Raw genomic sequence first — 55,319 nt, 5'->3', positions numbered from 1 at the left:
CGTGCGCGTCGCGACGGGCGAGCACTGCCACAACCGCGTGATGTTCAAGCAGCTCTTCCAGGCCGGCGCGACCGACTACTGCCAGCTCGACACCGGGCGCCTCGCCAGCATCAACGAGATCGTCGCCGTGCTGCTGCTCGCCGCGAAGTTCGGCGTCCCCGTCTGCCCCCACGCCGGCGGCGTCGGCCTGTGCGAGATGGTCCAGCACGTGTCGGTGCTCGACTACGTCGCCGTCTCCGGGTCGCTCGACGGGCGGATCACCGAGTTCGTCGACCACCTGCACGAGCACTTCACCGACCCGTGCCTGGTGCGGGACTTCGGCGAGGGCGTGTCGTACGTCGTGCCGACCGCCCCCGGCTACTCCACGCAGATGCGCCCGGAGTCCGTGGCGGAGTTCCGCTTCCCCGGCGGCGCTGCGTGGACGTCGTGACCGTGGTGACCTGGGACACGTTGCCCGGAACACGTTGACCTCAACAAGGGTTCAGGTCGTAGCGTGACCAGCAACGACATCCGCGACGACGAAGGGGACGAGATGCCCGTCTACACCCTGCCCGACCTGCCCTACGACTACAGCGCCCTCGAGCCGCACATCAGCGGCAAGATCATGGAGCTGCACCACGACAAGCACCACGCCGCCTACGTCACCGGCGCCAACACCGCCCTGGACAAGCTCGCCGAGGCCCGCGAGTCCGGCGACAACGCCGCGGTGAACCTGCACGAGAAGAACCTCGCGTTCAACCTCGGCGGCCACACCAACCACACCGTCTTCTGGAACAACCTCTCCCCCGAGGGCGGCGGCCAGCCCGAGGGCGAGCTCGCCGAGGCCGTCAAGGACGCCTTCGGCTCGTTCTCGACGTTCCAGGCCCAGTTCGCCGCCGTCGCCACCGGCATCCAGGGCTCCGGCTGGGCCGTGCTCGGCTGGGACTCCATCGGCCAGCGCCTCGCGATCTTCCAGCTCTTCGACCAGCAGGCCAACGTCCCCGTCGGCATCACCCCGCTGTTCATGCTGGACATGTGGGAGCACGCCTTCTACCTGGACTACCTCAACGTCAAGGCCGACTACGTCAAGGCCGTGTGGAACATCGCGAACTGGCAGGACGTCGCCGCGCGCCTGCAGCGCGCCCGCACCCAGACCGCCGGGCTCATCGTCCCCGCCTGACGGCTGCACCCGAGCGTGTGAGCGGGCGTGCGGCCCTGTCTCCCGGCGGAGGCAGGGCCGCACGCCCGCTCACAGCGCTGTCTGCTGGTAGAGGGCCAGGCGCGGCTCGCCGTCGACGACGACGTACGTGCTGGCCATGAGCGCGACGAACGGCGGGTCGTCGCCGCGCACGGCCCGCGCGCGGTAGACGAGCGCGGCGCCGCCGTCGAGGCCGACGCGGCGCACGTCGCGCAGGTCGTAGGAGTCCCACGGCGGCGCGCCGTCGAGCGACGCGACGACGGCGTCGCGGTCGAGCACCGAGCCGTCCACGAGCACCATGAGCGCCGCGGGCGTCATGAGGTCGCCGTAGAACGCGCCCCCGGCGCTCCGGCACAGCGCGTCCCACCCCTGTCGCTCCAGGTCGAGCAGCCGGTCGAGCGTGAGGTCCACCATCGCGCCAGGCTACGGACCACGGCGGGGCCACGCAGGAGGCACACCCCCGGATTCATCGGAGGAATCGGTGCAGCCGGGCGCGAACTGGGCCATAATCCACGACATGTCCCGCACCGATGAGGTCGTCGACGGCGTCCGCCGCATGATCACCGGCGGGGAGCTCGGCCCCGGCGACCGGCTCCCCGTGGAGAAGGACCTCGCCGATCGGCTGGGCGTCTCCCGCGGCTCCCTGCGCGAGGGGGTGCGCGCCCTCACCGTGCTCGGCGTCCTCGACACCCGCCAGGGTGACGGCACGTACGTCACCAGCCTCGACCCCGCCCGGCTCATGTCGTCGCTGCAGTTCGTCGTGGACCTGCACGGCGACACCAGCGCCCGCCCGTTCCACGCCGTCCGCCGCGTGCTCGAGACGGAGGCCGCCGGCCTGGCCGCGCACCGCATCACGCCCGAGGCGCTGGAGGAGGCCCGCGCCGTCCTCGACCGGGCGGCGCGCACCCTTGCTCAGGACGACGTCGACCACCCCGCCTTCATCGAGGCCGACACCGCGTTCCACCGGATCGTCGCCGACCAGGGCGGCAACCCCGTGATCACCGCCCTCGTCGAGGCGATCGCCGGCCGCACCGCGCGCGAACGACTCTGGCGAGGCCTGCACGAGGAGGGCGCCGAGGCCCGCACCCAGCGCGACCACGAGGCCGTCTGGCGCGCCCTGGCCGCCGGCGACGCCGAGGCCGCGCGCGTGCGCATGGCCGCGCACCTCCTCGACGTCGAGGAGACCCTGCCCGGCCCGGAGGCCACCGAGGACTGACCCCGCGGGACAGGGGCCCCGGCGGCCGCACCTAGACTGGACGTCGCCTGCGATCAAGCCACCGGTCACCAGCAGGCGACGCGCGTGAGAGGAACGGAACATGGCCGCCCACGGTGGCATCAATCTGAGCGACGACGGACTTCGGTGGGAGATGTGGGGCGAGATCGACGTCGCCGTCGCCCACGAGGTCTACGCCACGCTGGAGGCTGCGGGCGAGGGTCGCAAGACCCTCGACATGCGCAGGGTGACGTTCATCGACTCGTCCGGCGTGCGCCTCGTGGTCCTCGCGTGCGAGAACGGTCCGCACCCGCGGGTGGTCGGCGCTCCGCAGCTGGTCCGCGACATCTTCGAGATGATGAGCTTCGACATGCTGGTCGACTTCGTCGACGCCGACCCGGCGGAGCCCCTCGACGACGCTACGCGGACGGGGACCGGACCCCGATCGTGAGCAGCAGGTTGGCGTAGACGCGCTGGTCGCCGGTGGCGACCAGCAGGGCGACGTCGTCGGACCGCGCGGCGTCGTAGAACGCGAAGCGGTCCAGCTCGTCCCAGCCGACGTCGGCCCCGAGCATCGCCCGGTAGCCGGTGTGCGCGGGGATCTCCTCCCCCGCGGCGACGACGTCGCCCGCCACGCCACCGGGCACCATGACGGCGGCGGACTCGACGGGCACGGCGTCGAGCAGCACCTCGAGCACCTGGTCCACGGTCAGCAGGCCCGGCCGCAGGTTGAGGTGGACGCGCGCCGCGCCGGGGCGGGCGCCCGTGGAGTGCGGGTAGTTCGCGTCGGCGAGCAGCACCCGCGACCCGTGCCCCGCCGCGGCGAGCGCCGCGACGAGGCCCGGGTGCAACAGCTCGTAGCGCAGCACGACGTCAGACCCGCGCCGGGACCTGGGCGTCGGCGAAGGCGTGCCGCTGCCGGCCGACGCCGTCGATCTCGACCTCGACGACGTCGCCGTCGGCCAGGTACGGGAACCGGCCGGACAGCGCGACGCCCTCGGGGGTGCCGGTGCAGATCAGGTCGCCCGGCTCGAGGGTCATGTACTGCGACAGGTGGTGCACGATCTCGGCGACGCCGAAGATCATGTCCGTCGTCGACGAGTCCTGCCGGGGCTCGCCGTTGACGAACGACCGCAGCCGCAGGTCGGCGGTGTCCACCTCGTCGGCGGGCACCAGCGCCGGGCCGGTCGGCAGGAACGCCGGGCCGCACTTGCCCTTCGACCACTGGCCGAGCGAGTCGTCGAGCTGCCAGGCCCGCTCGCTCACGTCGTCCACCACGGTGTACCCGGCGACGTGCTCGAGCGCCGCGTCGGCCGACGGCAGGTAGCTCGCCTGCTTCCCGACGACGATCGCGAGCTCGACCTCCCAGTCGACCTTGTCCGAGCCGGGCGGGATCGGCACCGTGTCGTCGGGGCCGACCACCGTGTTGGGGTGCTTGAAGAAGATGATCGGCAGGCGCGGCGGCTCGGCGCCGGACTCCCGCGCGTGGGCGGCGTAGTTCTGGCCCACGCAGACGACGGCGGTGGGTCGCGCGATCGGCGCCCCGACGCGCAGGGCGTCCGCGCCGTCGAGCACGGGCAGCTCGCCGGCGGCGAGGGCGGCGCGCGTGCGCGCGATGCCGTCGGCGGCGAGGAATCCGCCGTCGACGTCGGCGGTCAGCGGCCGCAGGTCGTAGGTGGCGCCGTCGTTGCTGACGGCGGGGATCTCCTGGCCCACCGGGCCCAGGCGGAGCAGCTGCATCGATGTCCTCTGTTCTCTCTGGGGGGCGCCTCGATCATGCGCCCGTGTCGCGTCCCGGTCACATCCGTCCCGCCATGCGGGCGGCGGTGCGGACGGAGCGTCACGCGAAGGCGTCGGGGTGGGCCTCGGGGGCGAGCAGTCCCTGGCCCACCAGGTCGGTCCACAGGTCGGTGGGGACGACGGCGGCGTGCCGGTCCACGGCCTGCCGCACCTGGTCGGCGGTGCGCAGCCCGACGACGGTGCTCGCCACGGCCGGGTGCGTGCGCACGTAGGCGAGCGCGGCCTCCGGCAGCGTCGCTCCGTGGTCGGCACACACCTGCGCGATGCGACGGGTGCGGTCGAGCAGCGCGGCCGGGGCGGGCGCGTAGTCGTAGGTCGCGTCGTCGGGCACGACGGCGCGGGCCAGCAGCCCGGAGTTGTAGACGCCGGCGACGACGACGGCCGCGCCGCGCTCGACGGCCGCCGGCAGCAGGTCCGCCAGGGCGGGCTGCTCCAGCAGCGTGAACCGGCCGGCGCACATCACGACGTCCACGTCGGCCTCGGCGACGAACCGCGCGAGCATCGCCGACTGGTTCATCCCCGCCCCGATCGCGCGGACGACGCCCTGCTCGCGCAGCTCCACCAGCGCGGGGACCGCCTCGGCGAACGCCTGCTCCTCGTGGTCGTCCGGGTCGTGCAGGTACACGACGTCGACCCGGTCGAGCCCGGTGCGCTCCAGGCTGGCCTCGAGCGACCGCAGGATCCCGTCGCGGGAGAAGTCCCAGACCCGCCGCGTGGCGGCGGGCACGTCGAACATGTCCGGGTCCTTCTGGTGCGCCGTCTCCGGGGAGGGCACCAGCAGGCGCCCCGCCTTCGTCGACACGACGTACTCGTCCCGCGGGCGGCCGGCCAGGCTCGCCCCGAGGCGCCGCTCCGACAGCCCGAGCCCGTAGTGCGGCGCCGTGTCGAAGTACCGCACGCCGGCCTCCCACGCGACGTCGAACGCCGCCCGGGTCTCCTCGTCCGTCGTCTGCCGGTAGAGGTTGCCGGCCTGTGCCGCGCCGTAGCCGAGGCCGGTCAGCCGGACCCCCGTCTCCCGGACCTCCCGGGAGGGCATCGCGGTCATGCCTGCTCCGGCGGGCGCACCCGCAGCTCGTGCATGCCGCCGTCGACGGCGAGCGCGGTGCCGGTGGTGGCGGTCGCGAGCGGGCTCGCGAGGTAGCAGACGGCGTGCGCCACGGCCTCCGGGCTCACCAGCTTCCCGGTGGGCTGGCGCGCCGCGAGCGCGGCGCGCTCGGCGGCGGGGTCGGGGGCGGAGTCGAGCAGGCGGCCCACCCACGGGGTGTCCACGGTGCCGGGGTTCACGCAGGTGACGCGGATGCCCTCGCGCACGTGGTCGGCCGCCATGGCGAGGGTCAGCGCCTGCACGGCGCCCTTGCTCGCGGAGTACAGGGCGCGCTGCGGCAGCCCCGACCACGACGCGATCGACGCGGTGTTCACGACGGCCGCGTGCTCCGACGCCCGCAGGTGCGGCAGCGCCGCCCGTGTCACACGCACGATCCCGAGCACGTTGACGTCGAGCACCCGCAGCCACTCGGCGTCGTCGTTGTCCGCGACCGTGCCCTGCGCGCCGATGCCCGCGTTGTTCACGACGACGTCGATGCCGCCCATCTCCGCCGCCGCGCCCTCCACGGCCGCGCGCACGGCCGGGTCGTCGGTGACGTCGGCGACCTGGGAGCCCGCGCCGTCGGGCACGCCGTCGCGCGTGCGGTCGATCGCGACGACCTGCGCACCGCGCGCGAGCAGCGCGCGCACGACGGACGCGCCGATGCCCGACGCGCCGCCGGTCACGATCGCGCGGATGCCGGCGAACTCCGGCGGGTTCTCGAGGGGGGCGGTGCTCACGGGTGCTCCTTCGTGCGGGTGGTGGTGACGTGCTCGACCGCGAGGCCGTAGGTGGCGACGGCGGTGCGGCCGCGCACGGCAGCGCGCTCGTCGGGGGCGAGGCCGGACAGCAGCTCGTCGGCGGTGGAGAGCCAGCGCCCGTAGCCCGACGCGAGCAGGCAGACCGGCCAGTCGCTGCCGAGCAGGAGGCGGTCGGGGCCGAAGACGTCGAGCGCGTGGTCGGCGGCGGGGCGCAGGTCCGCGGTGGTCCACGAGTCCCAGCGCGCCTCGGTGACCAGCCCGGACAGCTTCGCGACGACGTTCGGGCGGGCCGCGAGCGCCGCCAGGTCGCGGCGCCAGGCGCTCAGGTCGCCCGCGCCGGGGTTGCCGGCACCGAGGGGCGGCTTGGCCAGGTGGTCGAGCACGAACCGGGTGTCAGGGAGCGCCGCGGCGAGGCGGGCGCACGACGCGAGCTGGTCCGCGCGGACCACGAGGTCGAACGGCAGGCCCGCGGCGCCGACGACGGCGATGCCGGCGTGCACGTCGGGGCGGTCCAGGTAGTCGGGGTCGGCCTCGGCCTGCACCATCGTGCGGATCCCCGCGAGCCGGTCGCCGCCCGGCCCGTCGCGCAGCGCGGCGAGGCGGTCCTCGAGCGCCGGGTCGAACAGGTCGGCCCAGCCGACGACCCCCGCGATGCGTGCCGCGCGCCCCTCGGGCGAGGCGGCGATGTCGAGCAGGTCCTCGGTCTCGGCCCAGGTGCTCACGCTCTGCACGACGACGGTGGCGTCGACGCCGTGGGCGGCGGCGGGCAGGTCGGCCGGGGTGAAGTCGGCGTCGATGGCGGCCATGGTCGCGGGGTCGATCCAGTCCTGCGGGTGCCGCGCGCGGACCCACAGGTGGTGGTGCGCGTCGACGACGACGTCGGACATCCGGACTCCCTCGGCCTGCAGACTGATTCATCCAATGTATAGGCGTCCAGACCGCTTGCGCCAGCCCCGGCATCGGCGAGTATCCTCGGATCGCACCGCACAGACGTCATATCTCTGCGCGCGCTGTTCGACCGGCTCCGAGCCGGACCCGCCCGCTCGACGAGGAGTGATCCGCATGACCACGGCCGCCCCGCCCCTGCGCCCCGAGCAGGCGTGGTTCACTGAGGCCCGCTTCGGCCTCTTCGTGCACTTCGGCCTCTACTCCGCGGCCGCCCGGCACGAGTGGGTGATGAGCTTCGAGCGCATGACCGTCGAGCAGTACGCACGCTACGCCGAGGTGTTCGACCCGGACCTGTTCGACGCGCGCGCCCTCGTCCGCGCCGCCAAGGACGCCGGCATGAAGTACGTGGTGCTGACCACCAAGCACCACGACGGCTTCGCCCTGTGGGACTCCGCGGTCAGCGACTACAGCATCGCCCGCACCCGCGGGCGCGACCTCGTGGCGGAGCTGGCCGAGGCCGTGCGCGCCGAGGGGCTGCGGCTCGGGCTGTACCACTCGCTCCTCGACTGGCACCACCCCGACTACACCGTCGACGCCGACCACCCGCGCCGCGACGACCCCGACGCCCACGCGCTCAACGAGGGCCGCGACATGGCCCGCTACCGCGAGTACCTGCACGCCCAGGTGCGCGAGCTGCTCACCGGCTACGGCCCGGTGGACTACGTCTTCTTCGACTTCACCGACACCCGCGACCGGCGCGGCTGGCCGGGCAAGCGCCCCGAGGACTGGGACGCCGAGGGCCTGCTCGCCATGGTCCGCGAGCTCCAGCCGCAGGCGGTGGTGAACGACCGCCTCGGCATCCCCGGCGACCTCGTCACGCCCGAGCAGTACCAGCCCGCCGAGCCGATGCGCGACGACGGCGGCGAGCTCGTCGTCTGGGAGGCCTGCCAGACCCTCAACGGCAGCTGGGGCTACGACCGCGACAACACGAAGTTCAAGGACCCGGACCTGCTGGTGCGCATGCTCGTGGACACCGTGTCCAAGGGCGGCAACCTGCTGCTGAACGTCGGCCCGGACGGGCGCGGCGCGATCCCCCCGCGTGACGCCGCCACCCTCGCCGCGCTCGGTGCGTGGACGCGGCTGCACGGCCGGTCGATCACGGGTGCCGGCCCCGCCGACCCCGAGCTCGCCGCCGCCGTCGCGCCGGGGCTGCCGCCCGGCGTCGTGCTCACGCAGCGCGACGACCGCCTGTACCTGCACCTGTTCGCGTGGCCCTTCGGTCACGTCCACCTGCGCGACCTCGCCGACCGGGTGGGCTACGCCCAGCTGCTGCACGACGGCTCCGAGCTGCGCACCAGCCGCACCGACCCGGACCAGAAGGCGTTCAACACGATCCCCGGCGGGCAGCCGCCCGGCACCCTGACGCTGCACCTGCCCACCGCGCGGCCGGACGTCGCCGTGCCGGTGGTCGAGCTGTTCCTCGACCGGTAGCCGTCAGGCGCCCGCGACCTCCGCCAGGCGTCGCACGTCGACGGCCCAGCCGTCGGCGCCGCCGACGGCGTCCCGCATCCCCTCCCAGCCGCCGCCGTGGCGTTCGAGGTGGCGGTGCTCGAGGACGACGCGGGTGCGTCCGTCGTCGAGCGCCGTGAACGCGACGTGCACCTCGCTGCACCGTGCGGGGTCGGTCTCGACCTCCCAGCGCGGGGACACGTCCCACGTGAAGGCGAACCGCGCCGGCCGCTCGACGACGAGCACGCGGCCGATCGTGCAGCGGTTCCCCGCGGCGTCGACCTCGGTGATCGAGCCGCCGGGCCGGAGCTCGACGTCCATGGCGACGGTGCCGTCGAGCAGGTGGTGGGCGGCGTCCCACCAGGTCGACGTCCGACGCGTGAACACGTCGAAGACGTGCTCGACCGGTGCCGCGACGTCCACGGCGACGGAGACCGGGGAGGCCTCGGTGCCGGATCGGGTCGGGTCAGGTCGGGTCGGCGTGGTCATGGGAGGTCTCCTCTGCGACGGAGGCAAGCGTGGCGAGCGAGCGCCGCCAGAACAGCTCCAGGTACTCGCGGAGCATCGCGAGCCCCGCGGGGTCGGCGCGGTAGACGCGGCGGGTGCCGACGGCCTCGTCGGCGACCAGCCGGGCGTCCTTGAGCACGCGGAGGTGCTGCGAGACGGCCGGGCGGCTCACGGGCAGCCCGGCGGCCAGCTCCCCGACCGACGACGGCCGCGCCGCGACGCGCTCGAAGATCTCGCGCCGCGTGGGGTCCGCCAGCGCGGCGAACCCGGATACGTCAGTAGCCACTTACGGTAAGTTACGCCTGACGGTGGGCGCCCACAAGACCCCGGCAGAGATCGCGCCGGTCCCGTGGATATACTCGCGGCGTCGAGGCGGACCTGCGCCGCCTTGCGCTCGAAAAAGGGGCGCACGGCAGCCCGGTCACCGGCAGTCACCGCTGCACGGCCAGCACGTCGGACCCGGCGTCGGGACCGCACGGGACACATACGGACGCACGCCACATCCGTCACTGTTCCCTGGAGGCCCCCGTGCCCACCGTGTCCGCCCACGTCGCCCGCACCCTCGCCCAGCACGTCGACCACGTCTTCGGCGTGATGGGCAACGGCAACGCCTGGTTCCTCGACGACGTCGAGCGCACCACGCCCGCCCGGTTCACCGCCGTCCGCCACGAGGCCGGCGGAGTCGTCGCCGCCGACGCCTACTTCCGCGCGTCCGGCCGCATCGCCGCCGCGACCGTCACGTACGGCGCGGGCTTCACCAACACCCTCACCGCGCTGGCCGAGGCGGCGCAGGCCCGCGTGCCGCTCGTCCTGCTCGCGGGCGACGAGCCGACGTCGGGACCGCGCCCGTGGGACGTGGACCAGATCGCGCTGGCCGCCGCCGTCGGCGCGCGCACCTATACCGTCGGGCGCGCGGACGCCGCCGCGACCACCGTCATCGCGGTCGAGCACTCGCTCACCTACCGCGTGCCCGTCGTGCTGGCCATCCCCTACGACGTCGCCGCGCTCGAGGCGGGCCCGGTCCCCGACGCGCCCGAGCCCGCCCTCCCCGGCCCGCTCGCACCCGCCGGCCCGTTCGACGCCGCCGCGATCACCGACCTCGCGCACGCCCTCGCCCAGGCCGAGCGCCCGCTGCTCCTCGCGGGCCGCGGCGCCTGGCTCGCCGGCGCGGGCGAGGCCCTGGGCGAGCTCGCCGCCGCGACCGGGGCCCTGACCGCCACGACGGCGCTGGGCCGCGGCGTCTTCCCCGACGCGCGGTACGACCTCGGCGTCGCCGGCGGGTTCGGCGCCGACGGCGCGATGGCCCTGGTCCGCGAGGCGGACGTCGCCGTCGTCGTGGGCGCGTCGCTCAACCAGTTCACGATGCGGTTCGGCGAGCTCTTCTCCCCCGGCACCCGCGTGGTCCAGGTCGACACGGCGCAGGCCGCCACGCACCGCCACGTGGGCTCGTTCGTCCGCGGGGACGCCGCGCTCGTGACCCGCGCGCTGCTCGACGAGCTGCGCGCCCTCGACGCCGCCCCGTCGGGCTGGCGCGACTCCGTGGGCGTCGCCGCCGCCCGCACCTACGACACCGGGCCCGCGGACGGCCTCGCCGCCGACGGGCGGCTCGACCCCCGCGGCGTCGCGAGCCGCGTCGGCGCGCTGCTCCCCGCCGACCGGGTGGTCGTCTCCGACGGCGGCCACTTCATCGGCTGGGCCAACATGTACTGGCCCGTGGCGTCGCCCGACCGGATGATGATGGTCGGCACCGCCTTCCAGTCCATCGGGCTCGGCTTCCCCAGCGTCGCGGGCGCCGCCGCCGCCCAGCCCGACGCCACCGTCGTGCTCACCACCGGCGACGGCGGCGGGCTCATGGCCCTGGCCGACCTCGAGACCGCGGTGCGCACCGCCGGCGGCCGCGGCGTCGCCGTCGTGTGGAACGACGCCGTCTACGGCGCCGAGGTGCACGTCTACGGCCGCCAGGGCCTCGCCGAGGAGCCCATGCGCATCCCCGAGACCGACTTCGCCGCGCTGGCCGCCGCCGTCGGCGCGGAGGGCGTCGTCGTGCGCCGGCTCGCCGACCTCGACCGCCTCGGCACCTGGGCGCTCGAGCCCGTCGACCAGCGCCGGTTCCTCATGCTCGACTGCCGCGTGTCGCCCACCGTCGTCGCGCCGTACCAGGAGGAGATCCTGCGGGTGAACCGCACCCGCTGAGAGGGCACCGGCACCGCCGGCGAGCGTCTCAGCCCACGCCGGGCGGCCCGTCCAGCACGGTCGGCGCGTACTCGAGGAGCTGCAGCCGACCGTCGAGGGTGCGGCTGTCGAGCAGCTCCAGCCGGACGTCGGGCCAGCCGTCGTACAGGCGGTCGTGGCCGGTGGTGCCGTTGACGACGGGGAACACCACGACGCGGACGCGGTCGACGAGTCCCGCGACGAGCAGCGAGCGGGCGAGGCCGGGGCTGCCGATCGTCCGCAGGGGGACGTCGTCCTGCTTCATGGCGCGCACCGCCTCGACGGCGTCGCCGGCGACCAGCGTCGTGTTCGCCCACCCCAGCGGCTCGGTGAGGGTGCTAGAGAACACGACCTTCGGGCGCGCGGTGACCTCGGCCAGCTCCTCCTCGCCGGTCTCGGCGAAGCTCGCGAACAGCCGGTAGGTCGTGGCGCCCAGCAGCGTCGTGTACTCCTGCCGGCCGTCCTCCTCGAGGAACGCGAAGTAGTCCGGACCGCCCATCCCCCACAGGCCGGGCCACCCGTCGGCGGACCCGAATCCGTCGAGGGAGGTGATGTAGTCGATCATCAGGTCTGCCATCGCGGGGCCTCCTCGGCCGCTGGGCGCTTCCTGGGTCGCCCACCAGTATCGGCACGACGCCGCGTCGTCGCGCGTGCGGACGTGTCTCGCCCGCCCGCACGACCCTGTCGTCCTGCCGTGACGGCGGCCCGGGATCAGGCGGTCGCGGGGTGGTTCCGGTGCGTCACTCCGGCAGCACCTCGTCGTCGCGGTGCGCGCCGTAGAACTCGGACTGGCGCCGCATCGTCTCGCGCATCGGCGTGTCCCGCGCCGTCCCGTAGACCGTCCCCGGGAAGTCGAGCTCGCGCTGCACGGCCCAGATCTCGTCGTGGCTCCCGGGCGGCAGGATCCGGGCCGGGTCGCCCACGGCGACCCAGCCGATCGGGACGAGCGCACCGGGCGGGAGCACGGTGTTGACCTGCACCACCCCGTGGATGCGCACCTCGGCGCCGGCCCCGATCCGGCTGCCGGGGAACAGCGCCGCCCCGGTCGCGACGAACGCCTCGTCCTCGACCGTGCTGCCGTTCACGTGGGCGTGCGGACCCACCAGCACGGCGTCCCCCAGCCGCGCGTCGTGGCCGCGGCGGCCGCGCACGAGCGCCTGCTCCATCACCACGGTGTCGCGGCCGACGACGACGGCGCCGTCCTCCGCGGTCAGGACGGCGCCGTGCAGCACCCGCGCGCCGGCGGCGACGTGCACGTCGCCGATCAGCACCGCCGTCGGCGCGACGTACGCCGACGGGTCGACGGTGGGCGTGGCACCACGATGGCGGACGAGCATGGCTCGGACGGTACCAACCGGCGCAAGGCCGGCTGGTCGTCAACGGCCCACGAACACCCCGGCGAAGAACTCGGCCAGCTCGTCGGTGGCGTCGAGGGGCAGCACGTGCGCCACGTACTGGTCGGGGCGCACGACGACGACCACGCCGTCGCGGGACAGCCCGCGCTCCGCGAAGATGTCGTCCGCGGTCCACACGGTGGGCCCGGCGGCGTACACCTTCTCCCAGTCCGTGAGGCCCAGCGGGCCGGTCCGCGGGAGGAACACGCCGGGCACGGCGGCGAGGTCGACGTCCTGGAAGCCCTGCTGGTAGACGACCTTCACGTCGAGGACGGCGTCGACGTCGGCCCCCTCGGGCGTGAACCGGGAGGCGGGTGACTCGGAGGACGCCATCCAGGCCGCCCACGCGGCCAGCGCGGAGCCCTCGCCCGGCGCGGCCGCGTCGGCGAACGCGTAGACCCGCCACCGGCCGTCGGCCTTGGCGTGGTGGCCGAGGTGCACGGCGTTGCCGTCGCACACCCGCGTCACCTCGGCGGACTTGAACCGCTTGCCGAGCGGGAACCCGGTGGCCAGCTCCTGCCGGGCGCCGCCCGCCACGATCGACGACGGCCCGTACTGCGTCATGAAGCCGGAGGGGAACTCCGACGTCGCGAGGTAGTGGTGGGCCAGCTCCTGCGGGTCGGAGATCTCCTCGGGCTTGCGGGCCATGAGGCTCGACCACTCCCGGTCGAAGTCGATGAGCTGCTGCGCGACGGGCTGCCGCTCGGCCGAGTAGGTGGCGAGGAGCGACTCGGGGCTGAGGCCGGTGAGCACGGACCCGAGCTTCCAGCCCAGGTTGAACCCGTCCTGCATCGACACGTTCATCCCCTGCCCGGCCTTGGCGCTGTGGGTGTGGCAGGCGTCGCCGGTGAGGAAGACGCGCGGGATGCGGTGCTCCTCGCCGTCGGGCACGTCGTCGAACTTGTCCGTGACACGGTGGCCGACCTCGTACACGCTGTGCCAGGCCACCTCCTTCACGTCGAGGGCGTAGGGCGTGAGGATCTCGTTGGCGCGACGGACGATCTCCTCGACCGGCGTGCTGCGCACCCGGTGGTGGTCGTCCGCGGCGACCTCGCCGAGGTCCACGTACACGCGGCAGAGGTATCCGCCCTCGCGCGGGATGAGCAGGATGTTCCCGGCCTCCGAGTTGATCGCGCACTTGGTGCGCCAGTCGGGGAAGTCCGTGTTGACGAGCACGTCCATCACGCCCCAGGCGTGCGCCGCGAACTCGCCGACGTGCCTGCGGCCGATCGCCTCGCGCACCGCGCTGCGGGCGCCGTCGCAGCCGGCGACGTACCTGGCGCGGACGGTCCGCTCCTCCCCCGCGCGCTCGCCGCCCACGTGCCGGACGCGCACCTCGACGGGGTACTCGTCGCCGTCGTGCACGGTGAGGCCGACGAACTCGACGCCGTAGTCGGGCACGATGCGGGCGGGGCCCAGCGCGGCGGCCTCGGCGAAGTAGTCGAGCACGCGCGCCTGGTTGACGATGAGGTGCGGGTACTCGCTGATCTTGAGGCCGTAGTCCTCGGTGCGCGAGGTGCGCACGATGTTCCGGGGGTTCTCCGGGTCCGGGCCCCAGAAGTTCATCCAGCCGATGTTGTAGGCCTCGGCGACGATCCGCTCCGCGAAGCCGAACGCGTCGAACGTCTCGACGCTGCGCGGCTGGATGCCGTCGGCCTGACCGAGCACCAGCCGCCCCTCACGCTTCTCGATGAGGCGGGTCGTGACGCCGGGGTACCGCGACATCTGCGCGGCGAGCAGCATGCCCGCCGGCCCCGACCCGACGACGAGGACGTCGACCTCGTCGGGCAGCTCGTCGGGCCGGTCCACGCCCGTGCCGGCGGGCGGCAGCACCCGCGGGTCGCCGGAGACGTAACCGTGGTGGTGGAACTGCACGAGCTCTCCTCATCGTCGTCGATGCGCCGCTCGACCTCCGTGTCGGGCGTGGCGTTCGCTGCGTTCGTGTTCTATATTCGAACACGACGTTCTACTATTGAATGCAGCGTAGCCCACCGGAAGGACGACGATGCCCGACGCAGGCTCCCCGCCGTCGCAGACCCTCAGCCGCGGCATCCGCATCCTGGAGGTCCTCGCCGACGCCCGCGCGCCCCTGACCATCGACGACGTCGCCGCGACGCTCGGCGTCCACCGCTCGATCGCGTACCGGCTGCTGCGCACCCTGGAGCACCACGGGCTCGTGGTCCGCGACGCGAACGGGGGCGTCGTGCTCGGCGCGCGGATGGCCGCCCTGGCCGCGGGCGTCGCCCACGACCTGCAGGCCGAGGCGCTGCCCGAGCTCACCGCCGTCGCGAACGAGCTGGGGATGACGTGCTTCCTCGCCGTCCTCGACCACGACGAGTGCGTGACGCTCGTCAGCGTCGAGCCGCGGCACGCCGTCGCCCCTGTGGCGCAGCGCCCGGGCACCCGGCACCCGGTCACGGTGGGCGCGCCCGGCAAGGCGATCCTCACGCTGCTCCCGCCCGCGCAGTGGCCCGCGGGTGCCCCCGAGGCGCTGCACGCCACGGTCGCGCAGGCCGCGGAGCGCGGCTTCGCCACCAGCCACGACGAGGTGATCCCCAGCCTGGAGTCGGTCGCGGTGCCGCTGGCGCTGCGCGGTCGCGGGCCCGCCGCCGTCGCCGTCGTGCACGTCGCCAGCCCGCTCGACCACGCGCAGATCGCCGCCCGCCTCACCGCCTCGGCGAGCGCCGTGCGGGAGGCCCTCGGCGGCTGAGGGGACACGGTCGCCTGGCAGAACCGTCGATGCGCATGCATGGTGGCCCAGGGCGACCAGGTGCATCGGAGCCCTTCGTCGTCACGCCGAGGAGCGAGGTGCCATGAGCTCACGACCGACCGTCCCCGCCCGCGCCCACCGCGCCGACAGGCCGCACAGACGCCTCGCGGCCGCCGGCGTCTGCGCCGTCCTGCTCGCCCCGCTCGGCGCGACGCCCGTGGTCGCCACACCCCAGGCGCCCGAGCGCTCGGGCGCGGCCGCGCGCCCCGCCGAGGGCCCTCTGGCCCTGGGGATCGGGCGCCAGAAGAGCTCGTCCACGATGCTCCGGCACTACCTGAGCTGGGCTCGGGCCTACGGGTTCCGGGTCTCCGAGCACCCGTCGTACGGCGGCGTGACCCGCGGGGCGCACTCCAAGAACTCCTGGCACTACGACGGCCTGGCGGCGGACCTCAACTACGGCCCCGCCGGGGCGCCCTCCTCGGAGCGCACCCGGGCGCGGACCGCGATCAAGGTGGCGGACTCGATGGGCCTCGGCGTGATCTACGCGCGGGACGGGACGGTCGGGTCGGCCGCCAGCCACCGCAACCACGTGCACGTCGACGTCGGCACGACGTCGAACTACGGCCGGGGCACCGTGCTCGCGCCGGCGGGCTCACGCACGACGCAGCGGCTGCAGCAGGTGGCCCACTTCCCCCTGGCCCAGCGCGACAACCTGTGGGGCCCGAGCACCGACCAGCGCCTGCAGGCGATCCGCGCCGCCTCCCGCATGCACGGGACGAAGTTCCCCTACGGCGTGAAGACGGCGCAGCGCGCGGTGGGCGTCACCGCGGACGGCAAGTGGGGCCCGAAGTCCCGCGCCGCGCACGACAAGGCGGTCGCCGCCCTGCAGCGGGTGGTGGGAGTGTCCGCCACCGGCACCTGGGGCCCGGCCACCGAGAGCAAGTACCTCAGCGTGCGCAAGAAGCTGCGGTGACCGGGCCCCTCCGCCGTCGTCAGGCCCGCGAGACCCCGTAGATCGGGCTGGCCGCCTGCTCGTCCTCGTGCTCGGGGCCGAGCGGGATGCCGGTGCGGTCGCGCAGCAGCAGCGTGGCGGCGAACGCCACCACCATGACGCCCGCGATGTAGAACGCGACGGACGTCGCCGTCCCGGTGGTCTGCACGAGCCAGGCCGCGATGGTCGGGGCGAACGCGCCGCCCAGGATCGCACCGATCGCGTAGGTGATGGACACGCCGGAGTACCGGATCGACGCCGGGAACAGCTCCGCGAAGTAGGCCGCCTGCTGGCCGTACGTGAACCCGTTGCCGATCGCGAAGAGCGACACGCCGAGGAACAGCAGCCACGGGTTGCCGGTGTTCACCAGCGGGAAGAGCAGGAACACGGTGGCGAGGAACGCCACCCACCCGATGATGTAGGTGTTCCGGCGCCCGATCCGGTCGGAGACCGCGCCGGCGGCGAAGGTGCACACGAGCCAGACGACGGACGCGCCGGCCACGGCGAGCAGCACCGGCGTGCGGTCCATGCCGACCAGCCCGCCGTCGGCGATCGGCGTCGTCGCGTAGTTCTGCAGGTAGCCGCCGGTGGTCATGTAGCCCGCGGCGTTGTTGCCCGCGAACGTGAGGGCGGCGAGCAGCACCAGCAGCCAGTGCCTGCGGAACAGGGTGAGGATCGGCGTCTTCGCCGCCGCCTTCTTCTCGGCGATCTCGAGGAAGACCGGGCTCTCCTCGACCGACCGCCGCACGACGATCCCCACCACGATGAGCACCACGCTCAGCAGGAACGGGATGCGCCACCCCCACTGGACGAACGCGTCGCCGGGCGAGATCAAGCCGGTCATGAGGGCGAGCACGCCGGAGGCCAGCAGCAGGCCGATGGGCACGCCGATCTGCGGGAACGCGCCCATGCGTCCGCGGCGGCCGTCGGGGGCGTGCTCGACGGCCATGAGGACGGCCCCGCCCCACTCGCCGCCGGTCGACAGGCCCTGGAGGATGCGCAGCAGCACGAGCAGCGCGGGGGCCGCGATACCGATCGTGTCGTAGGTCGGCAGCACGCCGATGAGCGTGGTGGCGCCGCCCATGAGGATGAGGGTGACGACGAGCATCGCCTTGCGGCCGATCCGGTCGCCGAAGTGGCCGGCGAGGAAGGCGCCGAGCGGGCGGAACAGGAAGCTGATCCCCACCGTCGCGAACGACAGCAGGGTCGCCGCGCCCGGGCCGGCGGGCTCGAAGAACAGCGTGCCGAACACCAGGCCTGCCGCGCTGGCGTAGAGGAAGAAGTCGTACCACTCGATGGTGGTGCCGATGACGGTCGCGAAGGCGACCCGACGGAGCTCGCGACGTTCGGTGTCGCTGGGGGTGGCTGCGATGCCGGTGGTCATGTCCGGAAGACCTCTCTGTCAGTCCGCGGGGGGGTGGTGCAGTTCGCGAGATCGTATATCATCCGAGATACGACATGACAGCCTCGACCGACAGTGGGGTGCCCGTGGTCACCGACGACCAGCCCAAGCCCGGCAAGATCATCGCCGTCCACCTGAACTACCCGTCCCGCGCAGCGCAGCGGGGCCGGACGCCGCACCAGCCGTCCTACTTCCTCAAGCCCGGCTCGTCGCTCGCCGCGACGGGCGGCACGATCGAGCGCCCGCTGGGCACCGAGCTCCTCGCCTTCGAGGGCGAGGTCGCGATCCGCATCGGCACCGCCGCGCGCTGGGTCTCCCCCGCCGACGGCTGGTCGCACGTCGACGCCGTCACCGCGGCGAACGACTTCGGCCTCTACGACCTCCGCGCCGCCGACAAGGGCTCCAACCTGCGCAACAAGGGCGGCGACGGCTACACGCCGCTCGGCCCCCGCTGGATCCCCGCGTCGGCCGTCGACCCCGCGGGCCTGCGGGTGCGCACCTGGGTGGACGGCGAGCTCGTCCAGGACGACTCCACCGGCACGCTCCTGTTCGACTTCGGCCGCCTCGTCGCGGACCTGTCCCAGCACCTCACGCTCGAGCCCGGCGACGTGATCCTCACCGGCACCCCGGCGGGCTCGTCCGTCGTCGGCCCCGGGCAGGTCGTCGAGGTCGAGGTGGACGCCCCGGAGGCACCCGGCGCCAGCGCCTCGGGGACACTGTCCAGCGGCCGCCTCGTCACCACCGTCACCGCCGGGACGCACGCGTTCGGCGACTTCGGCTCGACGCCGGCCGTGGACGAGACGCAGCGCGCCGAGGCCTGGGGCACCCCCGCGCCGGAGCCCGAGCCCGCCTTCGTCCTCACGGACGCCCACCGCGAGCGGTTCGCGGGCGTCGCGGTCGCGACGCTGTCGGCGGCGCTGCGCAAGCGCGGCTACACCGACGTCTTCGTCGAGGGCGTGCACGGCAACCACCCGGGCGACCGGTTCGTCGGCACCGCCCGCACGCTGCGGCTCATCCCGTTCCGCCCCGACCTCTTCGCCTCCCACGGCGGAGGCTTCAACGCGCAGAAGCGCGCGTTCGACGCCGTCGGGCCGGGCGAGGTGATCGTCGTCGAGGCGCGTGGCGAGCGCGGCACCGGCACCGTGGGCGACGTGCTCGCCCTGCGCGCCCACGTGCGCGGCGCGGCCGCGATCGTCACGGACGGCGGGGTGCGCGACGCCGACGCCGTGGCCGAGATCGGCATCCCCGTCTTCTCCCAGGGCCCGCACCCGTCCGTCCTCGGCCGCAAGCACGTGCCGTGGGAGACCGACGTGACCGTCGCCTGCGGCGGCGCCTCGGTGCAGCCGGGCGACGTCGTCGTGGGCGACGGGGACGGCGTCCTCGTCATCCCGCCCGCGCTCGTCGAGGAGGTGCTCGCCGAGTCCGAGGCCCAGGAGGCCGCCGACGCGTGGGTCGCGCGGCAGGTCGCGGCCGGCGCCCCCGTCGACGGGCTGTTCCCCATGAACGCCGAGTGGCGGGCACGGTACGAGCGCGAGACCGCCGGGGGTGCCGGATGACCGTCCCGACGACGTCGACCGCCGTGAGCAAGTCCCAGCGCGCGTACGCGTACCTGCGCGAGCGGATCGAGGACGGGCGCTTCGTGCCCGGCTACCGGCTGGTGCTGGCACAGCTCGCGGGCGAGCTCGACATGTCCGTGGTGCCGGTGCGCGAGGCGATCCGCCGCCTGGAGGCCGAGGGGCTCGTGACGTTCGAGCGCAACGTCGGCGCCCAGGTCGCCCTCATCAAGGAGACCGAGTACCAGCACACGATGGAGACGCTCGCGCTGGTCGAGGGCTTCGCCACCGCGCTGTCGGCGCCGCACCTGTCGGCCGCGCAGCTCGACGCCGCGCGCGCGGTCAACGAGCGGATGCGCGAGTGCCTCGCCGACTTCGACCCGCACCGGTTCACGGAGCTCAACCTCGAGTTCCACGCCGTCCTGTTCGAGCCGTGCCCCAACCCGCACGTGCTCGACCTCGTGCACCGCGGCTGGCGGCGCATGACCGTGCTGCGCGACTCGTCGTTCTCGTTCGTCCCCGGCCGCGCCCGGGAGTCCGTCGCCGAGCACGACCGGATCCTCGACCTCGTCGTGCGGCTCCAGGCCGGCGACGCCACCCCGGAAGAGGTCGAGCTCGCCGCCCGCCGCCACCGCACCACCACCCTCGACGCCGTGCTCGCCCGCCAGGCGTCCCACCATCTGTCCCACAAGGCCACGGAGGTCCAGCGATGACCAGCCACGCACCGGATGCCAGCACCCACACCAGGAACGGGCACCGCCCCGCCGACCTGCCCACCGCGATCCGGCACTACATCGACGGCCGCTTCGTCGACTCCGTCGACGGCGCCACCTTCGACGTGCTGGACCCGGTCTCGAACGAGACCTACCTCCGGGCCGCCGCGGGCAAGCAGGCCGACGTCGACGCCGCCGTCGCCGCCGCCCGCCGCGCGTTCACCGAGGGCCCGTGGCCGAGGATGCTGCCCCGCGAGCGCTCGCGGGTGCTGCACCGGATCGCCGACCTCGTGGAGTCGCGCGACGCCCGCCTCGCCGAGCTGGAGTCCTTCGACTCCGGCCTGCCGATCACGCAGGCCCTCGGCCAGGCGCGCCGCGCCGCCGAGAACTTCCGCTTCTTCGCGGACCTGGTCGTGGCGCAGGCCGACGACACCTACAAGGTGCCCGGCCGCCAGATCAACTACGTCAACCGCAAGCCCATCGGCGTCGCCGGGCTCATCACCCCGTGGAACACGCCGTTCATGCTCGAGTCGTGGAAGCTCGCCCCCGCGCTCGCCACCGGCAACACCGTGGTGCTCAAGCCGGCCGAGTTCACGCCGCTGTCCGCGTCGCTGTGGGCCGGGATCTTCGAGGAGGCCGGGCTGCCCCAGGGCGTGTTCAACCTCGTCAACGGCCTGGGCGAGGAGGCCGGCGACGCGCTGGTCAAGCACCCCGACGTGCCGCTCATCTCCTTCACCGGCGAGAGCAGCACGGGCCAGCTGATCTTCGGCAACGCCGCCCCGTACCTCAAGGGCCTGTCGATGGAGCTCGGCGGCAAGTCCCCCGCCGTCGTCTTCGCCGACGCCGACCTCGACGCCGCGATCGACGCGACGATCTTCGGCGTCTTCTCCCTCAACGGCGAGCGCTGCACGGCCGGCTCCCGCATCCTCGTGGAGCGCGCCGTCTACGACGAGTTCGTCGAGCGGTACGCCGCCCAGGCGAAGCGCGTGCGCGTCGGGTACCCGCACGAGAAGGACACCGAGGTGGGCGCGCTCGTGCACCCCGAGCACTTCGACAAGGTCATGAGCTACGTCGAGCTGGGCAGGACCGAGGGCCGGCTCGTCGCCGGCGGCGGGCGCCCCGAGGGCTTCGAGACGGGGAACTTCGTGGCCCCCACGGTCTTCGCGGACGTGAAGCCCGACGCCCGGATCTTCCAGGAGGAGATCTTCGGGCCCGTCGTCGCGATCACGCCCTTCGACACGGAGGCCGAGGCGCTCGAGCTCGCCAACGGTGTGAAGTACGGGCTCGCGGCGTACATCTGGACCAACGACCTCAAGCGGGCCCACAACTTCTCCCAGGCCGTCGAGGCCGGGATGGTCTGGCTGAACTCGAACAACGTGCGCGACCTGCGCACCCCGTTCGGCGGCGTCAAGGCTTCCGGCCTCGGCCACGAGGGCGGGTACCGCTCCATCGACTTCTACACCGACCAGCAGGCCGTGCACATCACGCTCGGCAAGGTCCACAACCCCACGTTCGGCAAGTGAACCGCCCTCCCCTTAGGACGCTGCAATGACGCACCTCAACGACCGCACCCTCACCTCCTCCGGCTTCTACGTGAGCCAGGAGGCGCCGATCCACTCGGACCACCCGATCGCCACGCCGTCCAGCCCCGCGCCCGACATCCTGCGCTGCGCGTACATGGAGCTCGTCGTCACGGACCTCGCGGCCTCCCGCGCGTTCTACGTCGACGTGCTGGGCCTGTACGTCACGGAGGAGGACGAGCAGAGCATCTACCTGCGCTCCACCGAGGAGTTCATCCACCACAACCTGGTGCTGCGCCAGGGCGAGGTGGCCGCCGTCGCCGCCTTCTCCTACCGCGTGCGCACGCCGGAGGACCTCGACAAGGCCGTCGCCTTCTACACCGAGCTCGGCTGCGAGGTGCGGCGCGAGCCGGGCGGCTTCACGAAGGGCATCGGCGAGTCGGTGCGCGTCGTCGACCCGCTCGGCTTCCCGTACGAGTTCTTCTACGCCACGGAGCACGTCGAGCGGCTGTCGTGGCGCTACGACCTGCACACCCCCGGCGAGCTGGTGCGGCTGGACCACTTCAACCAGGTCACCCCGGACGTTCCGCGGGCCGTGAAGTTCATGCAGGACCTGGGCTTCCGCGTCACGGAGGACATCCAGGACGACGCCGGGACGGTCTACGCGGCGTGGATGCGCCGCAAGCCCACCGTGCACGACACCGCCATGACCGGCGGCGACGGCCCGCGCATGCACCACGTGGCGTTCGCGACGCACGAGAAGCACAACATCCTCGCCATCTGCGACAAGCTCGGCGCGCTGCGGCGCTCCGACGCCATCGAGCGCGGTCCGGGCCGGCACGGCGTCTCGAACGCGTTCTACCTGTACCTGCGCGACCCCGACGGGCACCGCGTCGAGATCTACACGCAGGACTACTACACCGGCGACCCGGACAACCCCGTCGTCACCTGGGACGTGCACGACAACCAGCGCCGCGACTGGTGGGGCAACCCCGTCGTGCCGAGCTGGTACACCGAGGCGTCCCTCGTGCTGGACCTCGACGGCAACCCGCAGCCCGTCGTCGCCCGCACCGACGACTCCGAGATGGAGGTGACCGTCGGCGCCGACGGGTTCTCCTACACCCGCCGGGACGACGCCGACGGCGGCGGCGTGCAGGGGTTCAAGCTGGGAGCCACCCTGTGACGGGGGCCGACGGCGAGCGCACCCTCGACGACGACGCCGTCGTCGCCGTCGCCGACGAGCTCGCCGAGGCCGACCGCACCCGCACCCCCGTGCCGCTGCTCACCGCGCGGCACGAGGGGATGACGGTCGCGGACGCGTACGCCGTGCAGCGCACGTGGCGCGAGCGCGGGGAGGCGCGCGGCCGCCGCGTCGTCGGGCACAAGATCGGCCTGACGTCGAAGGCCATGCAGGCCGCGACCGGCATCACCGAGCCGGACTACGGCGTCATCTTCGACGACATGGTGCTGGAGTCGGGCAGCGTCGTGGAGCACGCCCGGTACTCGAACGTGCGGGTCGAGGTGGAGCTGGCGTTCGTGCTCGCGTCGCCGCTCGAGGGCCCCGGGACCACCGTCACCGACGTGCTGCGCGCCACCGACCGCGTCGTGCCGGCCCTGGAGATCCTCGACGCGCGCGTCGAGATGCCGGGACGCACCATCGTCGACACCATCAGCGACAACGCCGCCATGGGTGCCATGGTGGTGGGCGGGCGGCCCGTGCGGGTCGACGACGTCGACCTGCGCTGGGTGTCCGCCCTGCTGTACCGCAACGAGACCATCGAGGAGACGGGCGTCGCCGCCGGCGTGCTGGGGCACCCCGCCGCGGGCGTCGCCTGGCTCGCGAACAAGCTGGCGGCGCACGGCGACTCGCTCGCCGCCGGCGAGACCGTCCTGGCCGGGTCGTTCACCCGCCCCACGTGGGTGCACCCCGGCGACACCGTGCACGCCGACTACGGGACCCTGGGGGCCGTGACATGCCGCTTCGTCTGACCGACGGACCGACCACCGACCGCTCGCTCGCCGCGATGCTCGCCGAGGCCGCGGACGAGGGACGCCCCCTCGTCGGTGCCTGGTCCTCGATGGGCAGCCCCGTCGCCGCGGAGCTCCTGGCCGGCAGCGGCCTGGACGTCGTGCTCGTCGACGGCGAGCACGGGCCCAACGACCTCAGAGACGTCCTCGCGCAGCTCCAGGCCACCGCCGCGTACCCGGTCGCGACGCTGGTGCGCGTCCCGTCCGGCGACCCGGTGGGCCTCAAGCGGGTGCTCGACCTCGGCGCCACCAACGTGCTGGTCCCCATGGTCGACTCCGCCGCCGAGGCCGAGGCCGCCGTCCGCGCCGTGCGGTACCCGCCGGCCGGCGTGCGCGGCGTCGGCAGCGCGCTCGCCCGCTCGTCGCGCTGGAGCCGCGTGCCCGGCTACCTGGGCGGCGCGGACGAGGGCATCACGCTCGTCGTCCAGCTCGAGACGCGCGCCGCGATCGACGACGCCGCCGCCATCGCCGGCACGGACGGCGTCGGCGCCGTCCTCGTCGGCCCCGCCGACCTCGCCGCGTCGCTCGGCCACCTGGGCCGGCAGGACCACCCCGAGGTCGTGGACGCGGTGCTCGGCGCGATCGCCGCCTGCCGCGCCGCCGGCACCCCCGTGGGCGTCAACGCCTTCGACCCGGCCATGGCCGACCGCTACCTCGACGCCGGGGCGGCCTACGTCGTCGTCGGCGCCGACGTCACCCTGATCGCGCGCGGGTCCGAGCAGCTCGCCGCGCGCGTCGCCTCCCGCACCACGACCCCGCAGCCGAAGGACGGTGGAACCCGATGACGACGACCACTCCGACATCTCCGACCAGCTCGACCAGCCCGCGCGAGCGCGCGGCCGAGCTCCTCACCAGCACCCCGACGGGCCTGCTGGTCGGCGGCACGTGGCGCGACGCGTCCGACGGCGGCACGTTCGCCGTCGAGGACCCGGCCACCGGGGAGACCCTGACCCACGTCGCCTCCGCGACGGGTGACGACGCCCGGGCCGCGATGGACGCCGCCGCGGCGGCGCAGGCGTCGTGGGGCGCGACCCCGGCGCGGGAGCGGGCCGAGATCCTGCGCCGCGGGTTCGCCCTCGTGCAGGAGCGGCGCGAGGACCTCGCGCTGCTCATGACGCTCGAGATGGGCAAGCCGCTCGCGGAGGCGCGCGGCGAGGTCACGTACGGCGGCGAGTTCCTGCGCTGGTTCGCCGAGCAGGCCACCCACGACGACAGCCGCTACGCCCGCACCCCCGAGGGCTCGCTGCGGATGCTCGTGCAGCGCCGGCCCGTGGGCCCGTGCCTGCTCATCACGCCGTGGAACTTCCCGCTCGCGATGGCCACCCGGAAGGTGGCGCCCGCCGTCGCCGCCGGCTGCACGATGGTGCTCAAGCCGGCCCGCCTCACCCCGCTGACGTCGCTCCTGTTCGCGCAGCTCATGGTCGAGGCCGGGCTGCCCGACGGCGTGCTCAACGTGGTGCCATCGGCCTCCGCCTCGGCCGTGAGCGAGCCGGTGATGGCCGACCCGCGGCTGCGGAAGGTGTCGTTCACCGGCTCCACGCCGGTGGGGCAGGCCCTGCTGCGGTCCGCCACCGAGAACGTGCTGCGCACGTCGATGGAGCTCGGCGGCAACGCCCCGCTCGTCGTCTTCGAGGACGCCGACCTGGACGCCGCGGTCGACGGCGCCATGGCCGCCAAGCTGCGCAACGGCGGCGAGGCCTGCACCGCCGCCAACCGGTTCTACGTGCACGAGTCCGTGGCCGACGAGTTCGTCTCCCGCCTCGCCGAGCGCTTCCGCGCCGTCGTCGTCGGGAACGGCCTGGACGACGGCACCACGCTGGGCCCGCTCGTCGAGGCGAAGGCCGTAGACTCCGTCGCGGCGCTGGTGGACGACGCCGTCGCGCGCGGCGCGCAGGTCGTCGTCGGCGGAGAGCGCCCCGACGGCCCCGGCCACTTCTACCCCGCGACGCTGCTGCGCGACGTCCCCGCGGACGCCCGCTGCATGACGGAGGAGATCTTCGGCCCCGTCGCCCCGGTCGCGACGTTCGCCACCGAGGACGAGGCGGCGGAGCTCGCCAACTCCACCGAGTACGGGCTGGCGTCGTACGTGTTCACCGGGGACGTGCGCCGCGGGCTCGCGTTCGCCGAGCGGCTCGAGTTCGGTCTGCTGGGCCTCAACGCCGGCGTCATCTCCAACGCGGCCGCACCGTTCGGCGGCATGAAGCAGTCCGGCACCGGCCGCGAGGGCGGCTTCGAGGGCATCGCCGAGTACCAGGAGACGCAGTACGTCGGTATGCCGCTCTGACCGGGAGGTATTCCGGATCCCCGCGAGGTAGTTCGGATCCCCGCGAGGTAGTTCGAGGCCCGGCAAGGTAGTCGACTACCTCGCCGGGCCTCGAACTACCTCGGCATCTTCGGAACTACCTCGCGGAGGATGGAACTACCTCACGGGGATCGCTCGACCTCGCGGGTCAGCCCCAGACGAGTCCGCGCGCCGGGTCCTCGAGCACCTTCGCGACGTCGGCCAGGTAGCGGGCGGCGAGCTCGCCGTCGACCAGGCGGTGGTCGACGGACAGCGCGAGCTGCGTGACCCAGCGCGCCTTGATCTTGCCCTTGTGCACCCACGGCTGCCGGCGGATCGCGCCGAACGCGAGGATGCCCGCCTCGCCGGGGTTGAGGATCGGCGTGCCCGTGTCGGTGCCGAAGATGCCGACGTTGGTGATGGTGATCGACCCGTCCGCCATGTCCGCGGGCTGCGTGCGGCCCGCGCGCGCCGTGGACGTGAGGGTCGCGATCGCCTTCGCCAGGCCGAGCAGGTCGAGCGTGTGCGCGTCCTTGATGTTCGGCACGACGAGCCCGCGCGGCGTCGCGGCGGCGATCCCCAGGTTCACGTAGTGCTTGTAGACGATCTCCTGCGCGGCCTCGTCCCAGCTCGCGTTGATCTGCGGGTGCCGGTTGACCGCCAGCAGCATCGCCTTGGCGGCGACGAGCAGCGGCGTCACGCGCACGTCCGCGAAGTCCCGGTCCTCCTTGAGGCGGGCGACCAGCTTCATCGTCTTCGTGACGTCGATCGTCTGGAACACCGTGACGTGCGGGGCCGTGAACGCGCTGGCCACCATCGCCTCGGCCGTGCGCTTGCGCACCGACTTCACCGGCACGCGCGTCTGGCGGCCGTCCTGGCTGACCGTGCCCGACGCGAGCCACGGCTGGTCGTCGTCGGGGTACGTGGCGAGGGCCTTCGGCGCCGCACCCTCGGCGTGCGCGACGACGTCCTCCCGCGTGACGATCCCGCCCGGGCCCGTGGGGTGCACGGAGGCGAGGTCGACGCCGAGGTCCTTCGCCAGCTTGCGCACCGGCGGCTTGGCGAGCACGCGGGTGGTCGACGAACCGGGCGTCGCCGGCACGCTCGCCATCGGCTTCTCGATCGTCGGGGCGGCCGGGGCGGGGGCCGGTGCGTCGACGTCGAGGCGAGCGCTCGAGGTCGAGGTCCCGGACATCGACGTCGGGCGCTTCGCCTCGACCTCGGCGGCCGGGGCCGCGGCGCGCCGCCGTCGTCGGCCACCGCCCGCGCCCTCCCCGGTGCCGTACCCGACCAGCACGGAGCCCGAGCCCTCGCCCGACGTCTCCTCGGCGGCCGCGGCGGGCGCGTCCGACGGCGCTCCGGCGGGGGCGTCGGTGGTGATCTCGATGATCGCGGTGCCGACGTCGACGGTGGTGCCCTCCTCGGCGAGGAGCGCCGTGACGGTACCGGCCCACGGCGACGGCAGCTCGACGAGCGACTTGGCGCTCTCGATCTCCACGATCACCTGGTTGACGGCGACGGTGTCGCCGACGGCGACGCGCCACTCGACGATCTCGGCCTCCGTGAGGCCCTCTCCCACGTCGGGCAGCGGGAAGCGCTGGGTCGTCATCGTTCTCCTCAGCTCGCTCTCGGTCGCTCTCAGTGGGCCAGCACGCGGTCGACGGCGTCGACGACGCGGTCGACGCTCGGCAGGTACTCGTGCTCGAGCTTCGCGACGGGGTACGGCGCGTGGAAGCCGCCCACGCGCAGGACGGGCGCCTCGAGGGAGTAGAAGCACTCCTCGCTGACGCGGGCCGCGACCTCGGCGCCGGAGCCGAGGAACGTCGGCGCCTCGTGGACGACGACGCAGCGGCCGGTCCGCTTCACGGACGCGACGACCGCGGTGACGTCGAGGGGCGAGATCGCGCGCAGGTCGACCACCTCGGCGCTGGTGCCCTCGGCCGCCAGCGTGTCGGCGGCCTTGAGCGCCGTCGCGACCGTCGGCCCGTAGGCGACGAGCGTGACGTCGGTGCCCTGCCGGGCGACGCGCGCCCGGTTGAGCACGTCGGCGCCGCCGGCCGCGGCCACCGTCGGGTAGGCGCCGGCCGTGACCTCGCCCTTGGACCAGTAGCGGCCCTTCGGCTCGAAGAACAGCACCGGGTCCGGCGACGCGACCGCGGCGCGGATCATGTCGTAGGCGTCCTGCGGCGTGGACGGCGAGACGACGCGCAGGCCCGGCGTGTGCGCGAACAGCGCCTCCGGGCTCTCCGAGTGGTGCTCCACCGCGCCGATGCCGCCGCCGTAGGGGATGCGGATGACGACGGGCACCTGGAGGCGCCCGCGCGACCGGTAGTGCATCTTCGCGAGCTGGGTCGTGATCTGGTCGTACGCCGGGAAGACGAACCCGTCGAACTGGATCTCGCACACCGGCCGGTAGCCGCGCAGCGCCATGCCGATCGCGGTGCCGACGATGCCGGACTCCGCGAGCGGGGTGTCGACCACGCGGTCCTCGCCGAAGTCCTTCTGCAGTCCGTCGGTGACGCGGAAGACGCCGCCGTTGCGCCCGACGTCCTCGCCCATGACGAGGACCTTCGGGTCCGACTCGAGCGCGGAGCGCAGGCCTTCCGTGATGGCCCGCGCGAACGTCAGGGTCTGCGGGGTTGCTGAGGTCATCGGGCCGCCCCCGTCGTCTCGTCCGTCTCGTTCTCGTACTGCTCGAACCACGCCCGCTCGGTCTGCACCTGGGCGTGCTCGGTGGCGTACACGTGCTCGAACATCGCGCTGGTGGGCGGGGCGCCCAGCTCGCGCACCTCGGTGCGCAGCCGCTCGCCCAGGGCGTCGGCCTCGCGCTCGATGCCGGCGGCCCAGCCGTCGTCCCAGCCGCCCTCGGCGCGCAGCAGCGCGGCGAGACGGTCGATCGGGTCGCGGCGGGCCCAGTGGTCCTCCTCGGCGCGGGCGCGGTAGCGGCTCGGGTCGTCGGAGGTGGTGTGGGCGCCCATGCGGTAGGTGTAGGCCTCGACGAACGTCGGGCCGCCGCCGGTGCGGGCGCGCTCGAGCGCCTCCGCCGTCACCGCGTAGCAGGCGAGGACGTCGTTGCCGTCCACCCGGACGCTGGGGATGCCGAAGCCCTCGCCGCGCTGGTACAGCGGGGCGCGCGACTGGCGCGACGTCGGCTCGGAGATGGCCCACTGGTTGTTCTGGAGGAAGAACACGACGGGCGCGTTGTTCACCGCCGCGAACACGAGCGCCTCGCTGACATCGCCCTGGCTGGTGGCGCCGTCGCCGAAGTAGGTGACGACGGCGGCGTCGCGCGCGGCGTCGCCGGTGCCGACCGCGCCGTCGCGCTGCACGCCCATCGCGTAGCCGGTCGCGTGCAGCACGTGGGAGCCGATGACGAGGGTGTACAGGTGCACGTTGTGCTCGTTCGGGTCCCAGCCGCCGTGGTCCTCGCCGCGGTACAGGCGGAGGCGGTCGACCGGGTCGACGCCGCGCGTCTGGAGCACGCCGTGCTCGCGGTAGGAGGGGAACACGTAGTCCTGCGGCGACAGGGCGTAGGCCGACCCGACCTGGGCGGCCTCCTGGCCACGGCCCTGCGCGTACAGCGCGAGCTCGCCCTGGCGCTGCAGGGCCGTGGCCTCGTCGTCGAACCGTCGCGTCAGCACCATGTCGCGGTACAGGGCGCGCAGGTCCTCGGAGGTGAGGTGGTCGACACGCGAGCGGTAGGTCGCGTTGTCGGGTTCGACGACACGCTCGCCGGTGGGCGAGACGAGCTGGACCAGGGGTTCGACGTCAGCGGGCGCGACGTCGGCGGGCCCGCCGACAGGCATCTTGTCGGGCTCGCCGGTGGTGGGCTGCGGCACGCGGTCTCCTTCGCTGACGGCCCCTGGGTGGGGCTGGGCTGCTCCGGCACGGAGGAGGTCCCGGCCCACCACGACGGTGACCACCGGAACCTACGCCTTCGTAGCCTACGCCAGCGTAGGTTGCCGTCCAGGGGGCAGACCCCCCGGCGGCGGTGCCAATGTCCCCCCGGTCATTTTGGAGGAATCCTCCAAGCACGAGGGCGGTCGACGCTGGCCACGCTGGTCAGCGCGGGTACCCCTGACCGGCCCGCAGCGCGTCCCGCTCGCGCAGCACGGGCCACCGCGAGAAGGCGAACACCAGGAACATCACCACGTTGAGGACCGGCACGATGCCGACCAGCACCCACCAGCCCGAGTAGCCGGCCTTCTGGATGATCCGGATGTACGCGATCAGGAAGATCACGGCGACCGCGAGGTAGACGATGATCGCGGCGGTGCCGAACAACCATCCGTAGTCGTCGGCGAGCTGGTCGTAGTCCACGGTGTCCATGGCGGGGAGTCTTCCGCCGCGGCGCGGCACCGCAACCGGAGCCGGGTCCGGGCGGCATGTCGGTGGCCGGCGGGATGCTCGGGGGACACCTCGACGAAGGGACCGCCCATGAACGCGCAGTCGACGCCGACGCCCGTCAACCCGCCCCAGCTGCACCAGAACCCCGCGTTCGCGTGGGGCATGGTCCTGCCCGCCGGGCGCACGCTCTACGTCGGCGGGCAGAACGGCACGGACCCCGACGGCGCCCTCGTGGAGGGCGGCCTCGGCCCGCAGACCGAGCAGGCCCTGCGCAACGTGCTCGCCGTCCTCGAGGAGGCCGGCACGGATGCGGAGCACGTGGCGAAGCTGACGATCTACCTCGACCCGTCGGTGGACCCGAACGACGGCTTCGCCGCCTCGCAGAAGGTCTGGCAGGCGCGCACCGCCGTCACCGTCCTCGCCGTCGCCCCCGCGAGGCCCGGCGCACTCGTCGAGGTCGAGGCCGTCGCGACGATCCCCGAGGGCTGACGCGCCCGCAGACGGCGCCCTAGGCTGACGGCCGTGCGCAGACACCGCGGTCGCGGGATCCTCCGGGTGGTAGCCGTGCTGGCGCTGTTCCTTGCCGTCGCCGACGGCTTTCGTTGGGGGAACCGCTGGTACGTCTCGACGATGTTCGAGGACTCCTCGCCCGAGTACGCCCTCGAGATCATCGCCAAGGCCCACGACGCGCTGGTGCACGGGCTGATCTGGCTCGTCGTCGCAGCCCTGGCCGCCGCCGTCGGGTGGCGGCTCCGGGTGGTGCGGCGGCCGGCGTGACCAGGTTCGACCGGATCGCGGGCGCACGCGTGATCCACGCCACCCCGCATGGCACGCTCGTGCGGTGACCGTCACCTCCGGCCGCGCCGACGCCGCCGACACCACCGCCCGCGGCCCCGCCGTCGACACCCTCGTCCACCTGCGCGCGGACGGCGTCAGCGTCCTGGTCGACGCCCGCGGCGGCGAGCTGCCCGCCGTCGTGCACTGGGGCGACGACCTCGGCCCGCTGACCGCCGACGACGCGGCCGCCGTCGTCGTCGCCGCGGCCGCCCCGCTCGTGAACAGCGGGCCGGACGAGCCGACGCGGCTCACCCTCGCGCCGGAGCCCCGCACGGGTTGGCTCGGCCGTCCGGGTCTCGTGGGCGAGCGCGACGGCGACGGGTGGTCGCCGCGCTTCACGACCACGGTCGCGACGCTCTGCGGCGGTCCGCTCGCCGGCGGCCTCACGGAGGCCGGTGCGGGGGCCCTGCGCGTCGAGGCGACGGACCCGGTCGCGGAGCTCACGCTCGTCCTCGACGTCGAGCTCACCGTGGACGGCGTGCTGCGGGTCAGGGCCGCGCTCCGCAACGACGGCGGCCCGTACCGGCTGCACGAGCTCGCCGTCGTCCTGCCCGTGCCGCCGCGGGCGCGCGAGGTCCTCGACCTCACGGGCCGGTGGGGCAAGGAGCGGGTGCCGCAGCGGCACGACCTCACGGTGGGCACGCACCTGCGCGAGGGCCGCCGCGGCCGCACGGGCTTCGACGCCGCCACCCTGCTGACCGCGGGGGTCCCGGGCTTCGGCTTCGGCCACGGCGAGGTGTGGGGCGTGCACGTGGCCTGGTCGGGGAACCACCGGCACTGGGCCGAGCGCCTCCCCACGGGCGAGCAGGTGCTGGGCGGGAGCGAGCTGCTGCTGCCCGGCGAGGTGACGCTCGCCGCGGGCGAGGAGTACGAGACGCCGTGGGTGTACGGCGTGCACGGCCACGGCCTGGACGCGCAGGCCGCGCGCCTGCACCGGATGCTCCGCCGCCGCACGGCGCACCCGCACGGCCCGCGACCGGTGACCCTCAACGTGTGGGAGGCCGTCTACTTCGACCACGACCTGGTGCGTCTCACCGCGCTGGCAGACGCCGCTGCCGAGCTCGGTGTCGAGCGGTACGTGCTCGACGACGGCTGGTTCCGCGGCCGCCGGGACGACACCCGCGGGCTGGGCGACTGGGTGGTCGACGACGAGGTCTGGCCCGACGGCCTGGACCCGATCGCCGACCACGTGCACGGCCTCGGCATGCAGTTCGGGCTGTGGTTCGAGCCCGAGATGGTCAACCTCGACTCGGACCTGGCGCGGGCGCACCCCGAGTGGGTCATGGGCGCCGGCGGCCGGGTGCCGGTGCCGTCGCGGCACCAGCACGTGCTCGACCTGTCGAACCCCGACGCCGCCGCGTACGTGCTCGAGCGGATGAGCGCCGTCATCGGCGCCCACGGCGTGGACTACGTGAAGTGGGACCACAACCGCGACCTCGTCGACCCGGGCTCCGGGCTGGACGGGCGCCCCGCCGTGCACGCCCAGACGCTCGCCGCCTACGGGATCATGGCCGAGCTGCGGCGGCGGCACCCCGGGCTGGAGATCGAGTCGTGCTCGTCCGGCGGCGGACGGGTGGACCTCGGCGTCGCCGAGCACACCCAGCGCGTGTGGGTGTCGGACTGCACCGACCCGCTGGACCGCCAGCAGATGCAGCCCTGGACGGCGCAACTGCTGCCGCTGGAGTACCTGGGCGCGCACGTGGCCGCGGACGTCAGCCACCAGACCCACCGCGCGCACTCGCTCGCCTTCCGCGCGGCGACCGCCCTGTTCGGCCACTTCGGGATCGAGTGGGACCTCACGCGCTCGACGCCCGAGCAGCTCGCCGACCTGGCCGGCTGGGTCGAGCTGTACAAGGCCGAGCGCGGCCTGCTGCACACGGGCACGCTCGTGCGCCAGGACGCGCCCGACGCCGACTCCCCGCAGGTGTGGGGCGTCGTCGCGACCGACCGGTCCCGCGCCCTGTTCCAGGTCGCGACCCTGACCCGGCCCGCCACCGCGCCGCCCGGCCGGCTGACCCTGCGCGGCCTGGACCCCGAGCGCCGGTACCGCGTCACCCCTCTGCCGCTGAGCAGTGAGGCGTTCGGCGCCTGGAACGTGCCGCCGTGGTTCGCGCTGCCGTCCGCCGACGGCGCGCTCGCCTCCGACGGCATCACGCCGCTGCCGCGGCCGGCCCGGCCCGGCGACGTGCCCCGCGGCACGGTGCTCACCGGGCGCGCGCTCGCGGTCGCCGGCCTGCAGGCGCCGGAGGCCGCACCCGGCACGTCGCTCGTGCTGCGGGTGGAGGCCGTCGGCTGACGGCCCTCCCGGCTAAGGTCAGACCATGCCGACGCCGCCTGCCGCCCCTGCCACGACGATCCTCACCGCCGTCGGCGAGGAGTGGGCGGGCTCCGTGCTCGACCCCGCGGTGCGCGACCGGCTGGCCGCCCACGGCCCGGTCGTCGACCTCGGGGCCGGCGACGACGCCGCGCTCGCCGCCGCGCGCGTGCTCGTCACGGGGTGGGGCGCCGCGGAGCTGGACGCCGCGCTGCTCGACCGGCTGCCGCGCCTGGAGCTCGTGGCGCACGCGGCCGGCTCGGTGCGCGGCATGGTCACGCCGGAGGTGTGGGCACGCGGGGTCCGGGTCACGTCGGCGGCGCACGCCAACGCGCGCGCCGTCGCGGACTTCACCGTGTCGATGGTGCACCTGGCGGTGAAGAACGCGCTCCGGCTCGGCCTCACGGCCGCCCGGGAGCACGCGATGCCGGGGCGCGACGGGATCCGCGGCCTCGACGGCGCCACGGTCGGCCTGGTCGGGTTCGGGCTCATCGCGCGCCTCGTCGCCGAGGCCCTGCACCCGCTCGACGTGCGCGTGCTGGTGCACGACCCGTACTACGACGCCGACGACGCGCGCCGGGCGGGCGTGGAACCGGTCGGCCTGCCCGAGCTGCTCGCGGCGAGCGACGTCGTCTCCGTGCACGCCCCGCTCACGGACGGCACGCGCGGCATGCTGGGCGCCGACGAGCTCGGCCTGCTCGCGCCGTCCGCCACCCTGGTCAACACCGCGCGCGGCGGGCTGGTCGACCACGACGAGCTGGCCCGCACGCTCGCGGACCGGCCGGACCTGTTCGCCGTCCTCGACGTCACCGAGCCCGAGCCGCTGCCGGCGGGGCACCCGCTGCTGGGCCTGGGCAACGTCTTCCTCACCCCGCACGTCGCCGGCTCGCTGGGCACCGAGGAGGCCCGGCTGGGCCACGCCGCCGCGGACGAGGTCGACCGGTGGGCCGCCGGCGAGCCGTTGCGGCACGAGGCGCGGCCCGAGCAGCTGCCCTTCACCGCCTGAGCGCACCCGCAGCGCCCCCGCCCAGAGGCCGCCGAGCCCGACCCACGTCGGGCTCGGCGGCCTCTCGCGTGTTCACTGTTGTGTGATGTTGTGTTCTGATCTGTTCACTCGCGGGCCAAGTTGTTACCGCACCGAGACCGCAGGAGTTTGACCAGATCGGCCAAGATCGGCCAGAGTGTGTCGCGGACACCAGCTCATCACCCTCGTTGCCGAGGTTGACCCACAGGGACGTGGACATGACGAGTTCACAAACTCACACTCTTGAACACAGAAACTCACAGACGACACCACGACGGCTCAGCGACGGACAGTTCGCCGTCCTGCTGCTCCTGCCGGGCGTCGCTCTGCTGGCCGGCGTCGTGCTCTACCCGCTCATCGCGGCACTGGTCACGGCGTTCTTCGAGCAGAGCCTCGTGCTGCCCGGACGCACGTTCGTCGGGCTGCAGAACCTCGTGGACGTGCTGCAGGGCGACTTCCTGCGGCTGCTGCGCCAGACGCTCGTCTTCACGCTCGGCACCACGATCCTGCCGTTCGTGGTCGGCTTCGCCCTCGCGCTGGCGCTGAACACGAGGATCCGCGGCGCCAAGGTGCTGCGCGGCCTCATGCTCATCCCCTGGCTCGTGCCCGGCGTCGTCGTCTCGTTCCTGTGGATGTGGATCTTCAACGCCAACTACGGCGTGATGAACGCGCTGCTCCAGACGGTCGGCCTCGTGGACGAGCCGCAGGCGTGGCTCGCCCAGCCGGGCACCGCGATGGGCGCCGTGATCCTCGCGAAGACCTGGCAGTCGTTCCCCTGGATGATGGTCATGCTCCTGGCCGGCCTCCAGACCGTGCCGGTCGAGCTGCACGAGGCCGCCGAGATGGACGGTGCGGGCACCGTGCGCCGGTTCTTCTCCATCACGCTGCCCCACCTCAAGGGCATCGTCGGCCTGGTGCTGCTGCTGGAGTTCATCTGGAACTTCCAGCACTTCGACATCATCTACGTCCTCACCGGCGGCGGCCCCGCGGGTGCCACCCAGACGTTCGCCACCGCCGTGTACGAGACCGCCTTCCAGGGCTACGACCTCGGCAAGGCCGGCGCGCTCGGCCTGCTGTGGATGGTCCTGCTCATGGCGCTCGTCGTCGTGTACGTCCGCTTCTCGGAGAAGGGAGAGGAGCGATGAGCGCGACGACGCAGCTCCCCGCCGCGCCCACCCCACCGTCGGCGTCCTCCCCGGCCGACGACGCGCCCCGCCCGCCGCAGCGCCTCCGCCGCGGCGCGCTGCGGTCGGAGCGCCCCGGCGTGCGGATCGCCGCCTGGGCCACGGTCGTCGTCTGCGGCGGGTTCGGCCTGCTGCCGGTGTACTGGCTGCTCGCCACGTCGCTCACGCCGCGCGACCAGGTGTTCAGCTACCCGCCGAAGTTCTTCCCGTCGGCGCCGACGCTGGACGCGTTCACCTCGCTCGCCTCGAACGACCAGCTGTTCGGCTACCTGCGCAACAGCGTCATCGTCTCGGTGATCACCGCAGTGCTGTCGGTGCTCGTCTCGGCGTACATGGGCTACTCGTTCTCCAAGTTCCGCTACCGCGGCCGTCGCTCGCTCATGTACCTGGTGCTGGCGTCGCAGATGTTCCCGCAGGCGCTGCTGCTGGTCACGCTCTACAGCGTGTTCAGCGCCTACAACCTGCTGAACACGTACACCGCGCTGGTGCTGAGCTTCACCACGTTCACGCTGCCGCTGTGCGTGTGGATGCTCAAGGGCTTCTTCGACACCATCCCCGACGAGCTCATCGAGGCGGCGCGGGTCGACGGCGCCTCCCGGCTGCGGATCATCCACTCGATCGTGCTGCCGCTGGCCGCGCCGGGCCTCATCGCCGCGGGGCTGTTCGCCTTCGTCCGCGGGTGGAACGACTTCGTCTTCGCCCTCACCCTCGCCGGCCCGGAGAAGCAGACCCTGCCGCCCGGCCTGGTCAACACGTTCATCGGCGAGGCCTCGACGGCGTGGCCGGAGCTCATGGCGGCGTCGCTCGTCGTCTCGCTCCCGGTCGCCATCGCGTTCATCGCCCTGCAGAAGTACCTCGTCGGCGGCCTCACCGCCGGCGCCGTCAAGGGCTGACCGAGCCCGCGACGCCCGTCGTCTCCACCCACCTTCCCCACCCCGAACGACCCTCGATGCGGAGGACCCCCATGTCTCTCACCCTTCCCCAGAGCGCCATGTCGCGACGTCGCGTGCTCCAGCTGCTCGGCATCGGCGCCGGCACCGCCGCCCTCGCCGCCTGCGCGCCGTCCGCCGGCTCCGCGACCGGCAGCGCCGCGTCGGCCGCCGCGACCGGCGGCGCGAAGACGGACTTCGCGTTCTCGTCGTGGTCGTTCACCGAGGAGGCCGCGGCCCCGGCCCTCGAGGCGATCGTCAAGGCCTACCAGGACCAGGCCGGCGTCACCGTGAAGGACGTCTCGTTCCCCTACAACGAGTACATCAACCAGCTCACGCTGCAGGTGAAGGGTGGCCAGTTCACCGGCGCGGCGCACGTCGACGTCGCGTGGCTCGGCTCGCTCGCCGCCATGGGCAAGCTGCAGGACCTGTCGGCGCTGACCGAGGGTCGCGGCTACACCGACGCGGCGCTGTCGGCGGCCCAGTTCGACGGCGTGCAGTACGGCCTGCCGTGGACCATCGGCGCCATCGGCCTCGTCGCGAACTCCGAGATCCTGCAGAAGGCGGACATCGACCCCGACGCCTTCCCGGCGACGGTCGACGAGTTCGAGAAGGCGCTCAAGGACCTCAAGGGCCTCGGCGGCGGGCTGATCCCCTACGCCGCGTCCACCAAGGCGGCCCAGCTCAAGGACATCCTCATCTGGATGGAGACGTTCGGCAGCCCGCTCGTCGACGGCGACACCGTCACCATCGGCGACGACGCGTCCGTCGAGGCCGTGACCTGGTACAAGTCGCTGTACGACCAGAAGCTCATCGCCGCCGACGTCGACCGCTTCGACGCGCGTTCCCTGTTCGCGCAGGGCCGCGCCGCGATCTACGACGACGCCCCCGTCGGCCGCAACGCCGTCCAGGAGGAGTCGCCCGACAAGGACCTCGGCAGCAAGCTGACGCCGCTGTCCCGCCCGGTGCTCACGGCGGGCGAGACCCCCCGCGCGCTGGTGTGGGGCGGCGCGATCGCCGTCGTCGACGGCGAGGGCGCCGGGACCGCCGCCGACTTCGCCCAGTTCGCGACGTCCGACCTCGACACGGTGCTCGCCGACTACGAGGTGCGCGGCCTGCCCCCCGTCACCACGGAGGCGCAGCAGTCCGACGTCGTCGCCGCCGACACCTTCGGGTCGCTGTTCAACGAGCGCATCACCGCGACGTCGACGAGCAACCCGTTCTGGAAGTTCACCGCGTACTCGCAGGTCGAGACGGTCATCGCCGAGCAGGTGCAGGCCGTGCTGGTCGGCAAGACCGACGCGAAGACGGCCATGAAGAAGGCCGGCGAGGCAGCGCAGAAGCTGGTCGGCTGATGGGCCGCCGGACCGCCCGCGGGGTCGCCCTCGCGTCGGCGGCGCTCGCCCTGGTCGCCGGCACGTCCCTCGCCGCCTCGGCGGCGGGGGCCCCGGCAGCCGCGCCGGCGTCGGCGTCGAAGCACGCCGAGACGATCGAGCAGCTCCCCTACCCGGTGGACCGCTCCAACAACGCAGGCTGGTGGACGCCGCTCGACGTGGTGGACGGCGTCACCTACATGGCGTTCGACTCCCCCGCCGCGGACGCCGCGCGCCACGAGGTGCACGTCGCGGCGAAGGGCGCCGACGGCGCGTGGACCGTCGGCTGCCTGCGCGCCGACGACGGGTCCTGCGCGACGTTCCTCGACGACAGCGGGCACGACCAGCCGTCGATCGTCGTGGACGGCGAGGGCACGATCCACGCGTTCGTGTCGATGCACCACGTGCCGTGGCAGTACTACCGCTCGACGACGCCGGGCGACGTCACGTCGCTGGTCGACGCGAGCGCCGACCTGCCCGACCAGGGCGTCCCCATGACCTACCCGGTCACGGCACGCGGCGCCGACGGCGACGCGTACGTCATGGTGCGCGGCGGCCGGGACGAGGCCACCGTGCGCGACGGCCGCCTGTACCGCTTCGACACCGCGGCGGGCACCTGGTCGCGGGTGGCGGTCTTCGCCTCGGGCACGGGCGCGTCGGTCTACCCGGACGACCTGGAGGTCGGCACGGACGGGCGCCTGCACATGCTGTGGGAGTGGCACCGCTGGGCCGCCGGCCCGTACCGGCACCTGGGCTCCTACGCGGTCTACGACCCGAAGGACGACTCGTGGCACGACGCCGCGGGCAAAGCCCTGAGCACGCCGATCGCCCCGTCCGCGGGCGGCGCCGTGGTCTACCAGCCGTTCGCCGACGGCGAGTCGCTCCAGACGGACGGCCCGACGGTGCAGACCGCCAAGCTGGCCGTGCACGGCGACACGCTCGCCGGCGTCGTCTACCGCTACGCCGCGGCGAAGGCCGAGGGCACGCCGGACCGCTTCGACGTGCGGTTCGCGCAGTGGGACGGTTCCGCCTGGCAGCGGGAGACCGTGATCGACGCCGACGACCTGGGAGCCGGGACCGACACCGTGGCCGCGCTCGACGCCACCTCCGCGGCGGGGACCACCCGGGCGTACGCCGTCGTGCAGGGCACGGTCGACGGCCAGGTCCGCACGCAGGTGGTCCGCGCGGAGCGCGGGCCGGCCGGCGGGCAGTGGCGCTTCGCCGGGCTCGGCGACGTGCAGGTGGGGCAGCAGCGCCTCGCCGCGCGCACGATCCGCACCGGCCCTTCGTCGGGCACGGACGTGCTGTACGTGAGCGCCGCCGAGTCGGGGCCGACGTCGGGCACGCTGTTCCACGCCCGCGTGCCCCGCACGGGCGGGCCGCTGGTCGGCAGCCCGATCGCGGACGTCGTGGCGGGGGTCCGCGGCGACGACGGCGGCGAGGACGGCGGCGACCCGGGCACCCCGGGGCCCACCGGCAACCTCGCCCTCGGCGGCACCGTCACGGCGTCGTCCGCGCTGCGCGCCGACACGGGCGGCGACAAGGCCGTGGACGGCCTCCTCACCGACGCCAGCCGCTGGATCTCCGCCGCGGACGACGCCACCCCCACGCTCACCGTCGCGTGGGACGACGCCGCCCCGGTGGCCTCGGTCCGGGTGCACAGCGGCTACCGCGCCGCCGTCGACCCGGCCTCGGCGGTGCTGCGCGACTTCACGGTCGAGCTGCACACCGCCTCGGGCTGGGTCGAGGTCGGCTCCGTCACCGGCAGCACGTCGGGCACCGTCACCGTCCCCACCCCCGGCGTCACGGCCGACCAGGTCCGCCTGGTCGCCACCGACCCGTCGGCGTCCGAGACCGACGTCGCCCGGGTCTTCGAGATCGAGGTGCTGGCCGCGGGCTGACGCCCGTGCCCCGCGCCGCACACCCACCCCTGCACCACCAGAAGCACAGCGTTCGACCAGCACAACCACCGGATTGAGGACTGAGAGATCATGCGCACGCAGACCGTCGAGGCGGACGTCGTCGTCGTCGGAGGAGGGCTCGCCGGCGTCAGCGCGGCGGTCGCCGCCGCGCGGCTGGGCCGCCAGGTGGTGCTGGTGAACAACCGGCCCGTGCTGGGCGGCAACTCCTCCTCCGAGGTGCGGGTGTGGGTGTGCGGCGCCACCGCGCACGGCAACCAGCGCTGGGCCCGGGAGACCGGGATCGTCGGCGAGATGTACGTCGAGAACCAGTACCGCAACCCGGAGGGCAACCCGGTCTACTGGGACGACGTCGTGCTGGACACCGTCCGCCGGGAGAAGAACATCCGGCTGTTCCTCAACACGGACGTGCGCGACGTCGCCGCGACCGGCCCCGACGACGCGCGCCGCATCGAGTCCGTCACGGGCTGGACGATGGGCTCGGAGATCCTCACGACGTTCACCGCGCCGGTCTTCCTCGACTGCACCGGTGACGGCCTGGTCGGGCACCTGGCGGGCGCCAGGTACCGGCTCGGCAAGGAGTCCCAGGCGGAGTTCGGGGAGGAGTGGGCGCCGCCGGAGCCGGTGCGCGAGTTCCTCGGCTCCACGCTGCTCTTCTACACCAAGGACCTCGGCCACCCGGTGAAGTACGTGGCGCCGGAGACCGCGATCGACATCACCACCACGCCCATCCCGATGAACCGCGTGATCCGCAGCGGCGACTCGGGCGCCCACTACTGGTGGATCGAGTGGGGCGGCGAGCTCGACATCGTCGACGACAACGAGCGCATCCGCGACGAGCTGCGCGGCGTGATCCTCGGTATCTGGGACTACATCAAGAACTCCGGCAAGTTCGACGCCGACAACCTCACGCTCGAGTGGATCGGCAACGTGCCGGGCAAGCGCGAGTACCGCCGCCTGATCGGCGACTACACGCTGCACCAGGGCGACGTCGTCGACCAGACCGTCTTCGAGGACGGCGTCGCGTTCGGCGGCTGGTCCATCGACCTGCACCCCGCCCAGGGCATGTACGCCGAGGGCGCGGGCGCGCTGCAACGGTTCTCCGAGGGCGTCTTCGAGATCCCCTACCGCTCCCTGTACTCCGTGAACGTGGAGAACATGCTGTTCGCGGGTCGCGACGTGTCCGCCACGCACATCGCCTTCGGCGCCGCGCGCGTCATGGCGACGTGCGGCGCGATGGGCCAGGCCGCGGGCACGGCGGCGGCCCTGTGCGTGGAGCACGGCACCACCCCGCGCGGGATCTACACCGACCACCTCGACGAGCTGCGCCAGACGCTGCTGCGCTGGGACGCGCCCGCCGTCGGCATCGCCAACACCGACCCGCACGACCTCGCCCGCCGCGCCCGGGTCACCGCGTCCAGCACGACGACGCGGGTCGCCGCGCCCGTCGCCGAGCCCAGCGACGGCGACCCCTACGACGCGTACGACGTCTACGACCTCGACGTCGACCTCGGCATCGTGCTGCCCGTGGACCCGCGCCTCGACACGGTCGAGCTGCTCGTCTCCGCCCGCCGCGACACGACGCTGTCGGTCGAGGTGTTCTCCACCGGCAAGCCGCAGAACGTGGTGCCCGCCCACCTGGAGGCCAAGACCGACGTCGTCGTGCCCGCGGGGGACGAGCGCTGGGTCACGGCGCACGTGCCGTTCGCCCCCGACGTGCCGCAGAACGCCGTCGTCGTGCTGCGCGCCAACCCGGACGTCGCCGTCCGCCTCACCTCCCCGCTGCCGGCCGGGGTGCTCACGCTGGTGCACCGCGTCGACAACGATGACCAGAACGTGCAGATCAGCTCCGAGGAGCTGCTGGTGCAGTGGCCCACCAAGCCGCTGCGCGGGCGGTCCGTCGTGTTCCGCGCCGGCCCGGACACCCGGGCGCTCGCGCCGGAGCGTGCGACGAGCGGCTACCACCGCAACCACGGCGGCCCGAACCTCTGGGCGTCCTCGCCGATGGTGGCGGGCCGCGACGAGTGGCTGCGCCTCGACTGGGACGAGCCGGTGACCGCGCGCGAGGTCCGCCTCGTGCTCGACGACGACCTCGACGTCGAGCTGAACACCCTGCACCATCACCGCACGCCCGACGAGATCATGCCGACCCTGGTCAAGGACTACCGGGTCGAGGTGCTGCCGGCGGACGGGGGCGACTGGGTGACGGTGGCCGACGAGACCGACAACCGGTGGCGCCTGCGCACCCACCCGCTGCCCGACGACCTCGGCGCGCTGCGGGCCGCGCGGCTCGTCGTCCGCGCCACGAACGGCTCGGCGCAGGCCCGCGTGGTCGCGCTGCGCGTGCAGGAGTGACCGTGCCCCATGCAGGACTCGCCCGCACCGCGCGCAGCGTCGCGACGGTGTCCCGGACGGCGGACCGGGCTACGCTGACCGCCGTGCACAGGAAGGAGCGCACCGGCATCGTGGCGCTCGCCGTGCCGGACCTCGAGGAGCCGTACTTCGCCGAGCTCACGGCGCTGCTCGTGCGGCGCGCCGACGAGCGCGGGCTGTCGATCCTCATCCAGCAGACCGCGGGCGACCACGAGCGCGAGGTGGACGTCGCCAACGGCATCGGGCTGCCCCCGACCGACGGGCTCATCCACATCCCCCGCGCCCTCTCCGTGGCCGACCTGACGCGCCGCACCTCCCCCGGGCCGTTGGTGCTGCTCGGCGAGCACATCCTCGTCAGCCCCTTCACGCACGTGACGATCGACAACCGGGCCGCGTCGTACGCCGCCACCGAGCACCTGGCGTCGGTCGGGTGCCGGCGGGTCGCGTTCGTCGGCCCGCGGGACGCGCGCCCCTCGGACGCCGCCGACCGCCGGTACGCCGGCTACCGCGAGGCCGTCGCCGCGCTCGGGATCGCGGACGACCCCGCGCTCGTCGCCCAGGTCGAGTCGTTCACCCCCGCCGAGGGGCGGCGCGCCGTCCGCGACCTGCTGGAGCGTGGCGTCGAGCTCGACGGCATCGTCTGCTCCAACGACTCGGTCGCGTTCGGGGCGCTGCCCGCCCTGCACGAGGCCGGGCGGCGCGTCCCCGACGACGTCGCCGTCGTCGGGATCGACGACGTGCGCGGCGCGCAGTTCGCGACGCCGTCGCTCACGTCCGTCTCCCCCGACAAGGAGGCCCTCGTCGAGCGCGCGCTGAGCGAGCTGGAGCGGCAGATCGCCACCCCGCCGGGTGCCAACCTGCCGGTGCAGCACGTGGTCGTGGACGCGCGCGTCGTGCCGCGCGCGAGCACCGCCCGCTGACGGGTGGCGCCGCCCGACAGCGTGCCGGGGCACGGCGGTCAGTCGACCGGAACCACCCAGAGCTCGCCCACGTGCGCCTCCAGCAGCTCGCGCGCGTCGTCGTCCAGGCCGTCGTCCGTGACGAGGTGCTCCACCTCGTGCAGGTCGACGATCGTCGTGAGGCCGACGACGCCCCACTTGGTGTGGTCGGCGAGCACGACGGCGTCCTGGCCCGCGGCCAGCAGCGCGCGGTCCGTCTCCGCCTCCAGCAGGTTGGGCGTCGTGAGGCCCGCGTGCAGGTCGACGCCGTGCACGCCGAGGAACGCGAGGTCGAGGTGCAGGTGCTCCAGCGACCGGACCGCGACGGGGCCCACGAGCGCGTCGGACGGCGTGCGCACCCCGCCGGTCAGCACCACGGACTGCGTGTACGGCTCGTCGGAACGGTCGGGGCGGCGGAACACCTCCGCGACCGGCAGCGAGTTGGTCACCACGGTGAGGTCCGGGACGGAGCGCAGCTCCTGGGCGAGCACCCACGCCGTCGTGCCGCCCGAGAGCCCCACGGCCATGCCGGGCTCCACGAGCTGCGCGGCGCGGCGGGCGATGGCCCGCTTGGCCCCGACCTGCTGCTGCACCCGCGAGGCGAACCCGTGCTCCTGCACGGCGCCCGCGTCCCCGCGGGTGGTGGCCCCGCCGCGCACCCGGTCGAGCTCGCCCGCGTCCGCGAGCGCCTCGATGTCCCGGCGCACCGTCATCGCGCTGACGCCCAGCTCCTGCGCCAGCTCCGTGACGCTCGCGGCGCCCCGGCGGCGCACCTCGGCCACGATCCGCGACCTGCGTTCTGCGACGAGCACCCGCTCCCCTTTCGACCCGCGGCACAGTCTGTCACGCAGCGTGCCGCCCGTTCCCCCGGACCTCGAGAACCTGGAGCTCCCGTGACCCTGCCCGCCCCCTACGACGCCTGGTTCCCGGGCAGCCCGATCGACGGCACCTACGGGTACGACGAGGCCGGCCTGCGGGCCGTGCCGCCCGCCGCCGAGCCGGACGGCTTCGCCGACCTGTGGCGGTCGTGGCACGCCGCGGCGCGCGGGGTCCCCGCCGACGTCGTGGCCGAGCCGGCGGGCCGACATGGGGCGCACGAGCTCTCCGTGGTGACGTTCACCGCCGACGGCGGCCTGCGCCTGCGCGCGTGGCTGGCGCTCCCCGTGGACGGCCCGGTCCGGGTGGGGATCGTGCACGGCCACGGGTACGGCGGGCGCGAGGCGCCGTCGTTCGAGCGGGTGCCGCACGACGCGGCGGTGATCTTCCCCGTCGCGCGAGGGCTCGGGACGCTCAACGCCGGGGTCGGGGCGCCGGACGTGAGCACCGCGCACGTGCTCGCCGGGATCGAGGACGTCGAGACGTACGTGCTCGGCCGCTGCGCCGTCGACCTGTGGCACGCCGCGACCGCGCTGCAGGAGGCGCTGACCCACGTCCCGGGCGTGCCGGCCGACCTTCCCCTGTACTACGCGGGGACCAGCTTCGGCGGCGGCGTCGGCGCGCTGGCCGTGCCGTGGGACGACCGGTTCGTGGGCGCCACGCTGGAGGTGCCGAGCTTCGGCCAGTACGACGAGCGCCTCGCCGTGCCGTGCACCGGCAGCGGCGAGGCGCAGCGCGCGTACGTGGCGGAGCACCCGGAGGCCCGCGCGGTCCTCGCGCTCACCGACGCGTCCGTCGCGGCGACGTACCTGCGGGTGCCGACCCGCGTGGAGTGCGCCCTGTGGGACGCGCACGTGCCGCCGCCCGGGCAGTTCGGCGTGGCGGCCGGCGTCTCCGCCGCCGAGCGCGCCGGGACCGGGGCGGAGCTGGAGCTGGCGGTGCACTCCGCCGGGCACGCGGAGTACCCGGGCCAGGCGCGCGAGATGGCGGCGGCGTTCGCTGCCACCCGCGCCCACGTCAAGCGGGCGGTCAGCCGCGCGACGTCGCCGCGTCTTCGGTGAAGAAGTCGAGCAGCAGCTGACGGCTGGTCTGCGAGGTGAGACTGCCGTAGGCGTCGTCGAACGCGTGCTCCGCGAACGGCAGCACCTCGACCTGGGTGTCGACCCCCTGCTCGGCGAGGGCACCGCCGAGGTCGATGACGGTCCCCGGCCGGGCGCTGCGGTCGCGGTCGCCGACCACCAGGAGGGTGCGGGGCAGGCCGGGGCCGACGTGGCTGGTCGGGGACACCTCGCGGTAGCGGTCGGGGTGCTCCTGCGGCGTGCCGCCGGTGAACAGCTCGGCGGCCTCCCGGGTACCGGCCACGTCGTCCGCCCACATCCGGGCGACGTCGGTGCCGGGGTAGAAGCCGACCACCGACGCCGGGGGCTCGACGGCGGCACCGTCGGCGGCGGCGAGGGTGCCCTCCTGGAGGCGGTAGGCAGCGTCCAGCGCGAGCGTGCCGCCCGCTGACATCCCGCCGAGGGAGACCTGCGCCGGGTCGACGCCGTACTCGTCGGCGTGCTCCCGCACCCAGGCCAGCGCCGAGGCGAGGTCCTGCGGCGCCTTGTCCCAGGTCGGCCGGTCGGCGCGGGCCAGGCGGTAGTCGACGGCGAAGACTGCCACGCCGTGGTCGGCGAGCCAGCGGCCGGTGCCGCGCAGGTCGCTCTTGTCGAAGGTGTGGAAGCCGCCCGCGTGGGCCAGGACCACGGCCGGAACCGTGGTGCCCGGCGTGCTGTCAGGCACGTAGACGTCGACGTCGAGCGGCTCGCCGTCGGGGCTCGCGAAGGTCGTGGTGTCGTCGGCCACCACGTCGGGATAGCCGACCTCGGAGAGGACCGAACCCCAGGAGACGTCGGCTCCGGCGTCTTGCGCGGTCTGAAGCTGGACGCCCCCGATCGCGAGCGCCCCGACGGCGGACGCCGCGGCGACCGCCGCGACCGTCCGGCCCCAGCGCACCGTGCCGCCGAGCCAGGCGAGGGCCGCGAGGGCGGCGGCGAGCACCGCCAGCATCGCGACGTGGAACGGGTACTGCCCGCCGAGCACGGGCCCGATCACCCCGATCCTCGGGATGGCGGGGACGTACGCCCCGAGGACGATCGCGACGGCGAGGAAGGCGAGGACCGACGCCACGAGGGCGCTCAGGGTCCGCAGGACCCGGACGGGCCGCGACCGCCGGCGGTCGGGGTCGCGGCGGGCGCGCGGTGCGGGCGGGGTCAGGACGGGGTAGGTCACGGAGGAGGTCATGCCACGACGCTAGGAACGGGGTACCCGCTCCCACCTCCCGCCACGGAGCCAACTTCCGGCCTGGCTCTCAGGTAGGGGGTGTCCGAGGTGCCGTGCGTCCCGGGGCGACGAGGCCCGACTCGTAGGCGTAGACGGCCGCCTGCGTGCGGTCCCGCAGCTGCAGCTTCGCCAGGATGCTGCCCACGTGCGTCTTGACCGTCTGCTCGGCGACGACGAGCTCGGCGGCGATCTCGGCGTTCGACAGCCCCTGGGCCACGCACGTCAGCACCTCGGTCTCGCGGCCGGTGAGCGCCTCGACCCGCGCGCCGGGCACGGGCCGGCCCGGGCCGCTCAGCCGCGAGAACTCCGTGATGAGCCGCCGGGTGATCTCCGGGGACAGCAGTGCGTCGCCCGCGGCCACGACGCGCACCGCATCGGCGAGCTGCGCCCCCGACGCCTCCTTGAGGAGGAAGCCGCTGGCGCCGGCGCGCAGGGCCTCGTACACGTACTCGTCGAGGTCGAACGTGGTCAGCACGAGGATCTTCGCGGCCAGGTCGGGGTCGCCCACGATCTGGCGGGTGGCCTCGATGCCGTTCGTCCCCGGCATCCGGATGTCCATGACGACCACGTCGGGCCGCAGCTCCCGCGCGCGGGCCACCGCCTCCGCACCGTCGGCTGCCGTCGCGACCACCTCGACGTCCGGCTGCACGCCCAGGAGCACCGAGAACGCCTCGCGCACCATCGCCTGGTCGTCGGCGATCACCACCCGGATCGTCATGCGGGACGCTCCTCACTGGTCGGCGCCGCGAGCCGGGCGGCAACCTCGTAGCCGCCGTCGGGCGTCGGGCCCGCGGTCAGGTCCCCGCCGAGCATGGCGGCCCGCTCGCGCATGCCCGGGATCCCGTGCCCGGCGCCCGGGAACGCGGTCGCCGGGCGGCTGCCGGGGCTGTTGACCACCCGCAGGCGCAGGACGTCCGGGGCGTAGTCCAGCTGCACCCGCGCCGCCGCGCCGGGGGCGTGGCGCAGCGTGTTGCTCAGCGCCTCCTGCACGATCCGGTACGCCGACAGCTCCACGCCGTCGGGCAGCCGGCGGCGGGCGCCGGAGACCGCGGTCGTGACGTCGAGCCCGGCCGCCCGTACCCCGGCGACCAGCTCGTCGAGGCCGTCCAGGGTGGGCTGCGGGGCGTCGGGAGACCCCGCGTCGGGGCGTTCCTCGGAGCGCAGCACCCCGAGGATGCGCCGCAGCTCGGTCAGCCCGGACAGCGCGCCCGCGCGGATGTCGCCGAACGCGCCGACCAGCTCCTCGGGCGGGGCCGGCACCCGGTGGGGGGCGGCGTCCGCCTGGATCGCGATGACGGACATGTGGTGCGCGACGACGTCGTGCAGCTCGCGGGCGATGCGGGTGCGCTCCTCCAGCACGGTGCGCGCCGCGCGCTCCTGCGCGAGGGCGACCTCCTGCTCCGCGAGCCGGGAGCGGACCTCCCGCGTGCCGCGCGCCCCCGCCGCGGCGGCCACCGCGGCGGCGAACATCGCCAGCACGATGAGCGTGAAGCGCCACGGGCCCATCTCTCCTGCCGCCAGCAGGACGCCCAGCATCACGAGGCTCAGGCCGACGGTCTCGAGGGTCACCCGCCAGGGGTTGCGCAGCGCCACCAGGAAGAGCAGCCCGGCATGCACCGCCCACGCCCACCCCACGTAGGTGGCGAACGACGGCACGAGCGCGACCACCGGGAGCGTCGCCAGCGACAGCCACCACGCGGGCAGCGGCCACCACAGCGCAACGACGAGCAGGGCCACGTGGAGCACCGCGACGACCCGCGTCGGGACGTCCTCGGTGGCCGTGACCGCCGCGAACGCCGCCACCGCGACGATCGCCCCGTGCGGCAGCCGGCGCAGGGCCCGCGGGCCGCGCATCGGCGGCATCGGCTGCGGGGCCAGGGTGAGCAGGTCGCGGCGCACCATGCCAAGCGCCTCGCGCACCCCGCTCCCGACCATCCGCCCAGTATGGCCGCCGGTCGGGGACGGCTCCCGACGCGGCCTCAGTTCCAGTTGTCGATCTTCACGTCCCGGGGCGACGGCGCGGCGTCGCCGCCCTCGACCAGGGCCTTGAGGCTCTGCAGGAACGTGGCCCACTTGGTGCTGCAGTGGTGCATGAACTCGACGGGCTCGCGCCAGCCGCGGTGCGCGAACAGCAGGATCGTCCAGTCGCCGTCCTGGCGCAGGTCCCACTCGACCGTCGTGCCGACCCACTCGTCCGGGCCGCCGACGACGCGCCACACCACGCGCTCGCGCGGTCGCAGCTCCTCGACCTCCATCACGAACCCGCCGTCGGGGAAGCGGAACTCGATCTTCCCGCCGAGGCCGGCGTCGCCGGTCGTCTCCTCGGTCCACCAGCCGGCGAGACCGTCCACGGTCGTCAGCGCGTCGTACAGCTCCTGGGGCGTCGCGGTCGTCGTCCCGATCCTGTGCAGGATGTCCACCATCGTCGTGCTCCTCTCAGCTCGGTGCTGCTCAGCTCTGCCGTGAGCTCTGGATCGCCTCGGCGATCCCCTTGATGCGCTGCAGGCGGCGGTCCCAGGTGCGGCCGACGGCGGCCAGCTGGTCGGCGGCGCGCGCGAGCTGGGCGGCGTCGACCTCGCACCGCTTCTCCCGGCCCGCGGTCGTCGACCGGACGAGCCCGGCGCGGTCGAGCACGTCGAGGTGCTTCGCCACGGCCTGCCGCGTCACCGGCAGCTGCCGGCTCAGCGACGACGCGGTGCCGCCGCCGTCCGCGAGCAGCAGGTCGAGGATGCGGCGCCGGGTGGGGTCGCCGATCGCGGACCAGAGCGCGTCGTCGACGGGCGACGACATCTCGGTCATGAGCGGACCTCCAGCGACGCCGCGTAGGTCACCAGCCGCGGCAGGTAGTAGGTCCAGCCCTCGACGTGCTCGCGGTAGCGCTGCTCGAGGACCGCGATCTCCCAGCCCTGCTCGCGGAAGCCGGTCTCGGTCATGCGCAACAGCGTCCCGTCGCCCGACGGCACGAGCTCGAAGGTGACGAGCAGGGAGTTGCCCGGCGCCGCCTCCTGCCCCGCCGGGTGCGTCCAGCGGAACGAGAAGGTCCGCGGCGGCAGCGACTCGACGACGGTGAGCAGCTCGACCGTCCGGTCGGCGCCCTCGCCGAACGCGATCTCCCCGGTGCCGCCGGGCACGGGGTCGTACCGGGCGTCGTCCGGCCACCACTGGCGGACGTGCTCCGGGCTGCTCACCACCTCGAAGACGACCTCCGGCGCCGCCTCGACGTAGACCTCCCGTTCGATGCTTCCCAGCTCGCTCGTCGACCCCATGACCCCTCCTGCAACTAGTGGTTGCGCATCACCGTAGCCCGCAGGCCAGGGATGCGCAACCACTAGTTGCAGAACGGGTGGGTCTCGCTACCGCCGACGCGTGGCCAGGAACTCCCCGATGCGGCCGATCGCCTCGGTGAGGACCTCCTCGTCGGGCAGCGTGACGAGGCGGAAGTGGTCGGGCTCGAACCAGTTGAACCCGGTGCCGTGGGTGACCAGGATCTTCTTGGCCCGCAGCAGGTCGATGACGAACGCCTCGTCGTCCTCGATCGGGTACATCTCCGGGTCGAGACGCGGGAAGCAGTACAGCGCGCCCTTCGGCCGCACGGACGTGACGCCGGGGATCTCGTTGAGCAGCTTGTCGGCCAGCATCGCCTGGTCGTAGAACCGGCCGCCGGGCACGATGAGCTCGTCGATCGACTGGTAGCCGCCCAGCGCCGTCTGGATGGCGTGCTGCGCGGGCACGTTCGCGCACATGCGCATGTTGGCCAGCAGGGTGAGGCCCTCGAGGAACTCGGTGGCGGTCTCCTTCGGGCCCGACACCATGACCCAGCCCGCGCGGTAGCCGCAGACGCGGTACGCCTTGGACAGGCCGCTGAACGTCAGGCACAGCACGTCGTCGCCCGCCGCGGCCGCGGCGTGGTGGTGCGTGGCGCCGTCGAACAGGATCTTCTCGTAGATCTCGTCGGTGAGGACGACGAGGTCGTGGCGGCGGGCGATGTCGACCATCGCCTCCACCATCTCCTTGCTGTACACGGCGCCGGTGGGGTTGTTCGGGTTGATGATCACCATGGCGTGCGTGTTCTCGGTGATCTTCGACTCGAGGTCCTCGAGGTCCGGCATCCAGCCGTTCTCCTCGTCGCACCGGTAGTGCACGGCCGTACCGCCGCACAGCGTGACGGCGCCCGTCCACAGCGGGTAGTCCGGCGCGGGGACGAGGATCTCGTTCCCCTCGTCGACGAACGCCTGCAGCACCATCGAGATGAGCTCCGAGACGCCGTTGCCGATGAACACGTCGTCCACGCTCGTGTCGCGCAGCCCGCGCGACTGGTAGTACTGCGCCACCGCGGTGCGTGCCTCGTAGATGCCGCGGGAGTCGCTGTACCCCTGCGCCTCCGGCAGGTGGTGCACGACGTCGGCCTGGATGGCCGCCGGTGCCTCGAAGCCGAACGGCGCCGTGTTGCCGATGTTCAGCTTGAGGATGCGGTGGCCCTCGGCCTCGAGGCGCTGGGCCTCGACGAGGATGGGACCGCGGACGTCGTAGCGGACGCCGCGGAGCTTGCGGCTCTGTCGGATGGTGCGCACGGGGTCCATCATCCCCCCGCGCACCCGGTGCCCGACACGGCCATTCCGCGACGAGCGGCCCCCGCCCGCCGGCACGACCTCCTCGCGGCCGCGGACGAGGACGGACACCATGCACGCCTGCCTGCTTGGACATAGCGTTTCCAGGACGGACGGACCCAGGCGGACAGGAGTGCGGGATGCGCGGTGTGGCCGGGCGACAGCGAGCAGCCGTGGTGTGCGTGGCCCTGGTCGCCGGGGCGGGGCTCGTGGCGGCCGCGCAGGTGGCGTCCGCCGACGTGCCGGAGCCCGGGGACGACGAGTCCGTCGTGACGGTGCGCGTCGGGGGCGACCGGACCGCGGACGGCGGCGTGGCCCCGCTGCCGGGCGTGGAGCTGGGCCTGTACGAGGACGTGGACGCGACCACGGTGGTGGACGGCGACTGGGGCGTCTGCGAGTCGGACGGCGACGGCGACTGCTCCTTCACCGTGCCGGACACCGCCTCGGGCGGGCAGAACGCCGGGGCGCAGTACGTGGTCAAGCAGATCTCGGCCCCCGGCGGCTGGTTCGTCAACCCGACGCTGCGGGTCGGCCCGGGCAGCGGATCGAGCTCGACGGAGCAGCCGTACGCCTTCACGACCCCGGCGCTCGTCGGCGGCCAGACCTACTCCTCGCTCAGCACGAGCATCGACTTCATGGCCGGCCCCGCCTCCAGCGGCCGGCCGGTCACCGACTCGGAGGGGATCTGGCAGCAGTCGCGGACCAACCCGCCGCTGGCGACGCAGTGCGGCGCCGACATCGCCTTCGTGCTCGACCTGTCGTCGTCGCTGGGCGACCAGGTGACCAACCTCAAGGCGGCGACCGACTCCGTGGCGGACGCGCTGGTCGGCACCCCGTCCCGGCTCGCCGTCTTCTCCTTCGACCGCTTCTCGCCCAGCTCCGGGTCGGACGGGAACCGCCCCGACCTCGTGAGCGTGGCCACCCAGCAGGGCGCCGACGCGTTCAAGGCGCAGTACGCCGACTGGACCACGGGATCGGGCACGAACTGGGACCAGGGGCTGCGGGTCGTCGCGGACGCAGCCCCGGCGTACGAGATCGTCGTGATGATCACGGACGGCAACCCGACCCGCTTCGGCGCCACGGGCAGCGGGGGCACCGGCGGCACCACGCACCTGCGCGACGTCGAGAACGGCATCTACTCGGCGAACGCGGTCAAGGCGGAGGGTTCCCGGCTGCTGGTGCTCGGCGTCGGCTCGGGGATCGACGACGTCACCCGGCTCAACCTGCGCGCCCTCTCGGGCGAGACGTTCTACGCGGGCGGCGACGCTGCAGAGGCCGACTACTTCGACCTCGACGACTTCGAGGCCGCCGGCTCCGCGCTGCGGGACGTGCTCCTGGGCGGCTGCGAGGGCCGGATCAACGTGACCAAGGCGCTCGTGCCGGCCGGGAACGAGGCCGGGGACGTCTCGGGCGCCGTCCCCGCCGGCGAGGGCTGGCAGTTCGACGCCGCGACGTCCGCCCCGGGGGTGACGCTCGACCCGCCGACGGCGTCCACGACCGACGACGGCACCGGAAGCGTCGCCTTCGACGTCGACTACGCGGGCGTCCCGGAGGACGCCGACGTGTCGATCGCGGAGACCCAGCAGGACGGCTACACGCTGGTGCCCGTCGACGGCCAGAACGCCGTCTGCGTCGACAAGCTCGATGACGACGCCCCCGTGAGCGCGACGAGCGACGGCGCGTCCGGGTTCACCATGACGCTGCCGGCCTCGGGCTTCGTGAGCTGCACGGTCTACAACCAGCCGCTGAGCAGCATCGTGGTGGACAAGACCTGGGTGATCGACGGGGTCGCGATGCCCGAGGGGGAACAGCCGGACGACTTCACGGCACAGCTGTCCCTGACGGGGCCTGGCGGCGCGGGGGCGACGGACCAGGACTGGAGCGACCGGCGCGACGGGTACCAGGGCCCCGAGGAGGTCACCGTCGACGAGGCCGCGACCATCCCGGACGGGTGCGTGCTGGCGGACGCGGAGGTGACCGCCGTGGACGGCGAGGCGGTGGGCCCCGCGCCGTTGCCGTTCGACACGACCGCGGCCTTCCCCGTCCGGGAGGTCGAGGTGACCAACCGGGTGACGTGCCCGCCGATGCTCACCCTGGTCAAGGAGGTCGTCAACGACGACGGCGGCACGGCCGAGGCCGGCGACTGGACGCTGTCGGCGACCGGCCCGGTCGAGATCGCCGGCGCGACCGGGGACGACGCCGTCACGTTCGCCTCGGTCGAGGCCGGGGACTACACGCTCGCCGAGGACGGGCCGGAAGGCTATGACTCGCTGGGCTGGGTGTGCGTCGACGACGTCACGGGCGACGACGTCGAGGTGCTCGACGACGTCGTGAGCGTCGGCGCCGAGGACGCGGTCACGTGCACCGTGACCAACGACGACGTCGCGGGGCCGACGCCCTCACCGAGCCCGACGCCGACACCCAGCATCTCGCCCACGCCCAGCGCGTCACCCACGCCGACCTCGGGCTCGGGCACGCCGCCCGGGCCGGGCGCTCCTGGGCCGGGGGGCGCCGGTCCCGGCGGTCCGGCAGCACCCGGCGGGCTCGGGTCGCTGCCCGTGACGGGCGCGGGCATCGCCGGGCTGCTGTCCGCCGCGGTGCTGCTCGGCCTCGCCGGGTGGGCGATCGTCGGAGCGGTGCGCCGCCGGGACGCCTCCTGACGCGGGTCGCGGATTGGCGTCCGGGCCCGTGGTGGGCGACGGTGGAAACCTGGTCCCTCGCCCCGTTCGGAGGTCGTCATGAAGGTCGTCGTCATCGGTGCGCTCGGCAAGGTCGCGCGCCAGCTCCTCCCGCTGCTCGCCGACGGTGGCACGGGGCCGGTGGTCGACGTCGTCGGGGTGGTGCGCAAGCCCGAGCAGGTCGACCGTGTCGCCGACCTCGGCGCCGAGCCCCTCCTGCTGGACGTGGAGCACGCCGGCACCGACGAGATCGCCGCCGCGCTGACCGGCGCGGACGCCGTCGTGTGGTCCGCCGGGGCGGGCGGCGGCGACCCCCAGCGCACGTACGCCGTCGACCGCGACGCGGCGATCCGGTCCATGGACGCCGCCGCGAGCGCCGGAGCGCGCCGGTACGTCATGGTGTCGTGGGTGGGCTCGACGCCGGAGCACGGCGTCCCCGAGAGCGCGGGCTTCTTCGCCTACGCGGATGCGAAGCTGGCCGCGGACGACCACCTGCGCACCACCGACCTGGACTGGACGATCCTCGGCCCCGGCACGCTGACGGACGAGCCGCCCACCGGGCGCATCGCCGTCCTGCCCGAGACGGGCGCCGTGCCCGCCGGGACGGACACGAGCGTGCCGCGCGCCGACGTCGCGCAGGTCGTGGCCGCGACACTGCGCGAGCCCGCGACCGTGGGTCGCTTCGTCCGGTTCTCCGCCGGGGAGACGCCCATCCCCGCGGCGCTGCGCACCCTGGACTAGAGCGGGCGCCTTCGTCAAGGTTTCGTTCACGGCGCTGACCGCCTACTACCGCGACGGCGACGCACGGCCGATCGTCGAGCGCTTCACGGACGCCGCCCGACGCCGTGCGCTGATCGCGCCGTGCGGGCGCACGCCCGGGTCGGTGCGCTCCGCCGTCTCGACGACGTCGAACCCCGCCCGCACGACCCGCGCCGCCAGCTCGTCGACGGGCCAGAACCAGGCGGTCGTCACGGCGTGGTCGAACGGCTCGACGCGCGGGCCGCGGCAGAACCCGAGCAGCAGCCCGCCGCCCGGCGCGACGGCGCGGGCGAGCTCCGCGAGCACGTCGTCCACACCCGTGCCGTCCCCACCCGTGCCGGCCACAGCCTCGGGCGGGGTGTGGATGAGCGAGTACCAGGCCAGCACGCCGCCGAGGCCGCCGACGGGCACGCCGAGGTCGGCGAGCGAGGCGCGGCGGAACGGGACGCCGGGGTACGCCGCCCGGGCGAGGGCCAGGAACGGTTCCGCGAGGTCGACACCCTCCGCGTCGAGGCCCTGCCGGGCGAGGAAGTCCGTCCAGTGCCCCGGCCCGCACCCGGCGTCGACGATGCGCCCGGTCAGCCCGGCGGCCCACCGCTCGACGAGCGCCCGGTCGTCGTCGTGCACGGCGTCCATCGAGCCGAACAGGTCCGTGTACTCCTGCGCCCGGGCCGCGTAGGCGGCACTCGGGTCGTGGGCCGTCGAGGGCACGGTGCTCAGCCGAGCTCGCGCAGCGGCGCGGTCCGCTCGCCGCCGGCGTCCCCGGTGTTGACGGTCGCGGTCGGCTCGACGAGCAGCGCGTGCACCTCGCCGTCGGCCCGCGGGCAGTGCTCGACGCCCCGCGGCACGACGAACACGTCCTGCGGCCCGAGGACGACGTCACGGTCCCGGAGCTGGATGGTGAGCCGCCCGCTGAGCACGAGGAACAGCTCGTCCGTGTCGTCGTGCGTGTGCCACACGAACTCGCCGTCGAGCTTGACCACCTTCACCGCGTAGTCGTTGACGCTCGCCAGCAGGTGGGGCTGCCAGGGCTGCGCGATGCTCTCGAGGGCGGTCCGGATGTTCCTCACGTCGCTGCTCATCCGGTCAGCGTAGGC

At 73.9% G+C, this 55,319-nt stretch carries 54 protein-coding genes (1 of these 54 only partly in view); 28 read left to right on the top strand and 26 right to left on the bottom strand.

Annotated elements, in window-relative coordinates:
- Both ACFVS0_RS11780 and ACFVS0_RS11775 read left to right on the top strand, forming a co-directional pair.
- Positions 1-430 carry the final stretch of an enolase C-terminal domain-like protein gene (locus tag ACFVS0_RS11780; protein WP_430562740.1) on the top strand. Its footprint begins 893 nt before the window's first position, so the window shows 430 of its 1,323 coding nt (coding positions 894-1,323); its start codon lies off the left edge, out of view; the stop codon is at positions 428-430.
- Between the two features lie 102 nt (positions 431-532).
- Positions 533-1,159, top strand: coding sequence for a superoxide dismutase (locus ACFVS0_RS11775; RefSeq protein ID WP_430562800.1), 627 nt, complete (start codon positions 533-535; stop codon positions 1,157-1,159).
- A 69-nt stretch (positions 1,160-1,228) separates the two neighbouring features.
- Here the strand turns inward: ACFVS0_RS11775 and ACFVS0_RS11770 are convergent, their stop codons facing one another.
- Entirely contained in the window at positions 1,229-1,591 is a 363-nt protein-coding gene (locus ACFVS0_RS11770) for a DUF4440 domain-containing protein (protein ID WP_430588067.1), read from the bottom strand.
- Between the two features lie 103 nt (positions 1,592-1,694).
- Between ACFVS0_RS11770 and ACFVS0_RS11765 the strand changes: the two genes are divergently transcribed.
- Together ACFVS0_RS11765 and ACFVS0_RS11760 are read left to right on the top strand one after the other, a co-directional pair.
- Entirely contained in the window at positions 1,695-2,393 is a 699-nt protein-coding gene (locus ACFVS0_RS11765) for a FadR/GntR family transcriptional regulator (protein ID WP_430562739.1), read from the top strand.
- Positions 2,394-2,493: 100 nt separating this feature from the next.
- The gene (locus ACFVS0_RS11760) at positions 2,494-2,841 is read left to right on the top strand and encodes an STAS domain-containing protein (RefSeq protein ID WP_430551606.1); all 348 of its coding nucleotides are present in this window, start codon (positions 2,494-2,496) and stop codon (positions 2,839-2,841) included.
- Here the strand turns inward: ACFVS0_RS11760 and ACFVS0_RS11755 are convergent.
- The 5 genes from ACFVS0_RS11755 to ACFVS0_RS11735 form a co-directional block, all read right to left on the bottom strand.
- Positions 2,810-3,259, bottom strand: coding sequence for an RbsD/FucU domain-containing protein (locus ACFVS0_RS11755; RefSeq protein ID WP_430551605.1), 450 nt, complete (start codon positions 3,257-3,259; stop codon positions 2,810-2,812). The genes ACFVS0_RS11760 and ACFVS0_RS11755 overlap by 32 nt on opposite strands.
- 4 nt (positions 3,260-3,263) lie before the next feature.
- Positions 3,264-4,130: a fumarylacetoacetate hydrolase family protein gene (locus ACFVS0_RS11750; RefSeq protein ID WP_430551604.1), complete on the bottom strand. Its 867-nt coding sequence runs from the start codon at positions 4,128-4,130 to the stop codon at positions 3,264-3,266.
- A 100-nt stretch (positions 4,131-4,230) separates the two neighbouring features.
- Positions 4,231-5,235, bottom strand: coding sequence for an aldo/keto reductase (locus ACFVS0_RS11745; RefSeq protein ID WP_430588066.1), 1,005 nt, complete (start codon positions 5,233-5,235; stop codon positions 4,231-4,233).
- On the bottom strand, positions 5,232-6,014 hold the full coding sequence (locus ACFVS0_RS11740) for an SDR family NAD(P)-dependent oxidoreductase (protein WP_430562736.1): 783 nt from the start codon (positions 6,012-6,014) through the stop codon (positions 5,232-5,234). Before ACFVS0_RS11740 ends, ACFVS0_RS11745 begins: the two co-directional genes overlap by 4 nt.
- Complete coding sequence (locus ACFVS0_RS11735) at positions 6,011-6,922, bottom strand: amidohydrolase family protein (protein WP_430588065.1); 912 nt, start codon at positions 6,920-6,922, stop codon at positions 6,011-6,013. Before ACFVS0_RS11735 ends, ACFVS0_RS11740 begins: the two co-directional genes overlap by 4 nt.
- Positions 6,923-7,097: 175 nt before the next feature.
- Here ACFVS0_RS11735 and ACFVS0_RS11730 point away from each other — a divergent pair, with 175 nt between their 5' ends.
- Positions 7,098-8,414 (top strand): alpha-L-fucosidase, encoded by a 1,317-nt coding sequence (locus ACFVS0_RS11730; RefSeq protein WP_430551600.1) that lies wholly within the window; start codon positions 7,098-7,100, stop codon positions 8,412-8,414.
- Between the two features lie 3 nt (positions 8,415-8,417).
- Here the strand turns inward: ACFVS0_RS11730 and ACFVS0_RS11725 are convergent, their stop codons facing one another.
- Both ACFVS0_RS11725 and ACFVS0_RS11720 read right to left on the bottom strand, forming a co-directional pair.
- Positions 8,418-8,921 (bottom strand): SRPBCC domain-containing protein, encoded by a 504-nt coding sequence (locus tag ACFVS0_RS11725; RefSeq protein WP_430588064.1) that lies wholly within the window; start codon positions 8,919-8,921, stop codon positions 8,418-8,420.
- Entirely contained in the window at positions 8,899-9,225 is a 327-nt protein-coding gene (locus tag ACFVS0_RS11720; protein ID WP_430584747.1) for an ArsR/SmtB family transcription factor, read from the bottom strand. The genes ACFVS0_RS11725 and ACFVS0_RS11720 overlap by 23 nt, the downstream gene beginning before the upstream one ends.
- Before the next feature lie 242 nt (positions 9,226-9,467).
- Between ACFVS0_RS11720 and ACFVS0_RS11715 the strand changes: the two genes are divergently transcribed.
- Positions 9,468-11,132 carry a thiamine pyrophosphate-binding protein gene (locus ACFVS0_RS11715; RefSeq protein ID WP_430588063.1) on the top strand — a complete coding sequence of 555 codons (1,665 nt, stop codon included), beginning with the start codon at positions 9,468-9,470 and terminating at the stop codon, positions 11,130-11,132.
- A gap of 28 nt (positions 11,133-11,160) precedes the next feature.
- On the opposite strand, the gene ACFVS0_RS11710 is transcribed toward ACFVS0_RS11715, so the two are convergent.
- From ACFVS0_RS11710 to ACFVS0_RS11700, 3 genes are all read right to left on the bottom strand, one after another.
- Positions 11,161-11,727, bottom strand: a complete 567-nt coding sequence (locus ACFVS0_RS11710; protein WP_430588062.1) for a dihydrofolate reductase family protein — start codon at positions 11,725-11,727, stop codon at positions 11,161-11,163.
- 163 nt (positions 11,728-11,890) lie between these two features.
- Positions 11,891-12,487, bottom strand: coding sequence for a gamma carbonic anhydrase family protein (locus ACFVS0_RS11705; protein WP_430562729.1), 597 nt, complete (start codon positions 12,485-12,487; stop codon positions 11,891-11,893).
- Positions 12,488-12,526: 39 nt separating this feature from the next.
- Positions 12,527-14,419: an FAD-dependent monooxygenase gene (locus ACFVS0_RS11700; RefSeq protein WP_430588061.1), complete on the bottom strand. Its 1,893-nt coding sequence runs from the start codon at positions 14,417-14,419 to the stop codon at positions 12,527-12,529.
- A 130-nt stretch (positions 14,420-14,549) separates the two neighbouring features.
- On the opposite strand from ACFVS0_RS11700, the gene ACFVS0_RS11695 reads away from it, so the two are divergent.
- Positions 14,550-15,254: an IclR family transcriptional regulator gene (locus ACFVS0_RS11695; RefSeq protein ID WP_430562727.1), complete on the top strand. Its 705-nt coding sequence runs from the start codon at positions 14,550-14,552 to the stop codon at positions 15,252-15,254.
- Positions 15,255-15,357: 103 nt separating this feature from the next.
- The gene (locus tag ACFVS0_RS11690) at positions 15,358-16,227 is read left to right on the top strand and encodes a peptidoglycan-binding protein (RefSeq protein ID WP_430584751.1); all 870 of its coding nucleotides are present in this window, start codon (positions 15,358-15,360) and stop codon (positions 16,225-16,227) included.
- 19 nt (positions 16,228-16,246) lie between these two features.
- On the opposite strand, the gene ACFVS0_RS11685 is transcribed toward ACFVS0_RS11690, so the two are convergent.
- Positions 16,247-17,629, bottom strand: a complete 1,383-nt coding sequence (locus ACFVS0_RS11685; RefSeq protein WP_430588060.1) for an MFS transporter — start codon at positions 17,627-17,629, stop codon at positions 16,247-16,249.
- Between the two features lie 74 nt (positions 17,630-17,703).
- On the opposite strand from ACFVS0_RS11685, the gene ACFVS0_RS11680 reads away from it, so the two are divergent.
- From ACFVS0_RS11680 to ACFVS0_RS11650, 7 genes are read left to right on the top strand one after another with little or no spacing between them, the layout of a single operon-like run.
- Entirely contained in the window at positions 17,704-19,203 is a 1,500-nt protein-coding gene (locus ACFVS0_RS11680; protein WP_430588059.1) for a fumarylacetoacetate hydrolase family protein, read from the top strand.
- On the top strand, positions 19,200-19,913 hold the full coding sequence (locus ACFVS0_RS11675) for a GntR family transcriptional regulator (protein ID WP_430551589.1): 714 nt from the start codon (positions 19,200-19,202) through the stop codon (positions 19,911-19,913). The genes ACFVS0_RS11680 and ACFVS0_RS11675 overlap by 4 nt, the downstream gene beginning before the upstream one ends.
- Positions 19,910-21,436 carry a 5-carboxymethyl-2-hydroxymuconate semialdehyde dehydrogenase gene (gene hpaE, locus ACFVS0_RS11670; RefSeq protein ID WP_430588058.1) on the top strand — a complete coding sequence of 509 codons (1,527 nt, stop codon included), beginning with the start codon at positions 19,910-19,912 and terminating at the stop codon, positions 21,434-21,436. The genes ACFVS0_RS11675 and hpaE overlap by 4 nt, the downstream gene beginning before the upstream one ends.
- A gap of 25 nt (positions 21,437-21,461) precedes the next feature.
- Positions 21,462-22,616, top strand: coding sequence for a 3,4-dihydroxyphenylacetate 2,3-dioxygenase (gene hpaD, locus ACFVS0_RS11665; protein ID WP_430562721.1), 1,155 nt, complete (start codon positions 21,462-21,464; stop codon positions 22,614-22,616).
- Positions 22,613-23,422: a 2-oxo-hept-4-ene-1,7-dioate hydratase gene (hpaH, locus tag ACFVS0_RS11660; protein ID WP_430551586.1), complete on the top strand. Its 810-nt coding sequence runs from the start codon at positions 22,613-22,615 to the stop codon at positions 23,420-23,422. The genes hpaD and hpaH overlap by 4 nt, the downstream gene beginning before the upstream one ends.
- Positions 23,407-24,246: an aldolase/citrate lyase family protein gene (locus ACFVS0_RS11655; protein ID WP_430588057.1), complete on the top strand. Its 840-nt coding sequence runs from the start codon at positions 23,407-23,409 to the stop codon at positions 24,244-24,246. The genes hpaH and ACFVS0_RS11655 overlap by 16 nt, the downstream gene beginning before the upstream one ends.
- Positions 24,243-25,745, top strand: a complete 1,503-nt coding sequence (locus tag ACFVS0_RS11650; RefSeq protein ID WP_430588056.1) for an NAD-dependent succinate-semialdehyde dehydrogenase — start codon at positions 24,243-24,245, stop codon at positions 25,743-25,745. The genes ACFVS0_RS11655 and ACFVS0_RS11650 overlap by 4 nt, the downstream gene beginning before the upstream one ends.
- Before the next feature lie 166 nt (positions 25,746-25,911).
- Here the strand turns inward: ACFVS0_RS11650 and ACFVS0_RS11645 are convergent, their stop codons facing one another.
- The 4 genes from ACFVS0_RS11645 to ACFVS0_RS11630 form a co-directional block, all read right to left on the bottom strand.
- Positions 25,912-27,351: a dihydrolipoamide acetyltransferase family protein gene (locus ACFVS0_RS11645; RefSeq protein WP_430588055.1), complete on the bottom strand. Its 1,440-nt coding sequence runs from the start codon at positions 27,349-27,351 to the stop codon at positions 25,912-25,914.
- Between the two features lie 29 nt (positions 27,352-27,380).
- Positions 27,381-28,394 (bottom strand): alpha-ketoacid dehydrogenase subunit beta, encoded by a 1,014-nt coding sequence (locus ACFVS0_RS11640; RefSeq protein WP_430565153.1) that lies wholly within the window; start codon positions 28,392-28,394, stop codon positions 27,381-27,383.
- Positions 28,391-29,548: a pyruvate dehydrogenase (acetyl-transferring) E1 component subunit alpha gene (gene pdhA / locus ACFVS0_RS11635; protein WP_430588122.1), complete on the bottom strand. Its 1,158-nt coding sequence runs from the start codon at positions 29,546-29,548 to the stop codon at positions 28,391-28,393. The genes ACFVS0_RS11640 and pdhA overlap by 4 nt, the downstream gene beginning before the upstream one ends.
- 256 nt (positions 29,549-29,804) lie before the next feature.
- Positions 29,805-30,071, bottom strand: coding sequence for a hypothetical protein (locus ACFVS0_RS11630; RefSeq protein WP_430551581.1), 267 nt, complete (start codon positions 30,069-30,071; stop codon positions 29,805-29,807).
- Positions 30,072-30,179: 108 nt separating this feature from the next.
- Between ACFVS0_RS11630 and ACFVS0_RS11625 the strand changes: the two genes are divergently transcribed.
- From ACFVS0_RS11625 to ACFVS0_RS11580, 10 genes are all read left to right on the top strand, one after another.
- Positions 30,180-30,578, top strand: a complete 399-nt coding sequence (locus ACFVS0_RS11625) for a RidA family protein (RefSeq protein WP_430551580.1) — start codon at positions 30,180-30,182, stop codon at positions 30,576-30,578.
- Positions 30,579-30,611: 33 nt separating this feature from the next.
- Positions 30,612-30,866: a hypothetical protein gene (locus ACFVS0_RS11620; protein ID WP_430588054.1), complete on the top strand. Its 255-nt coding sequence runs from the start codon at positions 30,612-30,614 to the stop codon at positions 30,864-30,866.
- A gap of 64 nt (positions 30,867-30,930) precedes the next feature.
- On the top strand, positions 30,931-33,222 hold the full coding sequence (locus ACFVS0_RS11615) for an alpha-galactosidase (RefSeq protein WP_430588053.1): 2,292 nt from the start codon (positions 30,931-30,933) through the stop codon (positions 33,220-33,222).
- A gap of 25 nt (positions 33,223-33,247) precedes the next feature.
- The gene (locus tag ACFVS0_RS11610) at positions 33,248-34,246 is read left to right on the top strand and encodes a hydroxyacid dehydrogenase (protein WP_430588052.1); all 999 of its coding nucleotides are present in this window, start codon (positions 33,248-33,250) and stop codon (positions 34,244-34,246) included.
- Between the two features lie 236 nt (positions 34,247-34,482).
- Positions 34,483-35,409, top strand: a complete 927-nt coding sequence (locus ACFVS0_RS11605; protein WP_430563441.1) for a carbohydrate ABC transporter permease — start codon at positions 34,483-34,485, stop codon at positions 35,407-35,409.
- A complete protein-coding gene (locus ACFVS0_RS11600) occupies positions 35,406-36,341 on the top strand; it encodes a carbohydrate ABC transporter permease (protein WP_430588051.1) in 936 nt (311 codons plus the stop codon). Before ACFVS0_RS11605 ends, ACFVS0_RS11600 begins: the two co-directional genes overlap by 4 nt.
- Before the next feature lie 71 nt (positions 36,342-36,412).
- Entirely contained in the window at positions 36,413-37,732 is a 1,320-nt protein-coding gene (locus ACFVS0_RS11595) for an extracellular solute-binding protein (RefSeq protein ID WP_430551574.1), read from the top strand.
- Positions 37,732-39,651 carry a BNR-4 repeat-containing protein gene (locus tag ACFVS0_RS11590; protein ID WP_430588050.1) on the top strand — a complete coding sequence of 640 codons (1,920 nt, stop codon included), beginning with the start codon at positions 37,732-37,734 and terminating at the stop codon, positions 39,649-39,651. The genes ACFVS0_RS11595 and ACFVS0_RS11590 overlap by 1 nt, the downstream gene beginning before the upstream one ends.
- Positions 39,652-39,741: 90 nt before the next feature.
- Positions 39,742-42,024 carry an FAD-dependent oxidoreductase gene (locus tag ACFVS0_RS11585; protein ID WP_430588049.1) on the top strand — a complete coding sequence of 761 codons (2,283 nt, stop codon included), beginning with the start codon at positions 39,742-39,744 and terminating at the stop codon, positions 42,022-42,024.
- 83 nt (positions 42,025-42,107) lie between these two features.
- Positions 42,108-42,962 carry a LacI family DNA-binding transcriptional regulator gene (locus tag ACFVS0_RS11580; RefSeq protein WP_430588048.1) on the top strand — a complete coding sequence of 285 codons (855 nt, stop codon included), beginning with the start codon at positions 42,108-42,110 and terminating at the stop codon, positions 42,960-42,962.
- A gap of 38 nt (positions 42,963-43,000) precedes the next feature.
- Here the strand turns inward: ACFVS0_RS11580 and ACFVS0_RS11575 are convergent, their stop codons facing one another.
- Positions 43,001-43,792 carry a DeoR/GlpR family DNA-binding transcription regulator gene (locus tag ACFVS0_RS11575; RefSeq protein WP_430588047.1) on the bottom strand — a complete coding sequence of 264 codons (792 nt, stop codon included), beginning with the start codon at positions 43,790-43,792 and terminating at the stop codon, positions 43,001-43,003.
- An 81-nt stretch (positions 43,793-43,873) separates the two neighbouring features.
- Between ACFVS0_RS11575 and ACFVS0_RS11570 the strand changes: the two genes are divergently transcribed.
- Complete coding sequence (locus ACFVS0_RS11570; protein WP_430588046.1) at positions 43,874-44,917, top strand: acetylxylan esterase; 1,044 nt, start codon at positions 43,874-43,876, stop codon at positions 44,915-44,917.
- Here the strand turns inward: ACFVS0_RS11570 and ACFVS0_RS11565 are convergent.
- From ACFVS0_RS11565 to ACFVS0_RS11535, 7 genes are all read right to left on the bottom strand, one after another.
- Positions 44,886-46,139 (bottom strand): alpha/beta hydrolase, encoded by a 1,254-nt coding sequence (locus tag ACFVS0_RS11565; RefSeq protein WP_430588045.1) that lies wholly within the window; start codon positions 46,137-46,139, stop codon positions 44,886-44,888. The genes ACFVS0_RS11570 and ACFVS0_RS11565 overlap by 32 nt on opposite strands.
- A 67-nt stretch (positions 46,140-46,206) precedes the next feature.
- Positions 46,207-46,896, bottom strand: coding sequence for a response regulator (locus tag ACFVS0_RS11560; protein WP_430563449.1), 690 nt, complete (start codon positions 46,894-46,896; stop codon positions 46,207-46,209).
- The gene (locus ACFVS0_RS11555) at positions 46,893-48,113 is read right to left on the bottom strand and encodes a sensor histidine kinase (protein ID WP_430563450.1); all 1,221 of its coding nucleotides are present in this window, start codon (positions 48,111-48,113) and stop codon (positions 46,893-46,895) included. The genes ACFVS0_RS11560 and ACFVS0_RS11555 overlap by 4 nt, the downstream gene beginning before the upstream one ends.
- Positions 48,114-48,157: 44 nt before the next feature.
- Positions 48,158-48,601 (bottom strand): SRPBCC domain-containing protein, encoded by a 444-nt coding sequence (locus ACFVS0_RS11550; RefSeq protein WP_430563451.1) that lies wholly within the window; start codon positions 48,599-48,601, stop codon positions 48,158-48,160.
- A gap of 28 nt (positions 48,602-48,629) precedes the next feature.
- Positions 48,630-48,977, bottom strand: a complete 348-nt coding sequence (locus ACFVS0_RS11545) for an ArsR/SmtB family transcription factor (protein ID WP_430588044.1) — start codon at positions 48,975-48,977, stop codon at positions 48,630-48,632.
- Complete coding sequence (locus ACFVS0_RS11540) at positions 48,974-49,444, bottom strand: SRPBCC family protein (protein ID WP_430588043.1); 471 nt, start codon at positions 49,442-49,444, stop codon at positions 48,974-48,976. Before ACFVS0_RS11540 ends, ACFVS0_RS11545 begins: the two co-directional genes overlap by 4 nt.
- Positions 49,445-49,531: 87 nt before the next feature.
- Complete coding sequence (locus ACFVS0_RS11535) at positions 49,532-50,749, bottom strand: pyridoxal phosphate-dependent aminotransferase (protein WP_430551565.1); 1,218 nt, start codon at positions 50,747-50,749, stop codon at positions 49,532-49,534.
- Between the two features lie 176 nt (positions 50,750-50,925).
- Between ACFVS0_RS11535 and ACFVS0_RS11530 the strand changes: the two genes are divergently transcribed.
- A complete protein-coding gene (locus tag ACFVS0_RS11530) occupies positions 50,926-53,445 on the top strand; it encodes a hypothetical protein (RefSeq protein ID WP_430588042.1) in 2,520 nt (839 codons plus the stop codon).
- Between the two features lie 78 nt (positions 53,446-53,523).
- Positions 53,524-54,204, top strand: coding sequence for an SDR family oxidoreductase (locus ACFVS0_RS11525; protein ID WP_430563456.1), 681 nt, complete (start codon positions 53,524-53,526; stop codon positions 54,202-54,204).
- Positions 54,205-54,249: 45 nt separating this feature from the next.
- On the opposite strand, the gene ACFVS0_RS11520 is transcribed toward ACFVS0_RS11525, so the two are convergent.
- Both ACFVS0_RS11520 and ACFVS0_RS11515 read right to left on the bottom strand, forming a co-directional pair.
- Entirely contained in the window at positions 54,250-54,933 is a 684-nt protein-coding gene (locus ACFVS0_RS11520) for a class I SAM-dependent methyltransferase (RefSeq protein ID WP_430588041.1), read from the bottom strand.
- 5 nt (positions 54,934-54,938) lie between these two features.
- The gene (locus ACFVS0_RS11515; RefSeq protein WP_430551560.1) at positions 54,939-55,304 is read right to left on the bottom strand and encodes a cupin domain-containing protein; all 366 of its coding nucleotides are present in this window, start codon (positions 55,302-55,304) and stop codon (positions 54,939-54,941) included.
- Between the last annotated feature and the right edge of the window lie 15 nt (positions 55,305-55,319).

The sequence above is a fragment of the Isoptericola sp. NPDC058082 genome, assembly GCF_042885055.1.
GTDB lineage: Bacteria > Actinomycetota > Actinomycetes > Actinomycetales > Cellulomonadaceae > Isoptericola.
The sequence above is the reverse complement of the archived record's forward strand: the minus strand, read 5'-3'. Positions and strand labels throughout refer to the sequence as shown.

Bases quoted from the DNA above. Each gene is read 5' to 3' on its own strand.
- ACFVS0_RS11540 (WP_430588043.1), bottom strand. From the start codon at position 49,444: ATGGGGTCGACGAGCGAGCTGGGAAGCATCGAACGGGAGGTCTACGTC.
- ACFVS0_RS11530 (WP_430588042.1), top strand. From the start codon at position 50,926: ATGCGCGGTGTGGCCGGGCGACAGCGAGCAGCCGTGGTGTGCGTGGCC.
- ACFVS0_RS11735 (WP_430588065.1), bottom strand. From the start codon at position 6,922: ATGTCCGACGTCGTCGTCGACGCGCACCACCACCTGTGGGTCCGCGCG.
- ACFVS0_RS11595 (WP_430551574.1), top strand. From the start codon at position 36,413: ATGTCTCTCACCCTTCCCCAGAGCGCCATGTCGCGACGTCGCGTGCTC.
- ACFVS0_RS11645 (WP_430588055.1), bottom strand. From the start codon at position 27,351: ATGACGACCCAGCGCTTCCCGCTGCCCGACGTGGGAGAGGGCCTCACG.
- ACFVS0_RS11765 (WP_430562739.1), top strand. From the start codon at position 1,695: ATGTCCCGCACCGATGAGGTCGTCGACGGCGTCCGCCGCATGATCACC.
- ACFVS0_RS11515 (WP_430551560.1), bottom strand. From the start codon at position 55,304: ATGAGCAGCGACGTGAGGAACATCCGGACCGCCCTCGAGAGCATCGCG.
- ACFVS0_RS11680 (WP_430588059.1), top strand. From the start codon at position 17,704: ATGACAGCCTCGACCGACAGTGGGGTGCCCGTGGTCACCGACGACCAG.
- ACFVS0_RS11745 (WP_430588066.1), bottom strand. From the start codon at position 5,235: ATGACCGCGATGCCCTCCCGGGAGGTCCGGGAGACGGGGGTCCGGCTG.
- ACFVS0_RS11705 (WP_430562729.1), bottom strand. From the start codon at position 12,487: ATGCTCGTCCGCCATCGTGGTGCCACGCCCACCGTCGACCCGTCGGCG.
- ACFVS0_RS11650 (WP_430588056.1), top strand. From the start codon at position 24,243: ATGACGACGACCACTCCGACATCTCCGACCAGCTCGACCAGCCCGCGC.
- ACFVS0_RS11630 (WP_430551581.1), bottom strand. From the start codon at position 30,071: ATGGACACCGTGGACTACGACCAGCTCGCCGACGACTACGGATGGTTG.
- ACFVS0_RS11760 (WP_430551606.1), top strand. From the start codon at position 2,494: ATGGCCGCCCACGGTGGCATCAATCTGAGCGACGACGGACTTCGGTGG.
- pdhA (WP_430588122.1), bottom strand. From the start codon at position 29,548: ATGCCTGTCGGCGGGCCCGCCGACGTCGCGCCCGCTGACGTCGAACCC.
- ACFVS0_RS11565 (WP_430588045.1), bottom strand. From the start codon at position 46,139: ATGACCTCCTCCGTGACCTACCCCGTCCTGACCCCGCCCGCACCGCGC.
- ACFVS0_RS11675 (WP_430551589.1), top strand. From the start codon at position 19,200: ATGACCGTCCCGACGACGTCGACCGCCGTGAGCAAGTCCCAGCGCGCG.
- ACFVS0_RS11655 (WP_430588057.1), top strand. From the start codon at position 23,407: ATGCCGCTTCGTCTGACCGACGGACCGACCACCGACCGCTCGCTCGCC.
- ACFVS0_RS11730 (WP_430551600.1), top strand. From the start codon at position 7,098: ATGACCACGGCCGCCCCGCCCCTGCGCCCCGAGCAGGCGTGGTTCACT.
- ACFVS0_RS11525 (WP_430563456.1), top strand. From the start codon at position 53,524: ATGAAGGTCGTCGTCATCGGTGCGCTCGGCAAGGTCGCGCGCCAGCTC.
- ACFVS0_RS11600 (WP_430588051.1), top strand. From the start codon at position 35,406: ATGAGCGCGACGACGCAGCTCCCCGCCGCGCCCACCCCACCGTCGGCG.
- ACFVS0_RS11560 (WP_430563449.1), bottom strand. From the start codon at position 46,896: ATGACGATCCGGGTGGTGATCGCCGACGACCAGGCGATGGTGCGCGAG.
- ACFVS0_RS11685 (WP_430588060.1), bottom strand. From the start codon at position 17,629: ATGACCACCGGCATCGCAGCCACCCCCAGCGACACCGAACGTCGCGAG.
- ACFVS0_RS11710 (WP_430588062.1), bottom strand. From the start codon at position 11,727: ATGGCAGACCTGATGATCGACTACATCACCTCCCTCGACGGATTCGGG.
- ACFVS0_RS11690 (WP_430584751.1), top strand. From the start codon at position 15,358: ATGAGCTCACGACCGACCGTCCCCGCCCGCGCCCACCGCGCCGACAGG.
- hpaD (WP_430562721.1), top strand. From the start codon at position 21,462: ATGACGCACCTCAACGACCGCACCCTCACCTCCTCCGGCTTCTACGTG.
- ACFVS0_RS11555 (WP_430563450.1), bottom strand. From the start codon at position 48,113: ATGGTCGGGAGCGGGGTGCGCGAGGCGCTTGGCATGGTGCGCCGCGAC.
- ACFVS0_RS11770 (WP_430588067.1), bottom strand. From the start codon at position 1,591: ATGGTGGACCTCACGCTCGACCGGCTGCTCGACCTGGAGCGACAGGGG.
- ACFVS0_RS11725 (WP_430588064.1), bottom strand. From the start codon at position 8,921: ATGACCACGCCGACCCGACCTGACCCGACCCGATCCGGCACCGAGGCC.
- ACFVS0_RS11640 (WP_430565153.1), bottom strand. From the start codon at position 28,394: ATGACCTCAGCAACCCCGCAGACCCTGACGTTCGCGCGGGCCATCACG.
- ACFVS0_RS11610 (WP_430588052.1), top strand. From the start codon at position 33,248: ATGCCGACGCCGCCTGCCGCCCCTGCCACGACGATCCTCACCGCCGTC.
- ACFVS0_RS11590 (WP_430588050.1), top strand. From the start codon at position 37,732: ATGGGCCGCCGGACCGCCCGCGGGGTCGCCCTCGCGTCGGCGGCGCTC.
- ACFVS0_RS11585 (WP_430588049.1), top strand. From the start codon at position 39,742: ATGCGCACGCAGACCGTCGAGGCGGACGTCGTCGTCGTCGGAGGAGGG.
- ACFVS0_RS11545 (WP_430588044.1), bottom strand. From the start codon at position 48,977: ATGACCGAGATGTCGTCGCCCGTCGACGACGCGCTCTGGTCCGCGATC.
- ACFVS0_RS11605 (WP_430563441.1), top strand. From the start codon at position 34,483: ATGACGAGTTCACAAACTCACACTCTTGAACACAGAAACTCACAGACG.
- ACFVS0_RS11695 (WP_430562727.1), top strand. From the start codon at position 14,550: ATGCCCGACGCAGGCTCCCCGCCGTCGCAGACCCTCAGCCGCGGCATC.
- ACFVS0_RS11750 (WP_430551604.1), bottom strand. From the start codon at position 4,130: ATGCAGCTGCTCCGCCTGGGCCCGGTGGGCCAGGAGATCCCCGCCGTC.
- hpaE (WP_430588058.1), top strand. From the start codon at position 19,910: ATGACCAGCCACGCACCGGATGCCAGCACCCACACCAGGAACGGGCAC.
- ACFVS0_RS11550 (WP_430563451.1), bottom strand. From the start codon at position 48,601: ATGGTGGACATCCTGCACAGGATCGGGACGACGACCGCGACGCCCCAG.
- ACFVS0_RS11775 (WP_430562800.1), top strand. From the start codon at position 533: ATGCCCGTCTACACCCTGCCCGACCTGCCCTACGACTACAGCGCCCTC.
- ACFVS0_RS11625 (WP_430551580.1), top strand. From the start codon at position 30,180: ATGAACGCGCAGTCGACGCCGACGCCCGTCAACCCGCCCCAGCTGCAC.